The sequence below is a fragment of the Cytobacillus sp. Bva_UNVM-123 genome, from assembly GCF_046351715.2.
GTDB lineage: Bacteria > Bacillota > Bacilli > Bacillales > Cytobacillaceae > Cytobacillus.
In genome coordinates, this window is the sequence record NZ_CM177772.1 from 1,843,738 (window position 1) to 1,901,197 (window position 57,460).

The 57,460-nt window shown below is 36.0% G+C and carries 60 protein-coding genes, 1 tRNA gene and 1 riboswitch (2 of these 62 running past the window's edge); of the genes, 41 read left to right on the top strand and 20 right to left on the bottom strand.

What is annotated here, in order from left to right; translation table 11 throughout:
• Positions 1-802, top strand: the 3' portion of a protein-coding gene (mtnK, locus tag KDN24_RS09015) for an S-methyl-5-thioribose kinase (protein ID WP_409974530.1). 422 nt of this gene lie to the left of the window's left edge; the window shows 802 of its 1,224 coding nt (coding positions 423-1,224); the start codon falls outside the window, past its left edge; it ends in the stop codon at positions 800-802.
• A 148-nt stretch (positions 803-950) separates the two neighbouring features.
• Positions 951-2,015 (top strand): S-methyl-5-thioribose-1-phosphate isomerase, encoded by a 1,065-nt coding sequence (gene mtnA, locus KDN24_RS09020; protein WP_409974531.1) that lies wholly within the window; start codon positions 951-953, stop codon positions 2,013-2,015.
• Positions 2,016-2,053: 38 nt separating this feature from the next.
• Here the strand turns inward: mtnA and KDN24_RS09025 are convergent, their stop codons facing one another.
• The gene (locus KDN24_RS09025) at positions 2,054-2,815 is read right to left on the bottom strand and encodes a DeoR/GlpR family DNA-binding transcription regulator (RefSeq protein WP_409974532.1); all 762 of its coding nucleotides are present in this window, start codon (positions 2,813-2,815) and stop codon (positions 2,054-2,056) included.
• A gap of 291 nt (positions 2,816-3,106) precedes the next feature.
• On the opposite strand from KDN24_RS09025, the gene KDN24_RS09030 reads away from it, so the two are divergent.
• The 12 genes from KDN24_RS09030 (at position 3,107) to KDN24_RS09085 (ending at position 11,104) form a co-directional block, all read left to right on the top strand.
• Complete coding sequence (locus KDN24_RS09030) at positions 3,107-3,931, top strand: class II aldolase/adducin family protein (RefSeq protein WP_409974533.1); 825 nt, start codon at positions 3,107-3,109, stop codon at positions 3,929-3,931.
• A gap of 17 nt (positions 3,932-3,948) precedes the next feature.
• A complete protein-coding gene (locus tag KDN24_RS09035; RefSeq protein ID WP_409974534.1) occupies positions 3,949-5,523 on the top strand; it encodes an aldehyde dehydrogenase family protein in 1,575 nt (524 codons plus the stop codon).
• A gap of 9 nt (positions 5,524-5,532) precedes the next feature.
• Entirely contained in the window at positions 5,533-5,853 is a 321-nt protein-coding gene (locus tag KDN24_RS09040) for a BMC domain-containing protein (protein WP_409974535.1), read from the top strand.
• A 17-nt stretch (positions 5,854-5,870) separates the two neighbouring features.
• Positions 5,871-6,161 (top strand): BMC domain-containing protein, encoded by a 291-nt coding sequence (locus KDN24_RS09045; RefSeq protein WP_409974536.1) that lies wholly within the window; start codon positions 5,871-5,873, stop codon positions 6,159-6,161.
• Positions 6,158-6,532 (top strand): BMC domain-containing protein, encoded by a 375-nt coding sequence (locus KDN24_RS09050; protein WP_409974537.1) that lies wholly within the window; start codon positions 6,158-6,160, stop codon positions 6,530-6,532. Before KDN24_RS09045 ends, KDN24_RS09050 begins: the two co-directional genes overlap by 4 nt.
• Positions 6,533-6,562: 30 nt before the next feature.
• Positions 6,563-6,838 (top strand): BMC domain-containing protein, encoded by a 276-nt coding sequence (locus KDN24_RS09055; RefSeq protein WP_409974538.1) that lies wholly within the window; start codon positions 6,563-6,565, stop codon positions 6,836-6,838.
• 75 nt (positions 6,839-6,913) lie between these two features.
• Entirely contained in the window at positions 6,914-7,189 is a 276-nt protein-coding gene (locus KDN24_RS09060; protein ID WP_409974539.1) for a BMC domain-containing protein, read from the top strand.
• 15 nt (positions 7,190-7,204) lie between these two features.
• Positions 7,205-7,867: a phosphate propanoyltransferase gene (gene pduL / locus KDN24_RS09065; RefSeq protein WP_491348386.1), complete on the top strand. Its 663-nt coding sequence runs from the start codon at positions 7,205-7,207 to the stop codon at positions 7,865-7,867.
• A 13-nt stretch (positions 7,868-7,880) separates the two neighbouring features.
• Positions 7,881-8,156, top strand: a complete 276-nt coding sequence (locus KDN24_RS09070) for a EutN/CcmL family microcompartment protein (protein ID WP_409974541.1) — start codon at positions 7,881-7,883, stop codon at positions 8,154-8,156.
• A complete protein-coding gene (locus tag KDN24_RS09075; RefSeq protein WP_409974542.1) occupies positions 8,156-9,505 on the top strand; it encodes a CoA-disulfide reductase in 1,350 nt (449 codons plus the stop codon). Before KDN24_RS09070 ends, KDN24_RS09075 begins: the two co-directional genes overlap by 1 nt.
• Positions 9,506-9,539: 34 nt before the next feature.
• A complete protein-coding gene (locus tag KDN24_RS09080) occupies positions 9,540-10,373 on the top strand; it encodes a CoA transferase subunit A (protein ID WP_409974543.1) in 834 nt (277 codons plus the stop codon).
• Entirely contained in the window at positions 10,370-11,104 is a 735-nt protein-coding gene (locus tag KDN24_RS09085; RefSeq protein ID WP_409974544.1) for a CoA-transferase subunit beta, read from the top strand. The genes KDN24_RS09080 and KDN24_RS09085 overlap by 4 nt, the downstream gene beginning before the upstream one ends.
• A gap of 65 nt (positions 11,105-11,169) precedes the next feature.
• Here the strand turns inward: KDN24_RS09085 and KDN24_RS09090 are convergent, their stop codons facing one another.
• Genes KDN24_RS09090 through KDN24_RS09110 form a run of 5 tightly spaced genes read right to left on the bottom strand, consistent with a single transcriptional unit; the run spans position 11,170 to position 14,746 of the window.
• A complete protein-coding gene (locus KDN24_RS09090) occupies positions 11,170-11,937 on the bottom strand; it encodes a TatD family hydrolase (RefSeq protein WP_409974545.1) in 768 nt (255 codons plus the stop codon).
• Entirely contained in the window at positions 11,934-12,677 is a 744-nt protein-coding gene (locus KDN24_RS09095; protein WP_409974546.1) for an ABC transporter ATP-binding protein, read from the bottom strand. Before KDN24_RS09095 ends, KDN24_RS09090 begins: the two co-directional genes overlap by 4 nt.
• Positions 12,674-13,441 (bottom strand): ABC transporter permease, encoded by a 768-nt coding sequence (locus KDN24_RS09100; protein WP_409974547.1) that lies wholly within the window; start codon positions 13,439-13,441, stop codon positions 12,674-12,676. The genes KDN24_RS09095 and KDN24_RS09100 overlap by 4 nt, the downstream gene beginning before the upstream one ends.
• Positions 13,438-13,731, bottom strand: a complete 294-nt coding sequence (locus KDN24_RS09105) for a thiamine-binding protein (protein ID WP_409974548.1) — start codon at positions 13,729-13,731, stop codon at positions 13,438-13,440. Before KDN24_RS09105 ends, KDN24_RS09100 begins: the two co-directional genes overlap by 4 nt.
• A gap of 13 nt (positions 13,732-13,744) precedes the next feature.
• Entirely contained in the window at positions 13,745-14,746 is a 1,002-nt protein-coding gene (locus tag KDN24_RS09110; RefSeq protein ID WP_409974549.1) for an ABC transporter substrate-binding protein, read from the bottom strand.
• 355 nt (positions 14,747-15,101) lie between these two features.
• A riboswitch (TPP riboswitch) is annotated at positions 15,102-15,209 on the bottom strand.
• 205 nt (positions 15,210-15,414) lie between these two features.
• Between KDN24_RS09110 and KDN24_RS09115 the strand changes: the two genes are divergently transcribed.
• The gene (locus KDN24_RS09115) at positions 15,415-16,014 is read left to right on the top strand and encodes a cell wall hydrolase (protein WP_409974550.1); all 600 of its coding nucleotides are present in this window, start codon (positions 15,415-15,417) and stop codon (positions 16,012-16,014) included.
• Between the two features lie 131 nt (positions 16,015-16,145).
• On the opposite strand, the gene KDN24_RS09120 is transcribed toward KDN24_RS09115, so the two are convergent.
• The gene (locus KDN24_RS09120; protein WP_491348387.1) at positions 16,146-16,562 is read right to left on the bottom strand and encodes a YkvA family protein; all 417 of its coding nucleotides are present in this window, start codon (positions 16,560-16,562) and stop codon (positions 16,146-16,148) included.
• A gap of 141 nt (positions 16,563-16,703) precedes the next feature.
• Here KDN24_RS09120 and KDN24_RS09125 point away from each other — a divergent pair, with 141 nt between their 5' ends.
• Positions 16,704-17,285, top strand: coding sequence for an SCO family protein (locus KDN24_RS09125; RefSeq protein WP_409974552.1), 582 nt, complete (start codon positions 16,704-16,706; stop codon positions 17,283-17,285).
• Positions 17,286-17,304: 19 nt separating this feature from the next.
• On the opposite strand, the gene KDN24_RS09130 is transcribed toward KDN24_RS09125, so the two are convergent.
• Positions 17,305-18,180 carry a metal-dependent hydrolase gene (locus KDN24_RS09130; protein WP_409974553.1) on the bottom strand — a complete coding sequence of 292 codons (876 nt, stop codon included), beginning with the start codon at positions 18,178-18,180 and terminating at the stop codon, positions 17,305-17,307.
• A gap of 210 nt (positions 18,181-18,390) precedes the next feature.
• Between KDN24_RS09130 and KDN24_RS09135 the strand changes: the two genes are divergently transcribed.
• From KDN24_RS09135 to KDN24_RS09150, 4 genes are all read left to right on the top strand, one after another.
• Positions 18,391-19,071, top strand: a complete 681-nt coding sequence (locus tag KDN24_RS09135) for a M50 family metallopeptidase (protein WP_409974554.1) — start codon at positions 18,391-18,393, stop codon at positions 19,069-19,071.
• Positions 19,072-19,396: 325 nt separating this feature from the next.
• Complete coding sequence (locus KDN24_RS09140) at positions 19,397-20,977, top strand: peptide chain release factor 3 (protein ID WP_409974555.1); 1,581 nt, start codon at positions 19,397-19,399, stop codon at positions 20,975-20,977.
• 218 nt (positions 20,978-21,195) lie between these two features.
• Positions 21,196-22,584: a Na+/H+ antiporter NhaC gene (gene nhaC, locus KDN24_RS09145; protein ID WP_409974556.1), complete on the top strand. Its 1,389-nt coding sequence runs from the start codon at positions 21,196-21,198 to the stop codon at positions 22,582-22,584.
• Positions 22,585-22,774: 190 nt separating this feature from the next.
• Entirely contained in the window at positions 22,775-26,053 is a 3,279-nt protein-coding gene (locus KDN24_RS09150) for an efflux RND transporter permease subunit (protein ID WP_409974557.1), read from the top strand.
• A gap of 89 nt (positions 26,054-26,142) precedes the next feature.
• Here KDN24_RS09150 and KDN24_RS09155 read toward each other — a convergent pair whose 3' ends face one another.
• Complete coding sequence (locus tag KDN24_RS09155; RefSeq protein WP_409974558.1) at positions 26,143-26,313, bottom strand: hypothetical protein; 171 nt, start codon at positions 26,311-26,313, stop codon at positions 26,143-26,145.
• An 87-nt stretch (positions 26,314-26,400) separates the two neighbouring features.
• Between KDN24_RS09155 and KDN24_RS09160 the strand changes: the two genes are divergently transcribed.
• The 3 genes from KDN24_RS09160 to KDN24_RS09170 all read left to right on the top strand — a co-directional run bounded on the left by KDN24_RS09160 (position 26,401) and on the right by KDN24_RS09170 (position 29,522).
• Positions 26,401-27,441 carry a DUF5667 domain-containing protein gene (locus KDN24_RS09160; protein ID WP_491348388.1) on the top strand — a complete coding sequence of 347 codons (1,041 nt, stop codon included), beginning with the start codon at positions 26,401-26,403 and terminating at the stop codon, positions 27,439-27,441.
• A 162-nt stretch (positions 27,442-27,603) separates the two neighbouring features.
• The gene (sigI, locus tag KDN24_RS09165) at positions 27,604-28,350 is read left to right on the top strand and encodes an RNA polymerase sigma factor SigI (RefSeq protein WP_409974561.1); all 747 of its coding nucleotides are present in this window, start codon (positions 27,604-27,606) and stop codon (positions 28,348-28,350) included.
• Positions 28,347-29,522, top strand: a complete 1,176-nt coding sequence (locus KDN24_RS09170) for an anti-sigma factor domain-containing protein (protein ID WP_409974562.1) — start codon at positions 28,347-28,349, stop codon at positions 29,520-29,522. Before sigI ends, KDN24_RS09170 begins: the two co-directional genes overlap by 4 nt.
• A gap of 149 nt (positions 29,523-29,671) precedes the next feature.
• Here the strand turns inward: KDN24_RS09170 and KDN24_RS09175 are convergent, their stop codons facing one another.
• Positions 29,672-29,869, bottom strand: a complete 198-nt coding sequence (locus KDN24_RS09175; protein WP_409974563.1) for an alpha/beta-type small acid-soluble spore protein — start codon at positions 29,867-29,869, stop codon at positions 29,672-29,674.
• A 175-nt stretch (positions 29,870-30,044) separates the two neighbouring features.
• Here KDN24_RS09175 and KDN24_RS09180 point away from each other — a divergent pair, with 175 nt between their 5' ends.
• Positions 30,045-31,409 (top strand): TrkH family potassium uptake protein, encoded by a 1,365-nt coding sequence (locus KDN24_RS09180; protein ID WP_409974564.1) that lies wholly within the window; start codon positions 30,045-30,047, stop codon positions 31,407-31,409.
• Between the two features lie 71 nt (positions 31,410-31,480).
• On the opposite strand, the gene KDN24_RS09185 is transcribed toward KDN24_RS09180, so the two are convergent.
• Entirely contained in the window at positions 31,481-31,843 is a 363-nt protein-coding gene (locus tag KDN24_RS09185) for a DUF3905 domain-containing protein (RefSeq protein ID WP_409974565.1), read from the bottom strand.
• 206 nt (positions 31,844-32,049) lie between these two features.
• On the opposite strand from KDN24_RS09185, the gene ykzP reads away from it, so the two are divergent.
• Positions 32,050-32,211 carry a protein YkzP gene (gene ykzP / locus KDN24_RS09190; protein ID WP_409974566.1) on the top strand — a complete coding sequence of 54 codons (162 nt, stop codon included), beginning with the start codon at positions 32,050-32,052 and terminating at the stop codon, positions 32,209-32,211.
• Positions 32,212-32,260: 49 nt separating this feature from the next.
• Here the strand turns inward: ykzP and KDN24_RS09195 are convergent, their stop codons facing one another.
• Complete coding sequence (locus KDN24_RS09195; RefSeq protein WP_409974567.1) at positions 32,261-34,006, bottom strand: B12-binding domain-containing radical SAM protein; 1,746 nt, start codon at positions 34,004-34,006, stop codon at positions 32,261-32,263.
• Positions 34,007-34,267: 261 nt separating this feature from the next.
• Here KDN24_RS09195 and lutA point away from each other — a divergent pair, with 261 nt between their 5' ends.
• From lutA to KDN24_RS09210, 3 genes are read left to right on the top strand one after another with little or no spacing between them, the layout of a single operon-like run.
• On the top strand, positions 34,268-34,984 hold the full coding sequence (gene lutA / locus KDN24_RS09200) for a lactate utilization iron-sulfur protein LutA (RefSeq protein ID WP_409974568.1): 717 nt from the start codon (positions 34,268-34,270) through the stop codon (positions 34,982-34,984).
• 41 nt (positions 34,985-35,025) lie between these two features.
• On the top strand, positions 35,026-36,450 hold the full coding sequence (locus KDN24_RS09205) for a LutB/LldF family L-lactate oxidation iron-sulfur protein (RefSeq protein ID WP_409974569.1): 1,425 nt from the start codon (positions 35,026-35,028) through the stop codon (positions 36,448-36,450).
• The gene (locus KDN24_RS09210) at positions 36,450-37,169 is read left to right on the top strand and encodes a LutC/YkgG family protein (RefSeq protein WP_409974570.1); all 720 of its coding nucleotides are present in this window, start codon (positions 36,450-36,452) and stop codon (positions 37,167-37,169) included. Before KDN24_RS09205 ends, KDN24_RS09210 begins: the two co-directional genes overlap by 1 nt.
• Positions 37,170-37,268: 99 nt before the next feature.
• On the opposite strand, the gene KDN24_RS09215 is transcribed toward KDN24_RS09210, so the two are convergent.
• Complete coding sequence (locus KDN24_RS09215; protein ID WP_409974571.1) at positions 37,269-37,604, bottom strand: L,D-transpeptidase; 336 nt, start codon at positions 37,602-37,604, stop codon at positions 37,269-37,271.
• Positions 37,605-37,818: 214 nt separating this feature from the next.
• Entirely contained in the window at positions 37,819-38,007 is a 189-nt protein-coding gene (locus KDN24_RS09220) for a DUF4177 domain-containing protein (protein WP_409974572.1), read from the bottom strand.
• A 201-nt stretch (positions 38,008-38,208) separates the two neighbouring features.
• Between KDN24_RS09220 and KDN24_RS09225 the strand changes: the two genes are divergently transcribed.
• Complete coding sequence (locus KDN24_RS09225; RefSeq protein ID WP_409974573.1) at positions 38,209-38,634, top strand: GNAT family N-acetyltransferase; 426 nt, start codon at positions 38,209-38,211, stop codon at positions 38,632-38,634.
• 102 nt (positions 38,635-38,736) lie between these two features.
• Here the strand turns inward: KDN24_RS09225 and KDN24_RS09230 are convergent, their stop codons facing one another.
• Entirely contained in the window at positions 38,737-39,240 is a 504-nt protein-coding gene (locus KDN24_RS09230) for a GNAT family N-acetyltransferase (RefSeq protein ID WP_409974574.1), read from the bottom strand.
• A 350-nt stretch (positions 39,241-39,590) separates the two neighbouring features.
• Here KDN24_RS09230 and KDN24_RS09235 point away from each other — a divergent pair, with 350 nt between their 5' ends.
• Positions 39,591-39,815, top strand: a complete 225-nt coding sequence (locus KDN24_RS09235) for a WYL domain-containing protein (RefSeq protein ID WP_409974575.1) — start codon at positions 39,591-39,593, stop codon at positions 39,813-39,815.
• Between the two features lie 249 nt (positions 39,816-40,064).
• Here the strand turns inward: KDN24_RS09235 and KDN24_RS09240 are convergent, their stop codons facing one another.
• Positions 40,065-40,277 (bottom strand): hypothetical protein, encoded by a 213-nt coding sequence (locus tag KDN24_RS09240; protein ID WP_409974576.1) that lies wholly within the window; start codon positions 40,275-40,277, stop codon positions 40,065-40,067.
• A gap of 409 nt (positions 40,278-40,686) precedes the next feature.
• Here KDN24_RS09240 and KDN24_RS09245 point away from each other — a divergent pair, with 409 nt between their 5' ends.
• Complete coding sequence (locus KDN24_RS09245) at positions 40,687-41,037, top strand: VOC family protein (RefSeq protein WP_409974577.1); 351 nt, start codon at positions 40,687-40,689, stop codon at positions 41,035-41,037.
• A 254-nt stretch (positions 41,038-41,291) separates the two neighbouring features.
• Positions 41,292-41,365: transfer RNA gene (locus KDN24_RS09250), tRNA-Arg, on the top strand.
• Positions 41,366-41,446: 81 nt separating this feature from the next.
• Here KDN24_RS09250 and KDN24_RS09255 read toward each other — a convergent pair.
• The gene (locus KDN24_RS09255) at positions 41,447-42,487 is read right to left on the bottom strand and encodes an acyltransferase family protein (protein ID WP_409974578.1); all 1,041 of its coding nucleotides are present in this window, start codon (positions 42,485-42,487) and stop codon (positions 41,447-41,449) included.
• 404 nt (positions 42,488-42,891) lie between these two features.
• Here KDN24_RS09255 and KDN24_RS09260 point away from each other — a divergent pair, with 404 nt between their 5' ends.
• The 7 genes from KDN24_RS09260 (at position 42,892) to KDN24_RS09290 (ending at position 52,313) form a co-directional block, all read left to right on the top strand.
• Positions 42,892-43,905 (top strand): 2-oxoacid:acceptor oxidoreductase family protein, encoded by a 1,014-nt coding sequence (locus KDN24_RS09260; RefSeq protein ID WP_409974579.1) that lies wholly within the window; start codon positions 42,892-42,894, stop codon positions 43,903-43,905.
• Positions 43,905-46,202, top strand: a complete 2,298-nt coding sequence (locus KDN24_RS09265) for a thiamine pyrophosphate-dependent enzyme (protein WP_409974580.1) — start codon at positions 43,905-43,907, stop codon at positions 46,200-46,202. Before KDN24_RS09260 ends, KDN24_RS09265 begins: the two co-directional genes overlap by 1 nt.
• 174 nt (positions 46,203-46,376) lie before the next feature.
• A complete protein-coding gene (locus KDN24_RS09270; protein ID WP_486303961.1) occupies positions 46,377-48,182 on the top strand; it encodes a methyl-accepting chemotaxis protein in 1,806 nt (601 codons plus the stop codon).
• A gap of 682 nt (positions 48,183-48,864) precedes the next feature.
• Positions 48,865-49,686, top strand: a complete 822-nt coding sequence (locus tag KDN24_RS09275; RefSeq protein ID WP_409974581.1) for an electron transfer flavoprotein subunit beta/FixA family protein — start codon at positions 48,865-48,867, stop codon at positions 49,684-49,686.
• 26 nt (positions 49,687-49,712) lie between these two features.
• A complete protein-coding gene (locus KDN24_RS09280) occupies positions 49,713-50,741 on the top strand; it encodes an electron transfer flavoprotein subunit alpha/FixB family protein (RefSeq protein WP_409974582.1) in 1,029 nt (342 codons plus the stop codon).
• Positions 50,734-52,029, top strand: coding sequence for an FAD-dependent oxidoreductase (locus KDN24_RS09285; protein WP_409974583.1), 1,296 nt, complete (start codon positions 50,734-50,736; stop codon positions 52,027-52,029). The genes KDN24_RS09280 and KDN24_RS09285 overlap by 8 nt, the downstream gene beginning before the upstream one ends.
• Positions 52,029-52,313, top strand: a complete 285-nt coding sequence (locus KDN24_RS09290) for a ferredoxin family protein (RefSeq protein WP_409974584.1) — start codon at positions 52,029-52,031, stop codon at positions 52,311-52,313. The genes KDN24_RS09285 and KDN24_RS09290 overlap by 1 nt, the downstream gene beginning before the upstream one ends.
• A gap of 138 nt (positions 52,314-52,451) precedes the next feature.
• On the opposite strand, the gene KDN24_RS09295 is transcribed toward KDN24_RS09290, so the two are convergent.
• The 3 genes from KDN24_RS09295 to KDN24_RS09305 form a co-directional block, all read right to left on the bottom strand.
• Positions 52,452-52,799, bottom strand: coding sequence for a hypothetical protein (locus KDN24_RS09295; protein WP_409974585.1), 348 nt, complete (start codon positions 52,797-52,799; stop codon positions 52,452-52,454).
• 138 nt (positions 52,800-52,937) lie between these two features.
• Positions 52,938-54,170, bottom strand: coding sequence for an MFS transporter (locus tag KDN24_RS09300; RefSeq protein ID WP_491348389.1), 1,233 nt, complete (start codon positions 54,168-54,170; stop codon positions 52,938-52,940).
• Entirely contained in the window at positions 54,167-55,672 is a 1,506-nt protein-coding gene (locus tag KDN24_RS09305) for an ATP-binding protein (protein WP_409974586.1), read from the bottom strand. The genes KDN24_RS09300 and KDN24_RS09305 overlap by 4 nt, the downstream gene beginning before the upstream one ends.
• Before the next feature lie 231 nt (positions 55,673-55,903).
• On the opposite strand from KDN24_RS09305, the gene KDN24_RS09310 reads away from it, so the two are divergent.
• A complete protein-coding gene (locus tag KDN24_RS09310; protein WP_409974587.1) occupies positions 55,904-56,341 on the top strand; it encodes a MarR family winged helix-turn-helix transcriptional regulator in 438 nt (145 codons plus the stop codon).
• A gap of 81 nt (positions 56,342-56,422) precedes the next feature.
• Positions 56,423-57,460: the 5' portion of a M3 family oligoendopeptidase gene (locus KDN24_RS09315; RefSeq protein ID WP_409974588.1), read on the top strand. The gene runs 657 nt beyond the window's last position; 1,038 of the gene's 1,695 nt are visible here — the first part of the coding sequence; the start codon lies at positions 56,423-56,425; its stop codon lies off the right edge, out of view.

Consider the following 57,460-nt stretch of genomic DNA (forward strand, 5'->3'; position numbering starts at 1 on the left):
TTTTCTTGTAAATACCCTTTTATCTACTTCTGATGTAGTGGTAGAACATAAAGAAAAGAAAGAGCTTGTGAAGAAATTTATTAATCCTGAGCTTTGTGAAATATCTGAAGATCTTGTATTTACAGAGCCTTTCTATGATTGCCCTCGGAATGAGGTTTTTGCTGGAACACGGGATTTTGTAAGAGAGCATATTTGGAATGATGAGAAGCTAGTGCTTGAAACGGCTAAATTGAAATTTGACTTTATGACAAATGCCCAATCTTTACTGCATGGTGACCTACATACAGGGTCAGTGTTTATTAAAGAAGATTCGACAAAAGTAATTGATCCTGAATTTGCGTTTTATGGCCCTGCTGGATATGATGTGGGAAATGTCGTAGCACATCTAATTTTCGCCTATGCAAATGCTAAGTTTACAATAGAAGATGAAAACACAAAAAATGAGTATATGAATCATTTAATCTCAACGATTAAAGATGTGATTGATTTATTTAATAAAAAGTTTTTGGCATTTTGGGATGAACATGCAACCGAGCAAACTGCTAAATATGCAGGCTATAAGGAATATTATTTATCTACGGTCATTAAAGATACATCGGCAGTAGCTGGGCTTGAACTGATTAGAAGAATCGTGGGACTTGCTCAAGTAAAGGATATAACATTGATTTCAAATCCAGATTCAAGAGTTCTAGCTGAGAAAATTTGTTTAACAATCGGAAAAACATTTATCCTCAATAGAGACGCAATGAACACCGGGGATGATTTTATCAATGTAATCAAAAACGCTGAACGACAATTTTAACCTAATTGAGTAGGAATTAAAGATCCTGCTCAATAAAGTTACATTTATGGTAAGACTTTCGCTTTTTTGGGAAAGTTTTTCGAGCAGAGTTGATAAAAGGCTGGGCGTAAAATATCCAAGAAAAATTTCCTTGGGAGGAGAGTATTTGATGGAAAATTCAGTAGGTGTTATTCAATCAGTAAAATTAGATGACGAAAATTCTGCTTTAATTGTATTGGATCAAACGGTATTACCGAATGAAACGGTTTTTTTACAATTAACGAAAATGGAAGATATATGGGATGCGATTTATCAATTAAAGGTACGAGGAGCGCCTGCAATTGGAATCGCTGCTGCATATGGTGCTTATTTAGGAACAAAAAATTCATCAGCACAATCATATGAGGCTCTTTATGAAGATTTTAAGAAAGTTAAGGAATATTTAGCTTCTTCACGACCAACAGCAGTCAATCTGTTTTGGGCATTGAATCGTATGGAGGATCGTTTTAAAAAGGAAGCAGGAAAAAATGTTTCCGAAGTTAAGCAAGCTCTTAAAGAAGAGTCTGAGCTCATTCGAGCAGAAGATGAAAAAATTTGTGAATCAATTGGAGAATACGCTCTTTCATTACTTGAACCAGGTTGGGGGATCTTAACCCACTGTAATGCTGGTACAATTGCGACTGCTAAATATGGGACGGCATTAGCGCCAATCTACTTAGGACAAGAGCGAGACTATCAATTCAAAGTGTATGCAGATGAAACAAGACCATTGCTCCAAGGTTCTCGTCTTACTGCATGGGAGCTTCAACAAGCAGGTGTCGATGTGACCTTAATCTGTGATAATATGGCTTCAATTGTAATGAAGGAAGGAAAAATCCAAGCTGTACTTGTTGGCTGTGACCGTGTAGCAGCAAATGGAGATACAGCTAATAAAATTGGAACATCAGGTGTTGCTATTTTAGCTAAACACTATAATATTCCTTTCTATGTGTGTGCTCCACTATCTACTGTGGATTTAGAATGTAAAACTGGTGATGATATTCATATTGAATTAAGACCTTCCGAGGAGATTACGAGCAAGTGGTATGAAAAACCGATGGCACCTAAAGATGTCCAAACGTATAATCCTTGTTTTGATGTTACAGACCATTCATTAATTTCGGGAATTATTACGGAAAATGGAATTGCATATGCACCTTATCATGAAAGCCTTCCAAAAATGTTTACTAAGTAATGAAAAGCCCATGACGATGCTCATGGGCTTTTTCGTTATTACTCACATTCATATAAATTAATATTTTGTTCCTTTAAAAATTGCTTCCAATCTGTTGATAAACTTCGATCAACAACAATATTATTTATTTTGTCAAACTCACATATTCTTGAAAAAGAAGTTTTATCAAATTTGGTATAATCAGCAATCAAATAAACACTATTTGCATGATCTGCTGCAAGTTTTCTAATTCCTGCTTGCTGTTCATTTGAATCAGTTATTCCGTGTTGCATACTGACTGAGCGGCACGAAATAAAAGCGGTATCAAAGTAGTAGTGCTTCATCGTATATTCTGCACTTCTACCTACGTTTGACAATGATGAGGGCGAAAGTGTACCTCCAATGACAACAATGTTAATATTTTGCTTTTCAATCAGCGTATTGACTACTTTTATTGAATTCGTTACAACAGTGAGTTTCTTTTCCTCTAACATACTTGCAATGACAAGTGAAGTCGTTGAGGCATCTAAAAAAATTGAATCGCCATTTTTTATCATCGAATTGCATTTTGCAGCAATTTTTCTCTTTCCTTCAACATGGATATGTTCACGTAAATTTACGTTAACATCGTTTTGAACTCCTTCTGAAATGAAAGCTCCCCCATATGTTCTCGTTAGAATACCTTCCTCTTCAAGCTGTTTTAAATCTCTTCTAATCGTTTCCTCTGTCACTTTAAATAATTTCGTAAGCTCAGCAACTGTGACACTTTTCTTTTCGGTAATTAATTCCTTTATCGTATTTTTCCGTGCGATAGGAAGCATGATATTCTCCTTACTTTTAATTGATTTATGAAAAAATTATACCATATTTATTGGATTATTAAAAAGGTCATCTCCATAATAAACCAACGTTTATCAAGAAAATCAATGAAATTAAAGGACGTTATTTCTAAGTTTGTTTGGGATTTGAGTGTTATTTGATTATAAAACAACAAAAAGTCTATATAAAACCAAAAAACAAATTGACAAAACCTAAAAAAAGTAAGAAAATTATAAATAGAAATAAGAGGCGGTTTAAGTCAAATCGCACACGATGTAAGGAGTTGTCTTTTTATGTTAGACAAAACAAAGTATTATTCAGAATTCGAGGCTAAAAAATGGATATGTGAAATTGGTCGACGAATTTATAGTAAGAATTTCGTTGCGGCAAATGATGGAAATATTTCAGTAAAGGTTGGTCCTAATACAATCTTGACTACTCCTACTGGAGTAAGTAAAGGCTTCTTGACACCGGATATGATGGTCAAGATGGACCTTTCAGGAAAAATCCTTTCAGGAAAAATGAAACCATCCTCTGAGGTGAAAATGCACCTTCGCGTTTATAATGAGAATCCAGAAGTGAATGCAGTTGTGCATGCTCACCCACCAGTCGCCACATCATTTGCGATTGCGGGAATAAGTTTAGATAAACCTGTTTCACCTGAAGCAGTCGTTCTATTAGGGACTGTTCCTGTTGCACCTTATGCAACACCAGGAACACAAGAGGTACCGGATTCGATTGCTCCGTATTGTAAGGATTATAATGCAGTTCTGTTAGCAAATCATGGAGCACTTACATGGGGAAAAGACATTATTCAAGCTTATTATCGAATGGAATCATTAGAACATTACGCTCTAATGCTTATGTATTCTAACAATATTATTAATAAGGCAAATGAGCTAAACTGCTCTCAAATATCAGATTTGATAACAATGAGAGAAAAGATGGGGATAACAACTGGTGGTGTTCCACAATGTGATAATAACAGTTATCAACAACATACAACACAAAGTGCTGCAAAAATAAATCAACATGCTGAAATGTCAAATAAAGATGAGCTCATTGAAAGTATTGTTCGCAAAGTTACGCAAGAAGTACTTAAAACCCTTACGAAATAGTGAGAGGAGGCAAATTCATGAGTGCAAATATTACTGAAAAAGATATTCAAAAAATAATTCAGTCAGTGATGGAAAATATCGATACGGTAATGAAAAAGAATCCTGAAGCTCAAAGCAGCGTTCAAAGAAATGCTTCGTCTTCCATTCAACCGATACAAATGAAAATAATCACACCTGTGCAACAATCTGGAGGAGTAAATGAGCATTCAATTCCAAACAATGCTTCTCCTTATAGTGGTGTATTCGACCGAATGGAGGACGCGATTGACGCAGGCTATCATGCTCAAATGAACTATGTAAAATATTATCAGTTAAAAGACCGAGAAAGAATGATTGAAGCGGTTCGTAAATCGGTTTTGCAACATAAAGAACAATTAGCAAAAATGGTCTATGAAGAAACAAAGCTTGGCAAATATGAAGATAAAATTGCAAAACATGAATTAGTCGCAAGTAAAACGCCAGGAACTGAAGATTTAAAAACGAATGCATTTTCTGGGGATGCAGGACTTACGATTGTGGAGCAAGCTCCCTTTGGTTTAGTTGGTGCTGTAACACCAGTAACAAACCCAACAGAAACGATTATTAACAATTCAATTGGACTACTTGCAGCCGGAAATGCAGTTGTTTTTAATGTTCACCCATCTTCAAAGAATTCATGCGCATTTGTCGTTGATTTAATTAATAAGGCAATAATAGGAGCAGGTGGCCCCAAACAGCTCGTAACGATGGTTAAAGAGCCATCTTTACATACATTAAATACATTAATAGAAAGTCCAAAAATTAAATTACTAGTTGGCACTGGTGGGCCAGGGTTAGTGAAAACATTATTACAGTCTGGGAAAAAGGCAATCGGTGCAGGTGCTGGCAACCCACCTGTTATTGTTGATGACACGGCTGATTTAGAAAACGCTGCCAAAGCGATCATTAATGGTGCCTCATTTGACAATAATCTACTTTGCATAGCTGAAAAAGAATTGTTTGTATTGGATTCTGTGGCAGACGATTTAATATTCAACATGTTAAATCATGGTGCCTATATGCTTGATCAAACTCAACTACAGCAACTTATGAGTTTTGCACTTGAAGAAAATGTGAATGAAGAAGCTAGAGGATGCTCTTTAAATAACAAACGTGAGTATCATGTTGCCAAACAGTGGGTTGGCAAGGATGCCAGCTTATTTCTAAAGCAGTTAGGGATAAATCCACCAGAAGATATAAAACTATTAATCTGTGAGGTTGATTTTAACCATCCATTTGTTCAATTAGAACAAATGATGCCAGTCTTTCCGATTGTCAGGGTAAAAACGCTTGATGAAGCCATTGATTTAGCTGTAAAAGCTGAACATGGAAACAGACATACGGCCATTATGCATTCTCGTAATATTGATCATTTAACTAAATTTGCAAGAGCAGTCGAAACAACGATTTTTGTAAAAAATGCTTCATCCATGGCTGGAGTTGGTTTTGGCGGCGAAGGTCATACGACAATGACAATTGCCGGTCCAACAGGAGAAGGAATTACTTCTGCTAGAACTTTTACGAGACAAAGAAGATGTGTGCTAGCGGAGGGCGGATTCCGGATTATAGGGTAGGTGAACATGATGTCAGAGGCAGTAGGGGTTATCGAGGTTCAAGGTTATAGTATTGCATTAGCTGTTATGGACAAAGTTTGTAAAGCTGCAGATGTTACGATTACTGGGATTGATGTAAACAATCCGATACAAGGAGAAAAGGCAGCCATTCCTGTCGTTGTACAAGTAAAGTTTAAAGGAAAAATTTCCGATGTAAAAACCGGTTTAGAAGTGGCAGCACAGGAAGCGAAGAAATATATCAGTGAAGATGATATACTTACCCATTTCATTCCATCAGCCATGCCAGAGTTACAAGAATTGCTTTTTTCAGGAAAGGTTAAGAAAAAATAAAAAGGGAGGCGGATAAAATGTACCGATCTTTAGGCATTATTGAAGTTGTCGGTCTGGTAACTGCCACCGCCTGTATAGACGCAATGGTTAAATCTGCGTATGTAGAAGTTTATAATATTAAACGAACTGGCTCTGGAATAATTACTGTATTAATTCAAGGAGACCTTGCCTCTGTTAAAGAAGCATTAGAAATTGGGGAATCTGTAGCTTATCGCTATGGTGAATTAATAGCTACCCGTGTGATTGCCAGACCGTATGAAGGACTTGAATGTCTTATAGAGCCAAATGAAAAAGGTGCAAAACAATGAAAAATTATGAAGCGCTTGGGGTAGTTGAAACACAATATTTTACGATTGCAATCGAGTTATTAGATGCCATTTGCAAGTCAGCTGATGTAAAATTTCTAACAAGTGAGAATTACCTTGGCGGTAGATTAGTGACGATGGTATTTGGTGGGACGATATCGAATATAACAGTTGCCATGGAAACAGCGAGAAATGTAGCAAGCGAGAAGATGAATAACCCGCTTAAAATGGCCTTAGTCATTTCAAATCCGCATCCAGAAATTATGCGGTATATTGTTCCTTCCCAATTAGAAGAGGAAAAATCTATTCCTATAGTAAAAGAAAAGATGAAAGAAAAAGAAAAACCAAAGAAATCAGTTAAAGAAAAAAAATAATACTTTAAAGAAATTGAGGAGGATTTTATTATGAATGGATCTTTAGGAATTATTGAAACTAGAGGACTTACAGCAGCAATTGAAGCAGCAGATGCAATGCTAAAGGCAGCAAATGTAGAAATCGTTGGCAGTGAGAAAATTGGCTCTGGATTAGTATCCGTTATTATCCAAGGGGATGTCGGAGCAGTTAAAGCAGCAACAGAAGTTGGTGCAGAAGCAGCACAGAGAGTTGGAGAATTAGTCGCTGTTCATGTAATTCCAAGACCACACGGGGATATTGCAAAGCTTTTGCCAGCATTAAAGTAAGAGCGATATAGGAAATAAAAATTATCAAAATGATTGAGTGCTAAAAATAAATTCAAAATACAGGAGGAATTATCGATGAGTGGATCATTAGGAATTATTGAAACTAAAGGATTAACAGCAGCAATTGAGGCAGCAGATGCGATGTTAAAGGCAGCAAACGTAGAGATCGTCGGCAGTGAAAAAATCGGATCTGGACTCGTTTCTGTTATTGTTCAAGGAGAAGTCGGGGCAGTTAAGGCAGCAACAGAGGTTGGTGCAGAAGCTGCAGGAAGAGTAGGGGAACTTGTAGCTGTTCATGTAATTCCAAGACCTCATGCTGATGTCAATAAAATATTGCCATTTCTTAAGTAGGTAAGGTGATATGGCATGCATATCAATGAATCCAAGTTAATAGAAAATATTACTAGACTAGTAGTAAAAGAGCTACAAGAACATCATTTACTAGAAAAAGAAAAAAAAACGCATGTTCCAGTCAGTATTTCGGCGAGGCATTTACATCTTCAACAAGAGCATGTAGACATACTTTTTGGCAAAGGCTATCAGTTAACTTTTTATAAGGAAATTTCACAACCAGGCCAGTATGCTTGTAATGAAAAGGTCATATTGAAAGGTCCTAAAGGGACGATTGAAAATGTCAGAGTTTTAGGACCATTACGAAAGCAAACCCAAATTGAAATTTCGCGAACAGATGCAAGGAAGCTAGGTTTAAATCCGCCTGTTCGAAATTCAGGAAATTTAACAGGTTCTGCACCTATTGCGTTAGTTGGACCTGTTGGACTAGTGGAATTGCTGGAGGGATGTATTATAGCCGATCGCCATATTCATATGACGCCGAAAGATGCCATTGAATTCGGTGTGGCGGATAAACAAAAGGTTTCCGTGCTTGTCGATGGCGAAAAGGGTGGAGTAATGGGACAAGTAACCATTCGAGTGAATGAACGCTACGCTCTTGATATGCATATCGATACAGACGATGCCAATGCATTTAACTTAAATGGAAATGAAATGCTAAAAATATTACAAGAGTAACGGAGGTTTTATTATGATTTTAGGCAAGGTGATAAGTAAAGTAGTTTCGACACGAAAATATGACAGTCTGCAAGGGTTTAAGCTTCTTGTCATTCAACCTTGTCATGGAAGTCAGGACGACTACTTTATTGCGGCAGATGAACTTGGTGCTGGTGAAGGAGAATTTGTGTTAGTCACTAAAGGATACTCTGCTCATCATGCCTTAAATAAGAATACTCCGATAGATGCCATAGTCGTTGGAATTATTGACGACGAGCCTTCCATAGTTAATAATGCAGGTGATAAATGATGGATAATAAACGTAATTTGAAGTTGATTGTAATCGGAGGGGTAGCAGCTGGAATGTCTGCTGCCTCTAAATTAAAAAGAATGAATAAAGATGCTCAAATACTTGTCTATGAAAAAGGCAAGTTTTTATCGTATGGTGCCTGTGGACTCCCATATTATGTTTCAGGCGAAAATGATGATTATACAAAAATGATTGCTAGAACGAAAGAACAATTTGAACAAATGGGAATGGACATTTATATTCAGCATGAAGTTGTTAAAGTTGTTCCTGAAAAGAAACAAGTTATGGTAAGGGATATCGTAAATAATAAGTTATTTATTGAAACATATGATAAATTAATGATTTCAACTGGAACAGTTCCTCTTATTCCACCTTTTCCTGGTGTTAATCTTTCCAATATCCATGTACTAAAAACGTTAGAAGATGGAATTCGTCTAAAACAAATTGCTAATGATCCATCCATACAGGATGTCGTAATCGTTGGTGGAGGATATATCGGAATTGAAGTAGTCGAAGCGATGCTACGACTAGGAAAAAGGGTAAGAGTTGTAGAGCTTTCTGAGCGGATTTTAAAAACATTTGATCAAGAATTAACAGATATTGCGGAGAAAGAACTGATTGAACAAGGTGTTCATTTGAACTTAAATGAAAAGGTCGAAAGCTTTATTGGAAACGAACGTGTCGAGGCGGTTCAAACAGATAAAGGTACATATGCTGCAGACTTAGTTCTTCTTTCAATTGGAGTGAAGCCTGCTACGAGGTTTTTGGAAGGCTCGGGAATTAAGTTAGCAAGCAATAGTGCTGTCATGATTGACCGCGAAATGAGGACGAATATTGAGAATGTGTATTCTGCAGGGGATTGTGCACAAGTTTACCATAAAGTTATGGAAGAAAATACATTTATTCCATTAGGAACGAATGCTAATAAATGTGGACGCATTGCTGGTGCTAATATAGCGGGAGAACATACGAAATATATTGGAACTCTTGGTAGTGCGGCTATAAAAGTTTGTAATTTAGAAATGGGAAGAACAGGATTATCAGAGTTTGAAGCACAAAGTTTAGCCATTGATTACTCTACTGTTTTTGTTCAAAGTGCTGACCATCCTGGTTATTATCCAGATCAAACCCCGATATGGATAAAGCTAATTTGTGAAAAACGAACGAGAAGAATTCTTGGTGCTCAAGCAATCGGGCAAAAAGGAGCCGTTTTAAGAGTTGATATTTTTGCTGTCGCTATTCACAATAATATGTCAGCTGATGAGCTAGGCATGACTGATTTAGTCTACGCTCCACCGTTTGCTGGCGTTTGGGATGCCGTTCATATTGCCAGTAATGCAGTAAAATAAGCAAACACACTCTTTCATCATGGAGGTGATATCAATGAAAAAGGTAATGGCATTGAAAGAAGCTATTGGAATGATAGATGATGGCCAAATGCTTGCTATTGGTGGAAATGTTCTTCATCGAGCACCTATGGCTGCTGTACGTGAAATTGCACGTCAAGAAAAGAAGAACTTAAAACTTGTAAAAACCGCTGGTGCTCATGATATTGATTTATTATGTGCGATGGATTGCGTATATTCCGTTGATGCGGGATTTGTCAGTTATGAATCAAAATATGGACTGGCTTCCCATTATCGTAAAGGTGTTCAAACCGGCAAAATTATTGGCAATGAACATGCTTGTTATACCGTAATTTGTGCACTTCGAGCGGCGTCAATGAATGTGCCTTTCATGCCAGTTCACGGTCTCAAAGCGGGTGATCTAATCTTAAAAAATGATTACTTTGTAGTTGTTGAGGACCCATTTAGTGGTGAACCAGTCACACTCGTAAAATCACTTGTACCAGATGTAGCGATTATTCATGTTCAAGAATGCGATGCGAGAGGGAATGCTTTTATTTATGGGCCAAAATTTGAAGATGTTTTATTAAGTAGAGCAGCCAAGAAGGTAATTATTACAACAGAACAACTAGTGCCAGAAAGCAGAACGAATTTACATGCTGAACGTGTCGATATCCCAGGGTTTTTAGTAAGTGCTGTTGTGCTTGCTCCAAATGGAGCGGCCCCAGCATCCTGTTATAAAAAATACGATATTGATGATAAATCATTGACATCATTTATTTCAATGAAAAACAAAGCTGACGTAAAAGAGTATTTAAAAACCTATGAAGCAAAAGATTATTATGGAGAAAGGAGGGGCATGTATATATGATAAATACAGACATAAGAGTTAGTGACCTAATGACCTGTGCGATAGCGAATATGCTGCTTGATGGAGAAACTGTTTTCCATGGTGTTTCATCTCACTTACCGATGACTGCTATGACATTAGCAAAATCCACTCATGCCCCGAATTTAGTCCATTTAAATATTCCGGGTGGAGTAAATCCAAGTTCAATCCAACATGCTTCCTATTCTTCGGCAGGGGCTGATTTACTTGCAACAGGTGAAGCATATTTTCCACTTGATCAAGTTTTTGACTTGTCAATGAGAGGAAAACTTGACGTTGCCTTCCTCGGCGGCATTCAATTTGATATAAATGGGAATATTAATGCCTCTGTAATTGGTGATTATCATAAACCAAAGGTTCGTTTACCAGGTGGGGCTGGAAGTGCAGTGCTTATTCCAACCGCGAAGAAAGCAATTATTTGGAGAACAAAGCATGATATACGTACTTTTGTTGAAAAGGTGGATTTCATCACGACCCGGGGAAATCTTTGGAGAATTATTACACCATTATGTATTTTCGAATTTCGAAATGGAAAGCTTCATTTAGAAAGTATTCATCCAACATCTTCCTTAGAGGAAGTGAAGGCGAACACAGGTTTTGAATTAATTTATGATGAGATTAAATATACTTCTCTTCCAACTAAACAACAATTGGCAATACTGAAAAAAATCGATCCGAATGATTATCGTTCAATAGAGTTTACGAATGAGTAACAGAAGAAAACATGACCCATTATACATTCAAGCTAGTTTGCTGTTTGTATAATGGGTTTTATTTTTTATACTAGTGAGTAAAAGTTTTTTGTATTGTCAAATATTTGATGATAGGTCGTGTCTTTGTCTACCATTTTTATCTTAGCTAACATTAAGATAGATTCGTGCATCATATTTGAATGTGTCATTAATCCTTGGAAAGGACCTTCAAATGGCCAAGGTCCATCTGTTTCCACCATCATTTTCTCTAAAGGAAAAGTCATTGCAAGCTTTTGAATTTCTTGTTCATAAACAATATCAGGTGTAACAGATATATAGTAACCATTATTGATGAGACGTTCAATAGTCTTATTATCGCCTTTAAACCAATGAAAATGCGCCTTCTGAATAGAGTGCTTTTCCAATAGTTCACACACGATTGGGGCGTCATCGTAAACAGCATGAAGGACAATCGGTTTATCCCATTGCTTCGCTAATAGGATAAAAGCTTCTAATAGTTCGATATATGGAGCTTGTGAAACGGCTTTTTCTTGCCGTAAATAATAGGGCAGACCTACTTCACCAACAGCTATCATTCGCTCTTTATGCTTCTTCATCCAGCTTATAAGTTCTTCTCGCTCAGCTTCGCTTGGAAGTGCCTGCTCAGGGTGAAAGCCGAATGCAGGCTTTACTTTTGAATATTTATTGGCAAGCAGTAAAGTTTTTTTCGCTGATCGCAAGTCCATCGAAACAGAAACAAGAGCCTCGGTTTCATGATACTTACTTGCTAATTCATAAATTTCCTCGTCCTTATATTGATCAAGATGAATATGGGCATCAATCATCCTTCTCACTTAATCTTTCCTCCCTTTAACGCAAAGTGGATTGTTTTTTTACAATGTAAAAACTGCTCATCAAGCAATAGTTCTTCTTTTCTAGGACGTGAAAAAGGAACAGAAAGCTCAAAACTAACATGTGCAGGTCGAGTGGACAAAACTAAAACTCGATCAGATAAAAACAGCGCTTCATCAATATTATGGGTGACAAATAAAATGGTTGGTTTATGTAACTCCCAAACATCAAGTAACCATTTTTGCATGTCTAATCTCGTTAATTCATCTAAAGCAGAAAAAGGTTCATCTAAACAAATAATTGGCTGTGGGCTTAATAAAGCACGAATAAATGCAGCTCTTTGCTTCATTCCACCTGATAACTCATGTGGAAAGGATTCAAGATAATTCCCAAGACCAGCTCTTTTTAACATGTGGATGGCTGTTTCTTTATCCGTTTTTCCTTGTAATTCCTGGCCTAAAAGAACATTTTGAACGATAGTTCGCCAAGGAAGCAGAGAAGGGGTTTGTGGCATATAGCTAATCATTCCACGTTGTCCATTAATAGGTTTCCCTTGTAATGTGATAGTTCCTTTTTCTGGGACGATTAAGCCACCTATTATATTAAAAAGAGTGCTTTTGCCACTACCAGAAGGACCAAGGATGGAAACAAATTCTCCTTCCTTCACTTGTAAATGGAGCTCGTTGATTATTCCGTGTTTCCCGAAGCTTTTTGAGAGATTTTCGATTGCGAGTAAAGTCATTGTATATCATCTCCCTTCATTTTCCAGCGAATTAGAGAATGCTCAATTAATTTTATGACAGCAAAAAAGAGCAAGCTTAATGCCATAATGGCAAAAATGGCAACAAATACACGGTCTGTTCGAAATGAAGATGAGGCAAGTGTCATATACACCCCAACTCCCATCTTAGCTCCAAGCCACTCTGATATAACCGCACCCATTACACTATATGTCGCAGAAATTTTTAATCCAGAAAACATAGCTGGAAGTGAATAAGGAAGCTCTAATTTCCAAAAAAGCTGCTTACGGTTTGCTCCGGCCATCATCATATAGTGTTTTAAATCGCTAGGTGTTTGTTTAAAACCATCAAGTGTCGCAACCGTAATCGGGAAGAAACATACTAATGTAATGACGATAAGCTTCGGTAAAAGCCCAAACCCAAACCATATGACTAATAGTGGTGCAAGGACGATAATCGGTATGTTTTGCGATAAGATTAATAGCGGGTAGACCGATTCTCTTATAAATGGCAGCAGATGAAGAATAATGGCTGTTAGTAGACCGATGCTTGAGCCAATTACAAAACCTAGCAAAGATAACTTTATCGTTGAGAGAAAGTGTGAGAAAAAGCTCGTCCATCCGTTAATTGCTTCTGAAAATATTGCAGAAGGTGGGGGGAGAAGCCATTCTTGAATCCCTGCCATTTTGACGATTGCTTCCCAAATAATGAATAAAAGGAGGAGAAGGAATCCTGGTCTCCATCCTTTCAATAAATAACTTTTCATGAACGGTATTTCTCCGTTAAATCATCCATGGCAATTCCTGTTGGCTGATAGAGTATCTTTATTTGTGAAATAACATTTCTGCTTCCAATCTCAATCATTCTTTCGTTCATGTCAGCAATGATTTTAAGCAACTGTCCTAATTCACCTTCCATTGTTGTTTCTAACGGGTGCACTTCATATTTAACACCTGATTCATCGATAATGCGGATCGCCTCATCAACATATGGAATCACATCTTCTCCATTTTTTGTTTTCGGAATAATTTGGATACTTAATAATGTATTAGTCACTGGTTACATCCCCTTATTTTGGCAAAAATTCGTTTGTAAATGCTTTTTCTGCTTCCAATTCTTTGTCAAGAAGACCGTTTTCAAACATCCAGTTTGCATAGTTTTTCCAAACTTCAAGTTTTTGTTCTCCCCATCTAGCCGCATCATCTTGATAATAAGGTGCTAACCATTCTTGACTTTTTTTCACAAGCGCCTCATCTAAATCTGGTGCAGATTTCAAAAGGATATCCGCAGCAGCTTCTGGATTGTTGATAGTAAATTCATATCCTTTTGAAGCGGCTTTAATGAAGGCTTTTACTATTTCTGGGTTTTTCTCAATCATCTTTTCACTCGTAGCGAGAACTGGGGTGTAATAGTCAAGTTTATCAGTATAATCCGTTAAATAAACCATATTTATTTTCTCTCCACGAAGTTCTGCTTCAACACCTGTCCAACCGTAAAATATCCAAGCAAAATCAATGTCTCTTTTCACCGCAGTAAAGAAGTCCGTATCTCCCATAGTGACAATGGAAACGTCTTCAACATTTGCCTTTTCGACCTTCATTAATGAATCAATGACTGCCTTTTCGACAGGTGAACCCCAACCACCATATGTTTTTCCAGTAAAATCTTTAGGCGAAGTAATATTTTTCTCAGTTGGGGAAGCAAATCCAGATGTATTATGTTGAATAACAGCTGCGATGGAGACAAGTGGAACTCCTTGAATCCGAGCTTGTGTAATGCTTTCTTGATAGCTGACACCGAAATCTGCCTTGCCTGTTGCTGTAAGCTGATCAGCACCCGCTTCTCCAGGCATAATAATCTCTACATCTAATCCTTCTTCAGCAAAAAAGCCTTTTTCCTTTGCCACATATAATCCAGTATGGTTTGTGTTTGGCGTCCAATCGAGGACGACAGAAACTTTCTTCGGTTCCTTTTGATCTTTATCGTTTCCAGACGGTGTCACTTGTTCATTACTCTTCCCGCATCCTACTAGTACAAGAACAGTAAAAATGACGGTTAACCATTTTTTCATATGTAATACCTCCAATTGTCTAGTCTTCGGCAAGTCGCCTCCGCTTTTCATTGTCCAGCTTTGGCTCCTAGGGACTCGAGGTCTTAAGTCAAGCTGTCAAGTAGGTAAAGAACAACCTACCTACCAGCTTGTCTTAAGCTTGTCGTCCCTAAGCAGTCGCCTCCGCTTTTCATTGTCCAGCTTTGGCTCCTAGGGACTCGAGGTCTTAAGCCAAGCTGTCAAGTAGGTAAAGAACAACCTACTCGCCAACTTGTCTTAAGCTTGTCGTCCCTAAGCAGTCGCCTCCGTTTTTCTTTTTTTTGGAAATAAAAAACGCCCAAGGTAAAGAACCCGGGCGCATATAAGCGAAACATAGTTGGTGCTCGAATATGTTCCCTCCGCTGGTATTACCCAGATCAGGTTCTAAGGGTTATCATCAATTGATGAAATCTCAACCATTTTCACGGTTCCCCTACATTTCAGCCTATTAAGTTTAAAAAGCGTTTTTTATTCCTTATTCATTATAACAGATAAGTTTTATTTGCCTAGTAAAAAAGCATAAACTGATTATTTCCTAGATCTCCCTTAATTCACATGGAAATTATTTGGGTGTGGAGTCGAATGAAAATCTATGTTACGGTAATAACGTCTTAAAGGAATAGAAGAAAATATGATGGAGGAGATTCAATATGAAGATTCTTGCAGCTATATTTGCAGGGCTTATGATTCTCTCATTCCAATTTGTCCCGTCAGCAATTAAGCATTCATATGCGAAAACATTAGATAATGTTCATATATATACTGTTAAAAAAGGCGATACATTTTTAAAAATAGGGGTAAAGAATGGAGTATCAGAGCTCGAGCTAAAACAAATAAATGGTAAAAAATCGGATGACATTCATCCTGGTGAAAAAATAATCATTCCAAAATCCATCTCTAATGATGAAAAGGATCTGTTAGCAAGGCTTGTTTATGCAGAGGCAAAAGGGGAGCCATACGATGGAAAGGTAGCTGTCGCATTAGTTGTGTTAAATCGTGTAGAAGACAAGCGATTCCCAGATACGATTAAAGATGTCATTTATGAAGATAAACAATTTCAGCCTGTTGACAATGGATCGATTAACAAACCAGCGGATGCTCAATCAAAAAATGCTGTAATGGAAGCCCTTGCTCTTCAAGAACAAGGTACAAAATCAATTTATTTTTTTAATCCTGATAAAACGAGTGACAGCTGGCTGAGAACGAAAACAGTTACGAAAGTTATTGGCAATCACCGTTTCGCAAAATAAAAAATGCAGCTTCGATTTACAAACACCTGGTTTCTCTATCAATAAATCATATATTCGAATGACTGAATAATTCGAATGTATTTTATGAGAGAGCCAGGTTTTTTGATGAGGAGAAATTATTTATAATCGTTTTATTTAAGCTGGCTTTCATTTTGTACTGTATTCTGTTTCCAAAGGTGATACTTCTCGATCTCACCAGAGAGCTGTTTAATGGCAAAAGAAATAACAGCTGCATCATCGATAATTCCAATTCCGAATAAAAAGTCAGGAATAATATCGATGGGTGAAACGAAATAGAGGATGGAGGCGATAATTAAGACAATTGATTTCTTGGAAATATTTCGATATTCTCCAGTTGACCAAGACTTAAGTAATTCGGTAAGAAGTTGAAAATTATTCCATACCTTTGCTAATGAACCTTTATTTTTTTTTGCTTTTTTCTTCGTTTTATTGATTAAATTTGCCGTTTTCTTCGGGTTATCGACATACTTTTTGGCAAGTGATTCGAATCGTTTATAGCCTAATTGATATTTTTCTTTATTTAGCATATTGTCCACCCTTCATAGAAAAATTTTTGATAATGATCATTTATATTTTACATATAAAAGTGTTTTTAATCACGATCGTATTGGCAGAAATAATTTAAGTTAGTAATGGGAGAGTATTGTAATGAAAAGGAGAAGGTTTGCTTGAAAAAAAGAAAAAGAATGAAATGGGCATCGTTTATTGTTTTTTGTTTTTTATTGACAGGCTGTGCAGAAAAACCAAGTTTTCAAGCAGAATATGCTTGGAAACTGCAAGATTTTAATGCAGTCACACAAGATGGAAAAAATGTGAGCAGCAATGATTATATGGGGGAAGCTTGGGTTGCAAATTTTATTTTTACAAATTGCACCACAGTCTGTTTACCGATGACAGCAAATATGGCAAAGCTTCAGGAAATGCTAGCAGCAGAAAAAGTAAAGGCTAAGATGGTGTCGTTTTCTGTTGACCCAGAAAGAGATACACCTGACGTATTAAGTGAATATGCTGAAAAATATGAAGCAGATTTAAATACATGGAATTTTTTAACTGGATACTCCCAAGAAGATATACAAGCTATTGCAAAAAATTTTAAAACACTTGCTCAAAAGGAAGAAGGCACTGATCAAGTTACACACGGTACAAAAATCTTTCTGATCAATCGCGACGGTGTCATTGTGAAGGGCTACAATGGACTTGATGTACCATATGATAAAATAATTGCTGATTTAAAATTACTGAATGATTAAAAGATGAGGAGAAAGCCCCTCATCTTTTTGTATTTTTCTCGATAAATTCAAATAAAAAGGACTGTCCATTGCGATAAAAACGGGGGTCATAAAGTCCAAGCCGTTCATGATCATCTACGAGTACAACAAATGGTGCCCATTCGTATAGGGTCTTTGCTTCTGGCTTTTCTTCAAAAAGCATGTCCAAGTCTGCATGTATCGCTGATTGCAAAACGACTTGTCTACGCTTTTCCTGAAATAAATTATCTTTATAAATCGTGATGGTATTGTCTTTTTTAGCAATGACATGGAAATTCCATGGAATAAAATCAGCTGAAAGTGCAATTTGCTCATACTTTTCTTCGTATTGTTTGTAAATAAAGTAGCCCTGTGTAGTCTGAATAACGACATTAATCACAATAAACAACCATGCTATTTTGAAATAATGAGGAGCTTTTACTTTATTACGCCGTGAAAAAATGTAGGCAATTCCTAAAATCAGCCAAAATACTAAATCAACTATTGGAATCGTGCCAAATGTGACCCTCATTGATGAAAATGGTTCGAAATAGCCTGTTCCCCAAGCATTGAAAAGATCACTAGTATCATGAATAAAAACGGCAAGCAAGCCTAGGAAAAATAACCTTTTATCCTTTGTTTTAAAGAATAACATGCTGAGCAAAAAAAAGAGCAACGCCCAAAGGGGTGTTAGGAAAAGTGAATGGGTAATTCCTCGATGCCACATTTGATATTGGCCTTCTGTATCCCAGAATCTAGAAATAACATCAATATCCGGAATTAAACTTGCTCCAACAGAGGTCATTAAGAATGCTTTTTTATGATTTTTATCCATTTCCTTTTTATCGATAGTACCATATAAGGCAAATCCAAATAGTGTATGGGTAATGGAATCCATCAGTTACCTCCCCAAAAAATAATTTATCATAATTAAATTTCATCAGTCACAATAACTTAATTATAATTCTTAAAAAGTAAAAAAACGAATTAATAAGAAATGTATGCCATTCTAATCTATGAAACTTCTCGTTACTCATTTCGTATTATAAATGAACATAATAGTGAAAGTTTATTGACAATTTAAGAATCTAATAAAGGAGTTTTTATATTGAACACGATTAAAGGGCTAATAAGTTGGAAATTTTTCATCTTTGTTGTTGCAGCCATTATTTTAACAAATATCCCGATTATCGGAAATTATGTAAAACTAATAAATACTGTTATCCATGAATCAGGTCATGCATTAATGGCATTATTTGGTGGAAAGGTGCATAAAATTTCATTGTTCACTAATACCGAAGGTGTAACGTATACAAGTCATTCAGGTTGGTTTGGTGGCTTTTTTACTGGGATTGCAGGCTATGTGTTTTCCTCCTTTATGGCTTTCCTATCTTTATGGCTTATTAGTAGGAAAAAATACAAACCATTGATTATCATTCTACTTATTTTTATTGTTGTAAATTTAGTCTTTTGGGTACGCAATTTTTATGGCTTGTTTTGGCTTATTTCCTTTGGAGCTGCTTTTCTTCTTTTGCTTTATAAAGGTTCAGGCTCGCTCGTTCAAAATTGTCTTTTGTTAATTGCAAGTATCTTACTAGTTGAATCGATTTCCTCATCCTTTACAATTTTAATGTTAAGCTTCGTGCAATCGAATGCTGCTGGTGATGCTACTGGGCTTGCAAATGCGACTGTTATTGTTCCGGCACAATTTTGGGGACTTTTCTTTTTTGCACAGGCACTCGCTTTTCTTTTTGCTGGATTCAGGACTCGTGCCTATCGAATAGACTAATAGAATTCCACCTTTGGGTAATGCCTCAGGTGGCTTTTTTTGTAATTTCTTTAGGAATGGATGTGTCGGCTGATAAAAGGTTGGATTCGGCTGATAAATACTTCTAATCGGCTGATAAACAAGCAAACTCCGCTGATAAATAGTTAAAATCCGCTGATAAAATAAAAGCTTGCACTAAATTATTATGATTAAGAAATTTATGGTGCTGCAAAATATACAGCCTTGCAATCTGTTTTTCAGGAAGATAAAATTATACTATTGTTTAGTTTTTTCGATAAACAAAGTTGAATGTGATTTTATTTAAGAATCAGTGAGGAAAATTTACATGAATAAAAAATTTAATGATGAAGTATTATCACGAAGAACGTTCGCGATTATTTCCCACCCGGATGCAGGGAAAACAACGCTTACTGAGAAGTTGCTTCTCTTCGGTGGTGCAATACGTGATGCAGGGACGGTTAAGGGTAAGAAAACAGGAAAATATGCAACAAGCGACTGGATGGAAATTGAAAAGCAACGGGGAATTTCTGTAACATCTAGTGTCATGCAGTTTGATTATAATGGGGCTAGGGTAAATATTCTTGATACACCAGGTCACCAAGATTTTAGTGAAGATACGTACCGAACATTAACAGCGGTAGATAGCGCAGTTATGATTATTGACTCGGCTAAAGGGATTGAAGAACAGACTCTAAAGCTATTTAAGGTTTGCCGCATGAGAGGAATTCCTATTTTTACTTTTATAAACAAACTTGATCGCCAAGGAAGAACACCGCTAGAGCTGCTTGCTGAGCTTGAAGAAGTGATGGGAATCGAATCATATCCTATGAACTGGCCGATCGGTATGGGGAAAGAGTTTTTAGGAATTTACGACCGTTTTAACAAGCGGATTGAACAATTTCGTGTTGACGAAGAGAAGCGTTTTGTTGCTTTAAATGAAGACGGTGAGATTGATGGGGAGCATACATTAAAGAGTTCAGGTCTTTATGAGCAGACACTTGAAGAAATCTTGCTGCTGAATGAAGCGGGAAATGAATTTTCAGCAGAAAGAATTGCAAACGGAGAGCTCACTCCAGTATTTTTCGGCAGTGCATTAACGAATTTTGGTGTCCAAACATTTTTAGAGTCATACTTGCAATTCGCTCCACCTCCACAGGCACGCAATTCAACTGTGGGTGAAATTGATCCGCTTTCAGAAAGCTTTTCAGGATTTATTTTTAAAATTCAAGCTAATATGAATCCAGCACATCGTGATAGAATTGCTTTCCTGCGAATATGCTCAGGGCAATTTGAAAGAGGGATGTCTGTAAATATTCCAAGGCTTGAAAAGCAAATTAAGCTTTCACAGTCAACACAATTTATGGCGGATGATAGAACAACTGTTGATACGGCTGTGAGTGGCGACATTATTGGTATTTATGATACGGGCACATACCAAATTGGGGATACACTAACATCGGGGAAAGATCATTTTCAGTTTGAGCGGCTTCCGCAATTCACTCCTGAGCTCTTCGTAAAAGTGTATGCAAAAAATGTAATGAAACAAAAGCATTTTCATAAAGGTATTCAGCAGCTTGTTCAGGAAGGGGCCATTCAGCTTTATAAAACGGTGAAAACAGAGGATTTATTGCTTGGTGCAGTCGGACAGCTTCAGTTTGAAGTGTTTGAACATAGAATGAGAAATGAATATAATACTGAAGTGATTATGGAAAGAATTGGTTCGAAAATTGTCCGCTGGGTTGAAGGAGATGAAGTGAGCGAAAATCTTTCAAGTTCCCGCAGTGTGCTCGTTCATGATCGATTCGAGAAGAATGTATTTTTATTTGAGAATGATTTTGCACTTCGTTGGTTCCAAGAAAAAAATCCGGATGTGAAATTATATAATCCAATGGATTCAGAACATTAAATTTGGTAAACGGTTCCTATTTTAGGAACCGTTTTTTTATTGCTTGGAAAGCAACAACAAAAAGCTTTCTTGACAAAATGCAATCCTATTATTATATTAATATTATATTTTGCTTTAATGCTAAAAAGCGTTCAAGTAAGTTAGTGGATTAAATATATTTTACACGAGCTCTTTCTTCAGTTGAGCTCTTTTATTTTTTATTTAAGGAGGAAGAATCAATGAAGGAAGACCAAGCCATTACATTAAAACCGATTGAAGCATTTATCATTACATTTATTTTATTAGGTGGAATTAGCTCTGCTATTATTTTTGCTGGTGTTGTCCCACATATTCCTATTGTACTAGCCATTATGGCGTTATTTTTATATGGAATTGTAAAAAAGGTGAAGATTAAGGAGTTGGAGGCTGGTTTAATAGATGGCGCCAAATCGGGTTTAGGAGCGATATTTATTTTCTTTCTCATTGGCATGCTAATTAGCAGTTGGATGGTGAGTGGAACAATACCGACATTCATTTATTCTGCCTTAGAAGTAGTAAATGGGAAGTTTTTTTATGCGATTGCATTTGTCGTTACTTCCATAATTGGAATGAGTATTGGTAGCTCACTAACAACAGCAGCTACGTTAGGTGTTGCTTTTATGAGCGTCTCATCAGCACTTGGATTATCTGATTCTATTACAGCCGGCGCTATTATTTCCGGTGCATTTTTTGGGGACAAAATGTCTCCTCTTTCTGATACAACAAATTTAGCATCAATGATTGTGAAAGTTGATATGTTCGAGCATATTCGTAATATGGCATGGACAACCGTACCTGCTTTCATTATCTCATTTATTCTTTTCGCGTTTTTATCACCTAGAGAGGCTGCTGCTGACTTTTCCAAAATAACTTTTTTAAAGAAAACATTATTGGAACTTGGATTTGTTCATTGGTATTCTGTGATACCTTTTATTATTTTAGCTATTTGTGCATTAAAGAGAGTTTCTGCACTTGTTACATTATCTGCCGGAATTATATCCGCATTAATATGTAGTCTTTTTATTCAAAAGGATTTTGCTTTTGATAAAATGATGAATATCCTTTTTTCTGGGTTTGAATCAAACAGTGGGTCAAAGGAAATTGATGCCCTTCTTTCAAGCGGAGGGATTGAAAGTATGATGTTTTCCATTTCTTTAGTATTATTAGCTCTCGCAATGGGAGGACTTTTGTTTAAATTAGGAATTATACCAGCATTGTTAAAAGGGATGCAACGATTATTACGGAAAGTTTCAACTTTAATTGCTTCGACAGCTTGTACAGCGATCGGCATCAATTTTTTACTTGGAGAGCAGTATCTCTCGATTTTATTAACTGGAAATGCTTTTCAAAATTCATATGAAGCTGCAGGGCTGCAGCTTAAAAACCTTTCAAGAGTGCTAGAGGATGCGGGGACGGTTGTTAATCCGTTAGTGCCTTGGAGTGTATGTGGTGTATTTTTAACAGGTGTTTTGGGGGTTGAGACAATCCAGTACTTGCCCTTCACCTTTTTTTGTTTATTATCCCCACTATTAACTGTCGTTTACGGGGTTACTGGCTTTACTATTACAAAAAATGAGAAAGCAGCTTAATGGCTGCTTTCTCATTTTTTGTATTTAATGAACTAAATTCGGTTTCACGTATATTACACATAAATTGTAGTATGTTTGCTTGCACCGTCATATGTCCTTTTATATAGTTATAATGGGTTGTCTAAATATAGGCTTGATATGATATCCAAATTAATGTACATATACAGTCCATTTGAAAGGAGCATCATTTGTGAAAATTAGTAATTTCTCGATTAAACGACCGATTTTTACACTTGTAACGATGTTTTTAATCTTAATCCTCGGTATCGTTTCTCTCTTAAATATCCCGATGAAGCTAATTCCTGATATTAATCCGCCAGTCGGGGTTGTTGTGACAACATATCCAGGAGCAAGTCCTGAAGAGGTAATGGAAAAGGTGACAAAACCATTGGAAGGAAATCTTGCAACACTTCCTGGGGTAAAAACGATGACCTCTTCCTCACAAGAAAGTGCAAATCTAATTTTACTACAATTTTCCTGGACTACAAATATTGATGACATTCAAAATGAAGTGATGCAACGCATCGATCAAACACCAATGACTGATGGAGTAGATCGTCCACGATTTTTAAAATTCGATCCATCACAATTTCCGGTCATTCAATTGTCACTTAGTTCTAACGAAGATGCGAGTATGTTAAGACAAATTGCCGATCAGTTGAAATTGGAACTGACAAAGGTTAATGGTGTTGCGAGTGTAAACCTTTCAGGGACGGAAATTAAAGAGGTACGTGTTGAGCTTAATCAAGAAAAATTACAGGAATATAAGTTAAGCCAAGAAGATATTGTCAATGTGATTCAATCAAATAATATATCATTGCCTGGGGATACGATTTTAACTAGTGACAAAGAATTAACGACCAGAATCATCAGTTCGATTGATTCAATTGAGACGTTAAAAAATCTTACTGTAGCAATGAACCCTCTTAATGGTAGTAAAATAAAGCTTAAGGAAATTAGTCAGGTAGTGCTAAGAAATCAAGATGACCGAACGATTACAAGAACAAACCAAGCTCCCTCGGTATTATTAAGCGTCTTACAGCAGTCGGATGCCAATACTGCTGAAGTATCCCGGGAATTCAAACAGGAGCTTGATAAATTATTGGCAACAGAGAAATATGAAAATATTGATTATGATGTTCTTTTTGATCAAGGTGATTTTATTCAGCTTGCTATTGGAAATATTTCCAATTCCTTAATCCTTGGTGGGTTGTTCGCCATGATTGTACTTTTCTTCTTCTTAAGAAATGTGAAAAGCCCCCTGATTATTGGCATATCGATTCCGTATTCCGTCATTTTCACATTTGTTCTCATGTATTTCTCGAAGTTCACACTTAATATTATGACATTGGGTGGACTTGCACTTGGAATTGGAATGCTTGTCGATAATTCAATTGTTGTCATTGAAAACATTTATCGTCACTTGTCGATGGGGAAAAATTCAAAAGAAGCTGCAATGGATGGAACGAAAGAAATTGGTGGGGCGATTACAGCTTCTACTTTGACGACTGTTGCCGTGTTCCTACCTGTTGTGTTCATAACAGGGATTATTGGTGAACTTTTTACAGAATTTGCAATGACTATTTCCTTTAGTTTATTTGCTTCATTAGTTGTCGCTCTTACAGTCGTTCCAATGCTTGCAAGCAGACTGTTAAAGGCTCCGAAAAAAGACATTGAAATAAAAAGACAAAACTCTATCATCATGCTCAATCTTGAAAAAGCTGTTAAGTGGTCACTGCGGCATCGTGCTGCTGTTATTATCATTTCACTTTTGCTTCTTGGTGGTGGGGCATATGGGTTAACGACAGTAGGAACGCAATTTCTGCCAAGTACAGATGAAGGATTTTTTACGATACGTGTTGATTTAGAAAATGGGACTGCATTAACTGAAACGGAGAAAGTTGTTGCTTCAATGGAAAAAGAGCTAGCAGAGGAAGAAGAAGTTGATACATATGTAAGTCTGACCGGTACAACTCAAGAAGGCTCCTTCCGTGGCTCGAAAAATGCAAATGTCGCAGAGTTTTATGTGAAAATGAAGGGATTAAATAAACGTGAACGCTCAACTTTACAATTTGTTGATGACATCAAGAAAACTCTAGAAAGAGTTGCTAAAACAGCAAATCAAACTGCGAAATTAAGTTTTAGTGCTCAATCTTCATCAGGATCGACTCCAAACACATTAACTTTTAGTGTAAGGAATTCGAATATGACACAACTAAATTCGAATGTTGATCAAATATTTGAACAGTTAAAAGAACTTGATGATGTGACAGAATTATCAACAGATTTAATGAATGCAGTTGAAGAAGTTCAAATTACTGTTGATCGTGACAAAGCATTAGAGCATGGTTTAGCTCCTGGGCAAATTGCGATGATGGTGAATGATGTTACACGTGGGAATAGGGCAACGCAAATGATTGATAAAGAATCGAATATTTATAGTATATTCGTCGAATATGACAAGGAAGTAACGCAGAATTTAGATAAATTAAAAACACTTCTCATTAAAAAGCCTAATGGAAGCTATGTTGCTCTTGGTGATGTAACAAATATTGAGCAAGGAGAAGGGCCTGTCAGAATACAACGTATAAACCAGCAAAGAGCTGTTCAATTTACCCTAAAATATAAGTCAACAACTAACTTAGGAGTTGTGTCTAAAGCTGTTGATAAAAAAATTGCAGAGCTTAATCTCCCTGATGAAACTGAAATTGTCTTCAGCGGAGAGCGTGAACTATTAGATTCTGCAATGGATGATATGATTATGGCGTTCGTGTTAGCGATTATTTTTATTTATCTTGTGATGGCTGCCCAATTCGAATCCTTGAAATATCCTTTCGTCATTATGTTTACAGTACCACTTATGGTGATTGGAGTGGCAATTGCCCTGACAGCATCAAGAACACCGATTGGGATTACAGCGATTATAGGAATTATTGTTTTAGCTGGTATTGTCGTTAATAATGCGATCGTTATTGCAGATTATATTAATAAAAAGAAAAAAAGTGGATTAAAAGCATATGACGCCATTGTCATTTCAGTTAAAGATCGAGCTAGACCGATCTTTATGACAGCTTTAACAACGATTCTTGGCTTAATTCCTCTTGCATTGGGGATTGGAGAAGGGACAGAAATTAATCAACCGATGGGAATTGCCGTTATCGGCGGGTTAATAAGTAGTACACTTTTAACTTTATTTGTCATTCCTGTTGTATATAGCTTTTTTGATAAAGAGACTCGTCGTTTAAATAAAATGTATGCAACACCAGATGGAGATTTAATTCCTGCATATTTATTAGAAGAACGAGCGGAGACAGTTGAAGAACAGGAAGAGGAAAATGAGTCTCAAGTTTCCGTTTCAGAGAAACGACAATATACACGTAATGATATGGAGAATATGCTTGAAGAGCTTTTGAAAATTGTTAAAACAGATAGGAATGATGGAAACAAGCAAAATCAAGATAAAGAATGATGAAGCTAAGCTTTGCTATGCATATGAAATTATATGTGAATGTGAATTAAGTTTATTTTATAGAACCTTTTTCTAGTTTGAAAAAGGTTCTATTTTTTATTTTTATCATCTTTCAGTCGTAAAACAGCATTAAAAAAAATCGATAGTATCACATAGAGATATTGTAGTAGAAAAAAATTTTCAAGCAACTCAAGATCATGCGCTAGTCCTATTTTTGAATAATAATGATAGTGCTTTTTTAGCGTTTGCCAAAAATTCATATTTGCACCCCCAAAAAAATCTTCTTTCCTCTCGTACCCATGTAATGAATAAGCGGGCCGCTTAAATACAACTATGAGGTGAAATGAATGAAGTACTTATCTAACAAAGAATTGGCAAAAATAACAAAAGGTACACTAGCTTTAGTCATTGCAGGTACGCTTACTTTTTCTACTACAAATGCATTTGCAAATGAAAAGGATGAAACTGTAGAAAAAACATATCAGACTGTTGATTTACCCCATAGTGTAACGAATACATCTAAGCAAGAAGTGAATGAGACAGAGACACCTTCTCTAATACCAGGAAGTTTCTTCTATTTTGCTAAAATTGCATTCGAAAAAATGCATTTAGCTGTTACTTTTGATAAAGAGAAAGAAGCAAAAATACTTGCTGAATATGCCGCAGAACGATTTGCAGAAGCAGATGTCCTTTTTAAAAATGGAAAGGAAGATGAAGCTACTGAATTAATTAAAAAGGCGATTGAACATATTTCAAACATAGAAAATATTGCTTCCAATGATAAAGATTCAACTGAGGAATCTACAAAAACCGAAAATCCGAAAGTTGAAAATGGAAAAATAGATGTTGTGACCAAAGAGGAAGGAGCAACTGATGAAGTAAATCAATTACTTTCACAAAATATCATTGCTCTTAAAGCAGCATTAGAAAAAGTTAAAAATCCGGTTGCGAAGGCAGCTTTACAAAAAAATATTGAAAAAAGCTATGCAAAGTTGGCGAAGAAAATCGCTAAACTTGAGAAAAAATATGAACTAAAAAATGAAGAACAAGATGTTATTACAGATGAAAAACCAAATAATAATGAGAATTCTGAAGTGACTAAAGAAGTGAAAGTAAATAATGAAATGAAAAAGACTGATGAAGCTGCTGCCATTTCAGTAAATGTCCCAAAAGAGACAAAGGCTAAGGTAAAACAAGAAAAACAAGCAGAGCACGAGCAGGTAAAATTAGCACGTGAAAAAGAGAAAGAAGCACGTAAATTAGTTAAACAAGAAGAAAAGGTAAAACGTGAAGAAGCAAAGAAGCAATGGAAGGAAATGAAAAATCAGGAGAAGCAAGAACGAAAAGAATATAAACAAAACATGAAGAATGAGCATCAAAAACATTAACATGAGCAAAAACAAAAAAAGAACGAAAATAAACAATAGTAAAGCATGAACAATTAGCAAGAAAGCCGCTCTATTTTTGTGGCTTTCTTGTATCATAGCTGACCCTTATAAAAACAAGCGTTGCCTCGTATGGTATAATGTGTTGGGTAAAGAGGTGAGGCTATGCTAAGTATGCTGTTCATGGCAAAAAAGCGAAAAAACACACTTGAAGAAACGATAATCGCAATACAGCAGGGCAATATACAACTACAAAATGAATTAATCGAAACATATAAGCCATTTATTGCAAAAACAGTGTCATCTGTTTGTAAAAGATATATCTATGAGTCAGATGATGAATTTAGCATTGGCCTAATCGCGTTTAATGAAGCGATCCAAAAATTTAGTCCTGAAAAAGGGAATTCTCTTATAAGCTTTGCTGAGGTTCTCATTAAACGGAGAGTTATTGACTATATTCGTACACAAGTAAAACATCAAAATCTAAGCTTTGAGATTTCCACTGAACTAGATGAAGATGAATTTCCACGTTCTTACATTGAGGATGAATTATCCCTAGAGAACTACCGAAAGAAAACCGATGAAGAATTAAGACGTGATGAGATAAAGCAATTTATTGAAGTACTCCGAGAGTTTGACTTATCATTTCAAGACTTAATTGAACAAACACCAAAGCATGCAGATGCACGAAAAAACGCAATGACCGTTGCACAAATACTTGCTGGTGAATCTGACCTGAAAAATAGTTTACTTGAAAAAAAGCGACTTCCTATTAAACAACTTGAAAAATATGTTTCAATAAGCAGAAAAACAATCGAAAGAAATCGGAAATATATTATTGCTATTTCGCTAATCTTAATCGGAGATTATATTTATTTAAAGGATTACATAAAAGGGGTGTTGGAAGCGTGAAAAAAGGAATAATCATGGAAATAAATAAGGATTTTTTAACGCTCCTAACGCCGGAAGGTGAATTTCTCCGTGCCAGTAATCATCATAAACACTATGAAATTGGCCAGGAAATTGATTTTTTTCCTGTTGTTCAAGAAGAAAGAAGGAAATTATTCCTACTCGACTTTTTAAAAAGTTTTAAAATGAAGGCAGCTTTCGCTGTTGCCTTATTGTTTTTTTTAGTATTTGCAATGCTCATGCCTTTTTCCAATGATAATGAAGTATATGCATATATGTCGATTGATGCAAACCCAAGTATTGAATTAGGCGTCAATAGTAAATTCCAAGTAATTGAAATGACGCCTTACAATGAAAATGGAAAACAAATTATTGCTAATCTTCATAATTGGAAAAAGAAAACTATTCACGTCTTAACGAGTGAAATTGTTCGAGAGATGAAAGAACAGGGATTTATCCATAATAATCATTCAGTATTGCTCGCTGCTGTATCCGAGAAAGAGAATGAGTTAGAGTTAAATGACCGCTGGAAAAAAGAAATGGTAGAAATAAAAAATATGATTAATAGTGAACAGCTTGAATTAAAGGTTGTTGAGGGATCAAAAGAGGAGCGAGCAATAGCAAAAGATAAGGGACTTACTACAGGTCAATATAAAGAAAATCAATTAAAAGCAAGCCAGTCAACCTCTCAAAATAAAATGGAGTCAAGTTCGAAGTCTACGAAAGAAAATAAAGGGGATAAACAAATTCCGCCAGGGCAGGCAAACAAAAACAACCATCAGAGTCCTGGACAGGATAAGAAAAAAGAGAGCAATCATAATCAACATTCATCTAATTGGAAGAACGAAAATAATCAAAACAAAAATATAGAAAAGAAACAAAAAAATAACGAGAAGCAAAAACAGCAAAATTATCAAGAAAACCATCAAGGCAATCACCAAAAAGGTCAAGGAAATAACCAAAACCATCAAGGCAATCAACAAAAAGGTCAAGGAAATAACCAAAACCGTAAAGGGAATCAACAAAAAGGTCAAGGAAATAACCAAAACCATCAAGGCAATCAGCAAAAAGGCCAAGGGAAAGGCCAAAACCATCAAGGCAATCAGCAAAAAAGCCAAGGGAATCAGAAAAAGGGACAAGGGAATCAAAAAAAGCATCAAGATAATCAGCAATAACAAGAAAAGGTATTTAATAAACAGCGTCATATTAATGAAAACCAAAAACATAAGAATAAATAAAAAGTCCGGAGAAATCCGGACTTTTATTCTTGTCTAAGAAATATATGTGATTTGCTTTCACAACGAGGAACATGTCATACTTTAGATTATTTATTGTTCCCGCCTAATTGTGCTTGAGCTTGTTGTACGAGTCTTTTTGTTATTTCTCCACCAACGGAACCATTTGCTCGTGAAGCAGTATCAGATCCTAATGTGACGCCAAATTCTTGGGCAATCTCATACTTAACTTGATCTAAATATTGTTCAATACCAGGAACAAGTAATTTATTGCTGCTATTTGCCAATGTATTTCATCTCCTCTATAAAATTAGGACAGAAGAAAATCCTCTGTAATGGTAGTATGATGTAAAAATTCAATTTCATAAGTGGTAATATTTTTTCTTAATTTACACTTTCAATTAACAAATATTTTCTTTATGATAGGATAGATAAAAACGAATGAAAGGAAAATATTATTCAATGTGGAAAAAGATAAAAGTCTGGCTGAAAAAATTATCACCCGCTCAGGCTATATCAGGCTATTATCTATTGGCCGTTACAGTCTCTGTATTATTATTAAGAATTCCTGCAGTCCATTTGCCAGGTGTAAAGGTAGCATTCATTGATACGGTTTTTACAGCGGTAAGTGCAGTAAGTGTTACCGGTTTAACGGTTGTAAATATTTCCGAAACATATAGTACATTCGGTTACTTTGTTATTATGTTCGTGCTTCAATTTGGCGGAATTGGAATTATGGCATTAGGAACGTTTTTTTGGTTGATTTTAGGCAGGAAAATTGGTTTGCGCAGCCGTCGATTAATAATGGCCGATCATAACCAATTCGCTTTATCAGGGCTCGTTAATTTGATTCGTGAAATCATTAAAATTATTCTTGTCATTGAACTAGTAGGAGCAATCATTTTAGGGTTTCATTTTTTAAAATATTATTCGGCATGGGAAGAAGCATTTCTCCATGGTTTGTTTGCTTCTGTCAGTGCGACAACAAATGCTGGAATGGATATAACCGGTTCCTCACTCGTTCCTTTTGAGAGTGATTACTTTGTTCAACTCATTAATATTATTTTGATCGCCCTTGGCGCAATTGGTTTTCCAGTGTTAATAGAAGCAAAACAGTATTTATATAATAAAAAGAATGAACTAGGTCTTGCTTTTCGGTTTTCTTTGTTTACAAAGCTAACGACACTTACTTACGCAATTTTGCTCGTTGTTGGAACGATTGCGATTTTAATTTTAGAATTTCGACATTATTTTAAAGGGATGTCATGGCACCAAAGCTTTTTCTATGCCTTATTTCAGTCAGCCACGACAAGAAGTGCTGGACTCACTACAATGGATGTAAGTGAATATTCATTGCCAACATTATTAGTGCTAAGTGTATTAATGTTTATTGGTGCCTCTCCAAGTTCAGTTGGTGGCGGAATAAGAACGACAACTTTTGCATTAAACATTTTGTTTATTTTTCATTTTGCGAAGGGAATTCGTGATATTAAAATTTTTAATCGGGAATTGCATCAAGATGATATATTAAAATCATTGGCGATTACTATACTAGCTAGTGGAATGTGCTTAATTTCCGTTTTAATTATGTGCTTTACAGAAAAACAGCATGAGCTTATCGAAATTATCTTTGAAGTATGCTCAGCCTTCGGTACAACAGGGATGTCAATGGGAATTACCCCAGACTTAAGCATAGTAGGGAAATGCATTATTATGATCTTGATGTTTATTGGTCGAATTGGTTTAACTTCCTTCCTGTTTATTATTGGTGGGAAAGAGAAAAAGACGAACTATCATTATCCGAAAGAAAGAATAATTATTGGATAAAAAAATCCGGGACTATGTTCCCGGATTTTTTTATATCTTGCTGTGTTATAAGACGAGCCTATGTCCATTTCTTAATCTGTTCCCCTGCTGACATCATGTGTCGGGTGCATAAATGGACTAGCATTTGGCCGCTTTTTCTTTTCGAGCAAATCTTTGTTTTCTCCTGTATTCCAGCCGATATCATTTGTTGGATGGACCCATTCATCTCCAGCCATAATCGCAGGATCAGTATTCTCACTCCAATTTTCTAATGGGGATTGCTCGGAAGCATACGAACTGTCACCAATTATGACATCATGTGAATTCTTGAAAGTTGGCTCCATTTTAATCCCGGTGCCTTTAAAACTAGGTGCCTCAATTTGGTGTGGAAGTGTTTCATCAATACCAATATTTTCCCCAGCTTGTATATTCTCATTTTCTTCTTTTCTTTTCATGTTCTCACCTTTTCATGCCATTTTACTTATTAGCATTCGTTAATCGAATTATTTTATGAATCACTTTTCAAATTTATCGTAAGTAATAAGAATGAATGAAAATATGAGAAAAGAAAACAATAGAATAAAGCCATCTCGTTTGTTGTTGGAATATTTATCTTTATTCTTTTAAAGGGTAAGATGCTGGTGAATAGGAGGTATTTGTAATGGTGAAGAGAAAGGCACAATTTGATGCAGCAGAAAAGTATGCGAAAACACCGAAAAAAAATTTGCAAGAAGCTGATTTTTCAACTGAGTTTAGTGCAGGAGAAAATCCAATGAAAGGGGCAAACCGAAACTCGAAAGCAGGAAGAAAGGGAAGAGCTTGAATGAAAAGCAAAGAACCGGTTCAAGTAATTGCCGGTTCTTTGCTTAAACTTATTTGGAAAGAGCTGAGAAAAGTAATGTCTTTTCATTAATCGAATCGAAATAAGCAAGAAGGATAGTAGGGTTTTTTCGGATTTTTCCATTTATAAAATAGTCTTCAATATTAAACGATAGCATTTCGATTAGGGTATGTTTATAAATATCTTTTTCATTCAGTTGGAGTTCTACAAACTTCGTTCCAAATGGAGTAGGGTTTTGTAGAATGCTTTGATAAATAGCCGATCTCTTCTGCCTATCTAAACTTATATTCCACCAAGGTTTTCTTGGTTTGTACTTTTGTCTTGAAAGATAGTCATATTTCATTAAGTCCTTAATAATTTCTAAATCATTTATTTCTTCCGATTGCAGAAATTCATAAAGACGCTTGAATAAATCCTCCAATTGATGGCCAATTCTTGACCAGCCTCTTTCCTCCCAATATGTTCCGAAAGCCTGAAAGAAATCAAATGCAGATGGAAAAACATTTGACACGATATATTCGATTGTAAAATCCATTCTATGTGCATTCCAATATTTTTCAAGCACATCTTCAACTTGTTTGATTTTAATGATATCGTCAAATGATAGAACATTATTTCCGAGCATCTCATATGGCGCATTGTCCATATAGACATAATGATGCTCTTCTGCACGTAATCGCAATCCAGTCCCTCTTAATAACTTCAAAAATCCTAGCTGAAGCTCTTCTGGTCTCATTGCGAAAACATCATTAAATGTTTTTCTGAAGGAGTGATAATCTTCTTCTGGTAAACCAGCGATTAAGTCGAGATGCTGGTCGATTTTCCCTCCGTCTTTTACCATCGTAACGGTACGAGATAGCTTCTCAAAATTCTGTTTTCTCATGACAAGTTCATTTGTATAATCATTTGTTGATTGAACACCGATTTCAAAGCGGAATAATCCTGGTGGCGCCTCTTTATTTAAAAATTCAATGACTTCCGGCCGCATAATATCAGCTGTAATTTCAAACTGAAAAACGGTACCGGGCAAATGCTCATCAATAAGAAATTGGAACATTTCCATTGCATAACTCCGACTTATATTGAATGTACGGTCAACGAACTTAATCGTCCTTGCACCATTGTTCATTAAATAACGAATATCTTCTTTAATCTTTTCGCGATCAAAGTAGCGTACACCAACTTCAATGGAAGAAAGACAAAATTGACAAGAGAATGGGCAGCCGCGACTTGTTTCAATATAAGTAACACGTTTTGAAAGATGAGGAAGATCCTCCTCAAACCTAAATGGTGACGGCAGATCCCGCAAGTCGAGCTTATTGCGTTGTGGATTAATCTTAACCACTCCATCTTTCCGGTAGGCAATGCCATGTACATTTTCGATGTTGTGTTCGCTAGTTAACTGAACTAGTAGTTGTTTAAACGTTTCTTCCCCTTCTCCAATGACAATAAAGTCAAATTCATTAACTGAGTTCATCCAATCCATCACATCATATGTAACTTCAGGACCCCCTACGATAATTTTGATAGAAGGATCAATCTTCTTAATCATTTTTACAACTTTAATTGTTTCTTCAATATTCCATATATAGCAGCTAAAGCCAATAATTTTAGGTTTTTTCTGAATGAGATCTGTAACGATATTCATAACGGGATCTTTAATCGTATATTCTGCGAGATCAATATTAAATTCAGGTTGAGCAAATGCCTTTAAATAGCGAATGGCAATATTCGTATGAATGTATTTTGCATTTAAAGTCGAACAAATAATTTTCATTTATTGGAGCCCCTTTAAAAATAATAAAACATCAACTAGTAATTATAACTTATTGTTGACGAAATTGATAGGCAGGAACCCCTTTTATGTTTCAGTTCATCATAGCTTTTGCTTTTACAAGTAACAAGATTAATGCATTAAAGTAAAAAACCCAACGCATGTAACTAGATTTGTAGTAAAATTTAGAATATAGTGCAAATTTTATCGGGATTTCATGTTACGTTAAAAAGTACTACTTGTTTTAGAAAGAGGGATGATGTTATGAAAGTTAGTCTTTTTGCGACATGCATTGTTGATATGTTTCAAACAAATATAGGCAAGGCAACGGTTGAGGTTCTAGAGCGGCTTGGCTGTGAAATTGATTTTCCTGAATCACAGGTTTGCTGTGGACAGCCTGCTTATAATAGCGGATATGTAAAGGAATCAAAGGAAGCAATGAAGAGAATGATTACAGCGTTCGAGCATGCAGAGTATGTTGTTTCTCCATCAGGCTCATGTGCATACATGTTTCATGAATATCCTACTATTTTTAAAGGGGATCCTGTTTGGGAGTTGAAAGCAAAAGGATTAGCAGCAAAAACATTTGAATTAACACAGTTTATTGTTGATGTTTTAAAGGTTGAAGATGTGGGAGCACGATTGGAAGGAAGTGCAACCTTTCATACTTCTTGCCATATGACAAGATTATTGGGTGTGAAAGAAACACCGATGCTTCTTTTGCGAAATGTTAAAGGTCTTGAAATGACAGAGCTTCCTGGTAAACATAATTGCTGTGGGTTCGGGGGAACCTTCTCAGTAAAAATGGCTCGAATATCTGAACAAATGGTTGATGAAAAAGTGAAGCATATTGAGGAAACGAAGGCAAAATATTTAATTGGTGCTGACGGGGGCTGCTTAATGAATATTGGCGGGAGAATAGAACGTGTTGGTAAACCAATAAAGGTTCTTCATATTGCTGAAGTGTTAAATAGTCGCTAATGATTGATAAAGGACTTTTTATGAAAAGGGTGACTTGAAGAATGTCAATGAAAATTGGAACAGACAGTTTTAATGATCGAGTAGACGCTGGGATACATAATGCTTTTATGAGAAGAGCGGTATCAGGTGTACAAGATAATCTTCGCTTACGTAAATTAGCTGCAGCTGAAGAGCTTGGAAACTGGGAAGAATGGCGCTCTCTCGGAGAGGAAATTCGTCAACACGTATTAGAAAATCTCGATTACTATTTATTTCAGCTAAGTGAAAGCGTTGCAAATAGGGGAGGGCATGTTTATTTTGCCAAGAATGCTGAAGAGGCTAGTCAATATATTCGGGATGTCATAAAAGAAAAAAATGCTAAGAAAATTGTTAAATCCAAATCAATGGTGACAGAAGAAATTAACCTTAATGCTGTGCTCGAAAAGGCTGGCTGTGAAGTCCTTGAAACAGATTTAGGGGAATATATTCTTCAACTAGATGATGATCGACCTTCCCATATTGTCGGTCCAGCCATGCATAAAAATAGACAGCAAGTGAAGGATGTTTTTACAAAAAAAATTAATTATGATAAATCAGATCGTCCTGAAGAATTAGCTTGGCATGCGAGAGAAACATTAAGAAATGAATATTTAACAGCTGATGTTGGGATTACAGGCTGTAATTTTGCTGTTGCCGAAACAGGCTCCATTTGTTTAGTAACAAATGAAGGGAATGCCGACTTAGTAACTTCATTACCGAAGACACAAATTACTGTAATGGGAATGGAAAGACTAGTACCTTCATTTGAAGAATTAGATATACTTGTTAGTTTATTAACGAGGAGTGCAGTAGGCCAAAAGCTGTCCAGCTATGTGACGGTGCTAACAGGTGCAAGAGATGAAGGGGATGTTGACGGCCCGGAAGATTTTCATCTAGTTATTGTTGATAATGGCAGATCCGATATTCTCGGTGGTGAATTCCAGTCCATTCTCCAATGCATCCGCTGTGCAGCATGTGTCAATGTATGTCCAGTGTATCGTCAGGTTGGCGGCCATTCATATGGTTCTATTTATTCAGGACCGATTGGTGCTGTTTTATCACCGCTTCTAGGGGGATATGAGGACTATAAGGAGCTTCCATATGCTTCAACATTATGTGGTGCTTGTACAGAAGCATGTCCTGTCAAAATTCCATTGCATGAATTACTTCATAAGCATCGTCAAGTAATCGTTGAAAAAGAAGGCAAAGCACCGATATCTGAAAAGCTGATGATGAAAGCTTTTGGACTTGGCGCTGCATCTCCATCCCTTTATAAATTAGGCTCAAAAATAGCACCAACCGCGATGAATCCTTTTACTGCCGGTGAAAAAATATCGAAAGGTCCTGGGCCATTAAAAGCATGGACAGAAATCCGTGAATTTCCTGCCCCTCATAAAGAGAGATTCCGTGACTGGTATAAAAATCGTTCTGAAGGGGAGAGGAACTGATGAAAGGATCGATCCAAAATCGAAATGAATTTCTACATACAATATCAAAACAATTGGGTAGGAATGAGCTTAAAACTGAACTAGAAAAGCCAAAGTGGAATTATCAGCCTCAGGATAATGTATTAAAGAGTGCAGACAAGGACGATTTAGTAAAAGTATTGAAGCTTCAATGCAATAGCATTCATACTGATTTTTTCATGACGAATAAAAATGACCTTTTGGAAACGGTGAGGCAATGCGTTGCTAAATACGGTGGTGGTCCAGTTGTAGCATGGAGGGATTCACGTTTTCAAGAATTCGGTTTAGCACCACTATTTGCGCATATATGGCAGGAGGAGAATATTGAATTTTATGAATGGGATCCATCAAAAGGAGAAGAAAATATTCATGCAGCAGAAAGAGCGAATATTGGGATGACTATTAGTGATATTACTCTCGCCGAATCTGGTACGGCTGTTCTTTTCAGCAACAAAGACAAAGGAAGAACGGTTAGTTTCTTGCCACATGCTTCTCTCATTATCATTCCAAAAAGTACGATTGTGCCAAGATTAACTCAGGCTGCAAGATGGATCAGTGAAAAGGTGAAAAACGGAGAGCATATCGCTTCATGTATTAATTTTATTACAGGACCAAGCAACTCGGCTGATATTGAATCAAAGCTTGTTGTAGGTGTGCACGGACCTGTGAAAGCAGCCTATATTGTAGTCGAAGATATGTAGATGGGAAAAATAGGCTAATACTTATTAAAGGTTTAAAACTCATATTAAGTAGTTTATCGAATAGAGACAAGGGGTTGTTTCGATTAGTAAAGTGATTTATTATATATGAATTTTAACAGTCGTGCCAACTGGAACCATAGATGATAATTCTAAAACATCATGGTTAAACATTCTAATGCATCCGTGGGAGACATTTTTTCCGATTGAAGCGGGATTGTTCGTCCCATGTATACCGTAATGAGGTTTGGATAATCCCATCCATAGCACTCCAAATGGCCCGCCTGGATTCCTTTGTTTATTAATTATTTTGTATGCCCCAGAAGGTGTTGGTGTTAAGATCTTACCCACTGCGATTGGGTATGTTTTAATAAGTCGGTTTCCATCAAAGAGCTTTAATTGATGTTTGGAAGTAGATACATCAATCCATTTTACCATGAGGTTCAACTCCATTTTTGAATATTATATGGAGAATTTGGGTGTATGTTCATGATTTAGTTGCTTAAAGATGAATGAAAAAGTAAAAAAGAAGCTCCTGCGGGGTCTTACCTGTCCGCTTTTTCCGCAGGACGTTGAGTAATCATCTCAGAATTAACTCTGCACGAGAAAATGCGTATGCATTTTCGAGGAGTCTTCGCGCCTTCCACTACAATCAACTTAGTTTCTTTTCAAATATCAGTTCCATTGTTATTGCTCGTCCCTCTGCAGCAAAGGGCGGGGTAAGGATTTGATGAAGCTTCCATCCCTGACGTGCGTGCTCATGAATAATTTCTTGGTAATCTTCTTTCGGATATGCACTAAAAGTCCCTATAGCAATATCAACAAATTTGTATTCATACATGAACCTCACTCCTAGTTACTAGTTTCTTGTACTACGAGTAATATGGTTAATAGGTTTCATTTTATAAATGGAGGCTGTTTGTAAAAGTAACCTTGTTAGATCTTAGAAGAAACGTTTTTAAAAGTCGAACATACTAATCAAGTTATTGGAATAACGTGGTAATATGAATGTAAATATTTAAGATGTAAAGGATAGGTAGCTATGAAATTTACTGTAATTGAGGAGTTTCGTAAAGACCAACTAGAAGAATTAGCATGTTTATTTAAAAATGAATGGTGGACAAAAAATCGTCAACTGTTTGAGATCAAGCAATTAATAAAGAATAGTAATGTAGTTATAGGATTGATTCATGATGAGTCACAAGAGGTGGTTGGATTTGCAAGGGCCATAACAGATACCCTCTATAGAGCATTTATTTTTGATGTAATCGCGAAAGAAAATTACCGTAACAATGGAATAGGTACAATTTTAATGAGCAACTTACTATCACATCCCCTCATCAAAGATGTAGAAAGAGTTGAACTATACTGCCCTAACAGGTTGATTCCTTATTATGAGAAATTTGGTTTTTCAACAGATGTAAATGGAAGTAACTTAATGAGATATCAAAAAAGCAGTCATAAGTAAAAGAAAAGTTTTTGTAGAGTGATAACTTAAGAGATACACACCTAAAATAAGTGAAAACAAATAAAAAAGTAGATTTGGAATCTACTTAAGAAAAGGGTATGTCTATAATTTATATTCATAGTACGGTTCTTCTTGTTTCGTATCTTCAAACCATTTTGTACCTTTATAGGCAAAACCGATTTTTTCCAAAATTTTCAATGAACCTGCATTCTGTGGATCAGCAGAGGCTGTAATCATTTTAACTTTACCATGTTTTTTGGCCATTTCTAAACAAGCACTGGCTGCTTCTGTTGCAAAACCTTTCCCCCAAGATCTTTTGTTAAAATGATAAATTAATTCAATGTTATCTAACGTACTGGTAATATTGAAGCCGGCAGCACCTATAAACTCATTAGTCTCTTTTTCTATGACTGCGTATACAGATAAACCATTTAACTGATAACATTTTCGATACCCGTTTATTACTTGAGGGATTACATCGTGGGGGGTCGTCCCATTGCATAAAGCCATTACTTCTCCACTGCCCCAAAGCTCTTTAAGTGAATCCAAGTGATTAACATCAAAAACACTTAAGTAGAGACGGTTTGTTTCATAAATGATTTCCATTTTTTCACCCACTAGTAGTTACTTATTATTATAAAATGATTGTTTAAATAATAACATATTTAGAATTGATTGTAATTGTGTTACTTTTATTAAACCTTTTAAGCGATCCTAGCATCTACAACATGTTCAAGTCTAATTTTTTCAACAGTATGATTAAGTGTAACTTTCAATTCCTTTAACAACGGGTCAATTTTAACGACTGCATATCAACTAAGAAGATTTTTTTTCTTTCATGTTTACCATCCTTTTTGGGGCGTTTGTCTTTAATATTATATGAGAACACTCGTTCTTTATTCAATTGAATTCGAACAAAGGTTCGTGTATAATTATTGGTAAAGGAGGAAGCCATCATGAATCACTTACTAAGGCGATCATTAAATGAAGGTGTTCAAGTGGAGATTATTTATTTGAGTAAGAATAATTCATTTTCTATAAGACCGATAATTGTGAGAGCGATGACTGAAAGTTATATAAGAGCTTATTGTTTAACTAAAAAGCAAGCACGGATATTTAAAATGGATTCCATACTTGCTGTTTCTCCTGTTAAAGAAAAGAAGAATCGTTATTATGCTTGAAAAAAATTTTACGAAAAGGCAAATAGTAGGTATAAATGTCATTAAAATATACTGAGACAATAGGAAGTTAGAAAATTATTAGTTCTTCAATTCGAAATGAAAAAAAGGAGAGTAGTAAATATTAAAAAAACGCCAACCTCTCTATTGCCAAGAAGATTGATAGCAATTCGAACTTACCACCTACATCTTTGGAAGTGGATGTGTACACTGTATTTAAATTTATGTAATACAAGAATACAACAGTTCTTCTTAATCACCATATTTTTTGTATTTATTGTTTGATTGAACTCGGTTGCTATATACATACTCGGAATTTTTTACTGAATAGTATTGAGACACTTGAGTTAAAATAAACAAAAACCCTCCACCTATTACCATACCAACCTGCCAATATCCTAAAAGAAATGAAACAATAGATGATACAAGGGAAAAAAGCAAAAGTAATAATAAATACTTTTTCATGAATATCACCATCCTATTTAGTTAGGTACAAATACGAACTAGTTTGGGAAAAATTTCATTTTTTGGAATTAATATAAGCTTTAAAGTATTGTGCGGTTGGGGGTGTCGTATATAAAGCTGAAAATCTCTTTTAATTAAGTGGATTTCGATTTATTCGAAACTATCAAGATTTAAAATGAGTGAGTGTGAAAAGGCTTGATAGATTAGCATTTTAGCGTTGAAAATAGGAGTTACAGTTGTCGTCTATTTTTCTATATTATTTATTGGCTCTGAATTTCTGAAAGAACTAAAAGGTGACTAATGAAGGCAAAAGTTGTGCCTCTCATATATTATAAAGAAAGGATATTGATGAAAAATGTAGAATACTTGTTTCAGTATTGTAAATAACTCAAGGAAAGAAGGGTAAGAAATGGGTAGAGTTATTGGTTTCGAACTAAATAATCAAGAGCCTGAAAAAGCTGCAGAATTTTATTCAAAGGTTTTCGGTTGGGAAGTTGCTGAACCTCATTGGGATTATTGGTCTGTTAAAACAGGAAAAGACGTTACTCCTGGGATTAACGGTGGAATTGGAAAAGGACCAAGTGATTACCCTCATGGCATTCGTATTCAAATTGAAGTGGAGTCAATTGATGAGTCTATATCTAAAGCTAAATCCGAAGGTGCGATGATTGTACGCGATAAAATGGAATTTGATGATTTTTACCTTGCCTATTTGGTAGACCCTGTTGGGCTCGGCTTCGGGCTGATTCAGAAAAAATAATTCAGTAATCCAAGTTTTTTAGTTTCCTGGTTTGAGCCATTCCAAGTTGTCCATATATTAACTTGGCTTAAAAATATTGCTTAACAAATGGTGCTTTGATTGAATAATAATGAAAAAGGTCAATATTATTATGTTGGCTTTTTTCATCGGATCATTGATTAGCATGATAACATTAACTTGAAATGATTGACTCCACTTAAAAATTAGGTTTATAATAACTGTTGTCATTGAAGCAATTTTGTTTTTTTCATCGTGTCCCAGTAGCTCAGTAGGATAGAGCGACAGCCTCCTAAGCTGTAGGTCGTAGGTTCGATTCCTATCTGGGACGTACTTAAAGAGACCGCTAATCCCATTTATATGGGTTTAGCGGTCTTTTACCGATTTCATGTAATACATACATATCGATTTTTTAGTTCAGTCGTTTCTTTCTGTAAAAGTGAAGAATGGTACGCAGTCTAACATTCATGCCTTTAAGTTTATTTATTTTTAATTCAATTAAAGGTTGGGCGAAGGAAGTAATGATCTTACTAGATAGCAGGATTGTGAGCAATAAAGATAAGCATGCAAGCAAGAGAAAACTATCTGGATCACTGAAAAAGCTCGGTGCTTCACTTGCTCTAAAAAATCGAATGAAGAAGCCGTGTAGCAAATATACGTACAATGTATTTTTTCCAAGACTCGTAAAGAAGTATTGTTTTCTCGGTACAATCGAAAAAAAACATAAAACCATCATTAGGCTTAATAAATAAAACCCAAACCTCGTAAAAATAGCGATTAGCGGAGAAACATCTAACTCTGAATAAGGTTTAGAGCCAAGAAGCCATTCATAATTAATATCTGGTTGAATATAAAAGCCAATAAAAAGACTCGTGATAATGAGTAGCGAGACGATTTTTACGTGCGGCTTTATTAATGAATAGAAGTGTTCTTTTTTCATATAATACCCAATCAAAAACAGCGGAAAAAACACGAAGGTTCTTGATAAGCTTAAATAGTTATTTATCCAGTCCACATAACCTACGAATAACCCAATAAATAATGCAGTAGAAATGGAAAAGGCAGCTTTATATTTCGCGAATAGTAAAAGCAGCAAATTCCAGAAAAATAGGCTCAAGAGAAACCATAATGACCAATTTGGGTCAAGCGGATCAACTTTAACGGCATCTTTATTATATAAAAAATAATAATAAACAGAATAAAAGAATTGAAAGATCAGATACGGCAAAATGAGTTTTTTGGCGATTTTAGGAATATACCCTTTCTTAAAAATCCCTTTTGCAAAATAACCTGATATTAATATAAAAGCAGGCATATGGAAAGTATAAATAACTTTATACAATGTTAATACAACTTCATTTTCTTCAATAAAGGAACGGAGCAAATGTCCAAAAACAACAAGGAATATTAATATAAATTTGGCATTATCAAAGTAAAAATCACGTTTCTTCATAGATTCCTCCTTAAATAATGACCCCCCTAAAAATAATTCCTTCTATAAATACCGTAACATAAAAAGCCTGCTATAGAACAGTAAACAGCAGGTTAAACTTCTAAAAACAGGAATAATGGATTAGTTTCTAATCAGTTAGTGAATAAAACAGTGACTATTTGCTTGGTTTTAATTGATTAATATCCTGTTATAGTACAAATGAATTTCTGTTATATAATTAAGAATGCGTTTTCAAGCCCATAATAACAGCTTTTTGAAGTGTTTTTATTAATCTGTTTCAAACTTTAGTATGAAATGTTGACTTTTGTCACAGCAGAACATAAAACATTCAAATACAATAACAATAGGGGTTTTAAAAATTTTGAATAGAAATATTCCATGAGTTTGAAAATGGGAGGGAGAAAATGTCTATATTACCAAAGAAAAATGAACTTGGATTTTTCGAAATTAGACTAGAATCTATTGGTGGGCTCGGTGCCAATTTAGCAGGGAAAATGCTAGCTGAAGCTGGTGTACTTGGACTGGGCCTTAATGGATCTAACTTTTCATCATATGGATCCGAAAAGAAAGGATCACCTGTAAAAAGTTTTATCCGTTTTTGTGATAGCGATGTAGAAATTAGAGCACATAGTCCGATTGAACAGCCACATGTAGTTGGCGTTTTTCATGAGGCATTGTATAAAACGGTTAATGTTGTAAGTGGTTTAGAGCCTGATGGAATTATTTTGGTCAACACTGTAAGAGATTTTGATGATATTAAACAAGATTTGAAACTTGAATACGGGACACTTGCAACAGTTGATGCATTGCAAATTGCGGTTGAAGAAAAAACAAGAGTAAATACAGCAATGCTTGGTGCATTATTCCGTATTTGTGATTTCCTGGACCCAGAATCAATGAAAGATGTTATCCGAAAAACTTTCGAGAAAAAATATCCACATCTTGTAGAACCGAATATTCGCACGTTTGAACGTGGGTATAATGAAGTGAAATTTAAAAAATATGAAACGCCTGAGCAGGCAGAGGGCAAAGCGTTTTATCGACCAATGCCACAATTAGGCTATGAGACACAGGAAATTGGTGGAGTGCTGACAACGCAAGCAAATAGTATTTTGAAAGATTTAAGTGGTTCAAGACAAGGGTTCCTGCCGAATTTTGAAAAGGCGCAATGTATAAATTGTGCTGCGTGTGATACTGTCTGTCCAGACTACTGCTTCGTATGGGAAGAAGGAGAAGATAAAAAGGGCCGGAAGCATATGTTCCTGAAAGGGATTGACTATCAATATTGTAAAGGCTGCTTGAAGTGTGTTGAGGCGTGTCCAACAACCGCCCTAAGTGAGTTGAGGGAAGCAATTGGCTTCGCTGACTCTCATCGAGTAAAACATAACTTTCCTTATGTAACAGGAGGGGTATTATAATGGCGATGCTAGAAGAACAATTAAATACAGTAAATCATATTGAAGAACAATTAATAACATTTGAAAGTGGTAACGAAATGGCAGCGATGGCTGCTGCACAAATTGACTATCATATTATGGGTTATTTTCCGATAACGCCTTCAACAGAAGTTGCTCAATATTTAGATCAAATGAAGGCACGTGGAGAGCATAATATTAAATTAATTCCAGCAGATGGTGAACATGGATCAGCAGGTATTTGTTACGGGGCTGCAGCAACTGGAGCACGTGTGTTTAACGCAACAAGTGCAAATGGATTAATGTACATGCTTGAGCAGCTTCCTGTTCAATCGGGAACACGCTTTCCAATGGTGATGAATTTAGTTACTCGTTCGATTAGTGGGCCGCTTGATATTCGTGGTGACCATTCTGACTTATATTTTGCTTTAAATACTGGATGGGTCATATTAACGGCAAGGACCCCACAAGCTGTATACGATATGAATATTATGGCTTTAAAAATTGCTGAAAATGCAAAAGTTCGTTTGCCTGTAATGGTTGCATATGATGGTTTCTTTACTTCACATCAGAAACGGAAAGTAAACTATTTCAAGGATCGTAAAGTTGTTCAAAAGTTTGTAGGTGAGTGTCCAACGAACTATAATTTTGCTCGTGATCCGAAAAAACCGGTTACGATCGGTGCTCATATGAATGGTGATGATTTAATTAACAACCATTATCAACAGTCTGAAGCCATGTATGCTGCAGGTGATATTTTCAAAGAGGTTGCAGCTGAATATGCGAAAATTTCTGGTCGAGAATATCCAGTACTTGATTTATATATGATGGAAGATGCTGAAGTTGCACTGTTTTTATTAAATTCTGCAGCTGAAACCGCAAAGGATGTAGTGGATAGTCTCCGTGCGAAAGGGATCAAGGCTGGAGTCATTAGTCCAAACATTATTCGCCCATTCCCATCAAAGGAAATAAGGGAAGCATTAAAAAATGTGAAAGCACTTTTGATTGGGGAGCGAGCAGATTCTTACGGAGGCAATGGCCCAAATTTAACTCATGAAGTGAAATCAGCCTTACAGGATGATAAAGACAATAAAACGATTGTTCTTAGCCGAGTTTTCGGTCTAGGTGGTAAAGACTTTTATTCAGATGATGCAGAGTTCTTCTTTAATGAAGCGATACGTGCTTTAGAACCTAATAATGAAGTGAAGTCTTTTGATTATTATGGACATATCCCAGGGGATAAAGAAAAAGTTCTTAAACCTGTCATCACTCCTCAGCATGGAGAAGTATATAATTCCGGATTGATTCATGTTGAGAAGGATTCTGTAACAAATAAATTAAAAGTGAAGATTCCACCGCTTCGCTCATTAACATCGAAGCCAAAAAGAATTGCATCAGGTCATGGAGCTTGTCCAGGATGTGGGATTTTTACAGGATTAGAGTTGTTTTTTAAAGGAATTGAAGGAGATGTGGTCGTCTTATTCCAAACGGGTTGTGCGTACGTAACCACGACTTCCTACCCGCATACATCTCATAAGCAGACGATGATTCACAATCTATTCCAAAATGGTCCAGCTACATTATCAGGGACTGTAGAGGCGTTTCTAGAATTAAAAGAGCGGGGAGAAATAAATGTTTCCGATGATGCTACATTCGTCATGGTAACGGGTGACGGAGGAATGGACATCGGCATGGGCTCTGCGATCGGAACTGCTTTAAGAAACCATAAGCTCATCATGCTAGAATATGATAATGAAGGCTATATGAATACAGGCTCACAACTTTCTTATTCAACACCAAAAGGACATATGACCAGCACAAGTAATGTCGGTCGTACTCAACAAGGAAAGGCATTCCATCATAAGGACACTGCTCAAATTATGGCTGCAACGAATATCCCTTATGTATTTACAGGATCTGAAGCATTCCCGCAAGACTTGATAAAAAAAGCAGCGAAAGCACAATGGTATGCTCAAAATGTTGGTACAGTATATGGAAAGCTTCTCATTACATGTCCGTTAAACTGGAAATCAGAAGACCGCTACGGAGAGAAAATCATCGAGGCAGCTGTTAACACATGCTTCTTCCCGCTTTACGAGGTTGAAGAAGGTGTTACAACGATCACTTACAATCCAGTTGAGAAAAAGAAAAGAATACAATTAGAAGAATGGTTAAAATATATGGGGAAAACAAAACATTTACTAAGAGAAGAAAATAAAGATATGTTAGCTGAATTAGAAGAAGAGATTGAGAGTAGATGGCAGCGCCTATTAGCTAAACATGAAAATCCTTATTTATAAGGAGAAAAGGCAGAGTACCTTTGTACTTTGCCTTTTTCCTATGTAAAAAGTAATATTTTCCTTCAAAATCAATTTGGTTTACATTATAATTAAGTACGATAATAGGATAATTGTTACATATTTCCCAGTTCTATTGGAGTGTATTGTTGTTCTCATTAAGAAGGAGGCTGCGGGATGAGAGGGGTAAAAAAGACTCGAATATTAGAGAAAGGTAAAAATAAACTAGCCAAAAAAGCCAATAAGCATAAAAAGGCAGGGCTATTCTACAAGCTATCAAATATGAAATTATGGAGAAATTTAAAGCTTGGACAGAAATATGGAGTAGCTTTATTTATAACAATTGGCTTATTTACGGCCTCAACTATTATCACTTTCGTGCTTTTGGGAATTGCTAATTCGAAGATGGAAACTGTAAAAGATACAGGGGAAAAGGCTATCATGATTACGGAAGCGTCAGCAATTTTTCATCATAAAGGAAGTGTAATAGGAAATTTTATCATCGATACAAATCCTAAACATTTAACTGCATTTGATGAACTAACAGAACGATTTAATGAATTAAAAAATGAAATAGCACCTACGTTAAAAACTTCAGAATCAAAAAGGATATTTACCGAAATAGATGAAAATGATAAAGAAATTACTGAGAAATTTCATGATGTTATTGCTCCTGAAGTCAAACTACAGCATGTGAGAGAATATCGCTTAGGAAAATTGCAAGTAGATAATTTGATTTCAGAAACTGTAAGTAAATTAGATTTGGTAAGCGAAACAATGAAAAATGAGCAAAAAGACGCGGTTGTCGAAGCGAAAGGTGAGTTAGTTACGACCCTTTTAGTATTAGGGATTTCCATCGTCATTTCTGCTATTTTGGGCATTATGAGTATTCTTCTTATCGGCAGAATCATTTCTAAACAGCTTGGCCAAATTGTTCATGTATCGAATGAAATTGCAGCAGGTAATTTAAATGTAGAACTTGCTGAATACGACGGAAAAGATGAAATTGCAGAATTAAGCAGTGCGACAAATTCGATGAAGGAAAGACTACAGGCAATGATTCAGGAAATCTCTGCTGTTTCAACCTTCGTCACTAAAAAGAGTGGCGAATTAAATATTGCTGCTAATGAAGTAAAAGCTGCGAGCCAGCAAGGGGCTTCAACGATGCAGGAGCTTTCAAGTGGTGCTGAAGAACAAGCGAACTCTGCTAGTAGTCTAGCAGAAATGATGGAGAATTATTTATTACAAGTAGAACATGCAACAAAAAGTGGTGCGATTATTAAAGGTACGACGAATGATGTATTAACATTAACCAAGTCTGGAAATACGCTTATGAGAGAATCACAGGAACAAATGGTTGTTATAAATGATATTATGAAAACATCCGTAAATCGAGTGAATGGACTTGATGAACAAACAAAACAAATTACGACATTAGTGCAAGTGATTCAAGATATTGCTAACCAAACCAATTTACTTGCGCTAAATGCTGCAATTGAAGCAGCACGAGCAGGAGAGCATGGTAAAGGATTTGCGGTTGTAGCAGATGAGGTTCGTAAGCTCGCTGAACAAGTGTCTCACTCGGTCGCTGATATTACAACGATTGTAAAAGGGATTCAAACTGAATCGAATAATGTTGTTTCCTCCTTGCAAACGGGCTATTCTCAAGTAGAAAAAGGTACTGAGAAGATTGAGACGACAGGAGAGACATTCCAAAAAATTTACGAAGCAGTTAATTTAATGTCGGATAATGTGAATGGAATTTCCGTAAGTTTAGATGAGGTTTCAAAAACTTCAGTCATTATGAATCAGTCAATTGAAAGCATTGCTTCTGTTTCAGAAGAGTCAGCTGCTGGGATTGAACAAACAAGTGCGGCAATGGCGCAAACCAATCATTCAATGGAAGACATTTCTGACAGTGTGCAATCATTATCAGAGCTTGCTGATCAATTAAACTCCATGATTTCGAAATTCAAATTATAAGAAGCTTAGAGGCATCCAACAATTGATTGGATGCCCTTTTAATTGTGAAAGCTGATTTCGAAAAAAGATTCAAAAATAGCAAATATACTCCCTTTTCGAAAGGGATTTATACTTTATTTGTAGAAGTAATCTATGAGTGAATCCATTTGAAAGTTAAAGGTGGTATTCAAGAATTGCCGACAAGCAATGAAATATAATTCGAGTAACTTCGACAAAGAACCGTGATAAAAATCTATATTTAGCGAAAAAGTGACATAGATGTGATTTTTATCATAGTTATATCTAAATTTTCCTAATAGAATAAAAAATAGCCAATTTACCTTTCAACATAAGCTTTTACTAGTTATTTCTTCTATTTTTTTAACTACTTAGTATCCTACAAAAATATTTACAGAAATCAATGGTCTCATTGTTATTTCACGCTCCAATATTTACATCAAATAGATGGCATTTCAGTCTTAGACATTTTCAAAAGAAGAGAATAGGTATGATTAATTGTGGTACTACGCTTGTGTTGCGAAACATATATCGTAATACATAGCATTTTATAGTATACAAAAAAAGAAAGCGTTTCCAAAGGCGGTGTTAAAAAGCTCAAACCTCATGTTATAAAAAAGTCAGCAAAACAGCTGGCGATATAAGATGTGTTAAGCTTTTCTAATTAAAGGAGGGAATTTCATCTATGCATATTGTCGTCTGTGTTAAGCAAGTACCTGATACAAAAATAATAAAAATTAATCCAAAAACAAACACACTCGACCGCCGAAGTGCTCCAGCAATATTAAATCCATATGATGCTCATGCTGTTCAGGAGGCAGTCAAAATTAAGAAAACATTAGGCGGAGGAACAATATCCGTACTATCGATGGGGCCACCACAAGCAACAGCAGTTATTAAAAAAAGCATTGAAATTGGAGCAGATAAAGGCTACTTGATTTCAGATAGGGCGTTTGCAGGTGCAGACACGTTGGCAACAAGCTATGCTTTATCTAAAGCATTAGAAAGAATTGAGAAAGAAGAGCCAGTTGATCTTGTAATCTGTGGATTGCACGCGATTGATGGTGATACAGGACAAGTTGGTCCTGGAATTGCAAGAAGAATGGATATTCCCCCAGTTACCAATGTAATTGAAGTACTAGAATTTAATGAAAAAGAAAAAACGGTATTAATAAAAAGAAAATTAGCGAACGGACATGAACTCATACAAGCTCAGTATCCTTGCTTATTAACCGTTGCGAAGGAAATTAACGAAATTGAGTATTCTCCTATGCCTAATATGATAAAAGCAGCAAGATATGAGCCAGTTATTTGGTCAGTTAATGATCTTGAAAATGTTGAGCGCACTCAATTAGGTTTAAAAGGATCACCAACAATTGTTGGAAAAATGTTCACTCCTCCAAAGCCAGAAGGCGGCATAAAGCTTGAAGGTAGTTCTGATGAACAAGTGAAACAGTTAGTCGAGCTATTAAGCGATAAAAAGGAATTATTATTAAGTAATCGTTAAATATCTATACATAAGGAGGGGTCAGCATGATTGAAGAACATCGTGGAGTTTGGGTCTTTATTGAGCAAAATGATGGAATAATTGAAGGTGTTTCTCTAGAACTATTAGGAGCTGGGAGAAAGCTTGCTGACAAGCTGGAGGTTCCGCTTGCTGGAGTGTTATTAGGTTACAATGTTAAAGCATTGTCCTCTGAAGTTGTTGCCTTCGGGGCGGATGAAGTTTATGTAATTGATAACCCGGTTATGAAGGATTACCGTACAGAATCATATATGAAAGGTGTTATGCTTCTTGCTGAAAAGTATAAGCCCGAAATATTCCTTTATGGTGCAACACCGAATGGAAAGGATTTAGCAAGTGCAGTAGCAACTGATTTAGTTACAGGATTAACAGCTGATACGACAATGCTTGATGTTGACTTAGATAATCGATTACTTGAAGCGAGTAGACCAGCTTTTGGTGGAAATATTATGGCGACGATTTTATGTAAAAAACATCGTCCGCAAATGGCTACTGTCAGACCGAAAGTAATGAAGGCACTTGAACGGGACGCTGGAAGAACAGGGACAGTCATTGAGGAAGAAATTTTATTAAAAGAAGAAGATATGCGCACAAAAGTACTCAAAATTGTGAAAGACATCACAAAAACTGCTAATTTAGCTGAGGCACATGTTGTTGTAGCAGGTGGAAAAGGAATGGGGGATTTACAAAATTTCCAACTTATTCATGAACTAGCAGAAGTAATTGGCGCAAGTGTTGGTGGAACAAGGGACGTTGTCGAAGCTGGCTGGTTGCCACATGAGCTTCAAATCGGTCAAACGGGAGAGACAATTACACCAAAAATTTACTTTGCTATCGGAATATCAGGGGCCATTCAGCATGTTGTTGGAATGAAAAATTCCGAGTTCATTATTGCCATAAATAAAGATCCAAATGCTGCAATATTTGATGTGGCCACTTATGGGATCGTCGGAGATGCGATGGAAATAGTACCTAAGTTAATTGAAGCATTTAAGGAGTTGCGTAAAGAAAAAGGCGGTGAAGTTAGTTATGTCTGAGAAATTTGATGTCATCGTTGTTGGTGCAGGTCCAGCTGGTACCTCATGTGCATATACTTGTGCTAAAAATGGTCTGAAAGTTTTACAGATTGAGAGGGGAGAATATCCTGGCTGTAAAAACGTTATGGGTGGGGTATTATACCGTCAGCAAATGGAAGAAATTATCCCTGACTTCTGGAAGGAAGCTCCACTAGAAAGACCTGTTATCGAACAACGGTTTTGGATGATGGACAAAGAATCTGCCGTAACATTTGGATATAAAGGATTAGAATGGGGAGTAGAGCCTTACAATAACTTCACAGTTCTTCGTGCTCCTTTTGATCAATGGTTTGCAAATAAAGGCGTCGAGCAAGGGGTACTCCTTATTAATGAAACAGTCGTACTAGAATGTATTGTTGAGAATGGAAAAGTAGTCGGGGTGAGAACAGATCGGCCTGATGGAGATGTTTATGCAGATGTTGTTGTTTTGGCTGATGGGGTTAATTCACTTCTTGGAAAGCAGCTCGGATTCCATAAAGAGTTCCGTCCAGATGAAGTAGCATTAACCGTAATGGAGGTTATTAATTTACCGAAGGAAAAAATTAATGATCGCTTTAATTTAGAAGATAATCAAGGCTGTACAATTGAGGTTTTTGGAGATTCAACAAAAGGGAATCTTGGAACCGCTTTTATTTACACGAATAAAGAGAGTATTAATATCGGTGTTGGGACAACACTTTCAAGTATGATTAAAGCAAAACTAAAGCCATATGAGCTACTAGACTACTTGAAAAATCATGCTATGGTGAAACCACTTCTAGACGGAGGGGAATCGGCAGAATATTTAGCACATCTCATTCCGGAGGGAGGTTATAATTCTGTTCCTAAAGTGGCAGGAAATGGGGTTCTCGTCATTGGTGATGCTGCACAACTAGTCAATGCCATTCATAGGGAAGGTTCAAATATGGCAATGAAGTCAGGTAAAATGGCGGCCGAAGCGATAGTAGAAGCGAAAAAACGAAACGATTTTAGTGAATCGAGTTTAAATCAATATCGAGAAGCATTAAATAATAGTTTCATCATGAAAGACTTAGAAAAATATAAGGATGCTGCTCATACTTTTGAAAAATACCCACAATATTTTAATGAGTATGTACCGATGATGAATCGTGCCGCAAGTAAATTCTTTACGGTTGACGGCACTCCTAAAAAAGAAAAACAAAAGCAAATTATGCGTAGTATTACTGGAGAAAAAGGTACGTTTAAAGTAATTCAAGATATGTATCGTGCATGGAAGGCGGTGAAATAATGTCAACAAAAACGATTGAAGAAAAACAGTATTTAATTCGTTTTAAGGCAGATACGAAATCGCATTTGACAGTATTAGATCACGATATTTGCATGACTAATTGTCCTGATAAACTTTGTACTGTTTTCTGCCCTGCAGAAGTGTATAAATGGGAAGGATTACGGATGCAGGTTGGTTATGAAGGGTGCCACGAATGTGGAAGCTGTCGTATTGGCTGCCCTCATCAGAACATTAAATGGGAATATCCTAAAGGCGGGCACGGAATCGTATTTAGGCTTGCTTAAAAGAAATAAGAGCGATGCATTTTTTGCATCGTTTTTTTATGTACAGAATGAATATTGCAGTATGGAAATAAATACTATATGTATGTTCTTTCACAATGGATGGAAAAAAGAGAAAAGCAGGAATGGGTATGGTAGAAGTTAGCTAACGGAAGCTTGTAAGTTATTCGAAGAATAAAGCTGATCATGTTTACTAAATTGTTCTAAGTGAACCGCATGTTTATATGCCTCATGAATGCAGTCATATAGTGAAGAAGAGTAGCAAGGGGATTTCCAAGAAAAGCTCCCATCTGAATCCGCGACAAAGATTGTTACTTTCCAACAATAAAATTCTTTCTCGATATTTTTTAGCTCTCCAACAAGAGCAATGAGCCAATGCGGCTGATCATTTTGGATGGATGGATAAGACTGAATCAGATTTTTAAAATCATTTTCTCCAATCGGAATGAGGGCTTTTTGATAAAAGTCTTTGTAATTTGGTGTGATCATGTCTATTCCTCCTTATTAAATTGTTGAATCCTTTACTTATTATTATATTGGATAAATTCAGAATATCTTACTTAAATTTTTAAAATTTTTTGTATTTTTTCACATTCAAAAAAAATGGAGAGCTGAGCTCTCCATTTTTTAGGCATTCCATTCATTTAATTTCTTATCAGAAGGCAAGAGTAATGTTAGTAATCCAAGTAAAGGTAACAATCCTGTAATCATCATTGTGTTCGTAATCCCGATTAGATCAGCTAAATACCCTAGTACGACTGAACCGATAGCACCCATTCCAAATGCAAGTCCAACCGTTAAGCCCGACATTGTTCCGATCTTTCCTGGGACAAGCTCCTGGGCGTATACAACTGTAACGGAGAAGCTAGACATAAGGATGAAACCAGTAAGAATAAGCAGTATGAAGGCTGCTGATGCAGGAACAAAAGGGAGCAATATAGAAAGTGGAGCAGAAACAATCATTGAAAGGAAAATAACTGTTTTCTTTCCGAATCTATCTGCAAGCGGGCCACCAAAAAATGTCCCCAAAGCACCTGCAACTAAAAAGGCAAATAAATAGATTTGTGATTGTGGAATAGAAAAAGCATAGTGTTTCATTGTATAAAACGCATAGTAATTGGTCATTCCTGAAATATACCATGATCGAGCAAAGATTAAAAATAAGATTAGTATAAGGGCAAACCAAACAGGCTTTGAAATTTTCTTATCGTTAGCTGAAACGCTGCGCTTTTTACGAGGAAGGGATAGTTGCTCCTCTCGTAATTTATTTAAATACCAAAAAGCAATATAAGTAAGCAAACCAACTGCTAGAGCTGCGACAACTGTAAACCAGGCTGCACCAGTCTGTCCAAGCGGGACAAGTATAAGTGCTGTAATTAGTGGTGCCATTGCTTGCCCGCTATTGCCACCTACTTGATAAATAGACTGTGCAAGACCGCGACGAGTACCGGCTGCCATATAAGCCACCCTTGATCCTTCAGGATGAAAGATAGCCGAACCAAGCCCGATAAAAATAACAGCTGCAACGACTAATTCAAACCGTGGTGCAAATGCAAGCCCTAATACACCAAACATCGTAATAGTTAATCCGATCGGTAAGGCAAAAGGCATCGGTTTTTTGTCTGTCACCCCACCGATAACTGGCTGAAGGATTGAAGAGACAATATTTAATGTAAATGCGATCATTCCAAGCTGGGTAAATGTTAGCCCCATTGATTTTTCTAATATTGGAAACATTGCAGGAATGATCGCCTGAATCGAATCATTTAATAGATGGCATATCCCAATTATAAATAATATTCGATAAGAAGTTTCTTGATGTTGTGTCAAGCTTTTCGTAGCTGCTGCGGCATTACTCATTTAAAAGACCCCTTTATCGGTAAAAAAATATCTACTTGAGTTCCTTTATCTACTTTACTCGTAATAAAAATTTCCCCACCAAATGATTCTACAATTCTTTTACAAACTACTAATCCAAGACCTGTTCCTAAATCTTTCGATGTATAAAAAGGCTGAAAGATTTTTTCCATATTTTCATCGGGAATACCGCTTCCAGTATCCGTTACTGTTACTTGGCAATTATTTGGCAGTTTCTTCAGCTTAATTGATAAACTTCCACCATTTTGCATGGCTTCAAACGCATTTTTTGTAAGGTTAAGTAAAACTTGTTTAAGCTGATCAGTTGCACATTCAATGAAAATGGGAGCTTCGGGAATAACAAATTTATATTGTACTCTATTTAAATTTGCCTCTGATAGTATTAAAGGTTCAATTTCAGAAACAATTTTTCTTAAATCTACTACTTCTGTTTTTTGAATAGTCGGTTTTCCGAGAATAAGAAATTCACTAACAATCTCATTTATGCGTGAAATTTCATCATTGATTACAGAGAAATAAAATTGATCTTCGGAATCTGTATACTTTTCATTTAGCAGCTGAACCAGTCCCTTTATTCCAGTTAATGGATTTCTGATTTCATGGGCAGAACTCGCAGCTAATGTGCCAACTAATTCGATTTTTTGGAGCTCGTTTTCTTTTTTTTCCTTTAATGCATGCCTTTTAAGCATTATATATTTTATTACTAAAAAAAGAATATGACAAATAAAAATAAGTGGAATAATAAATGGGATGGCTTGTTTAATAATTTCATTCATATCTCTATTCGGAACTTCTACTTTTATAGACCAAGGTAATCTGTTAATTGGCATTGTAATCGAACGATTTTTTGCAAACTGGGCTGATCCATTCATATTAATATCCATAATGACATCCCCGAAAGGATTCATGACAGAAAGCTTCGCATCTGGAGTAAGCATTCTCATGATGTTTTGTAAATAATCGACTCTTAAGTGAGCGATAATTAATGAAGTTAATTTACCTTCCTTATTTAATACCGGTCTTCCGATCGCGACAACTCTTTGACCACTTACTAATTTCTCCTGGTGATTTGCAATGATAATGTCCTTTGTATTAATAATTTCATCAATATATTCTTCATTCGAGAAATAGGTGTCATTAAGCATTGTATTTGAACCGCTAATAATTTTACCTTTTGGGTTAAGTAAATATATTCCCCCATATCTTGTGTCTTTCCAGTGAATTCTTTGTAATAGTGGTTCAAGTTCAGTTGGAGAATCTATCACAGTCTCCGCAGCTAATGCTATTATATTAAGTGATGTGACAGTTTCAGAAATAAATTGGTCAAAGCTTCTTTCATGGATAGAAGCGACCCATTCAGCATATTCAATTCTTTCTTTATAACCCCGATTAATTGAATCGTTTAAATAATAGAAACTACCAACTAAAGTCGGTAACAAAACAATTGTTATATATAGTAGATAATTTTTAAACCGATTTTTCATTTGAAGACCCCATATTGAAAGATAATTATAAAACTTAGTATAACATTTAATAAAGGTCGTTTACTTATTTTAGCAAGAATTGACACAAATCTAATGTTTTTCTATAATTTATTTAGAATTCAAGATAATGTAACTTCGGTGGATGCCTAGAAGACGAAAACAAATTCGATGACAAGCTTAGTGAAAATTCCCCGAGGTCAATTTGAAAAAATAAAAAAGGATCGGGTAGATATGAGTTCAGAACAAGTAAATCAATCATTGAAGTTATTTATTGTGTTATCAAGAGCTTACCGTGCTGTAAGTGAAGACGTCAATAAACTAATCCAGACATATGATCTGAATCCGACTGAGTTTGCTGTATTAGAATTACTTTATCATAAAGGGGATCAACCATTACAGCAAATAGGCGGGAAAATTTTGTTGGCTAGTGGAAGCATTACTTATGTTATTGATAAATTGGAGAAAAAAGGACTTCTAGAAAGAATGGCATGTCCAAAAGATAGACGGGTAATTTATGCGCATATTACAGAAGCAGGAAAGACATTTATCGAAGGCGTTTTTCCAGAACATGCTGCACATATTCACGAGTTAATGTCTGTTCTTTCTGATGATGAACAGAAAACAGCTATTGAATTAATGAAGAAGCTTGGAGTTTCAATTGGCAAATAGGTAATCATTAAAGAAGGGAAATTTCGTTAGTTGTCGAATTAATATATGTGTTCTTAACTTTAGTAAGTAGGGGGAAAGAGAATGAAGTTTAATGATTATACGTATGTTCGTCCAAATCTGGATGAAGCGCAAGCCCAATTAGAACTAATTCTAGAAAAATTCAATGCTGCCTCATCTGCTGAAGAGCAAATTGAAGCAATGAAGGAAATAAATGATATTCGCAATGAGCTTGGGACGATGTTCAACCTTTGCTATATTCGACATTCTGTTGATACGAATGACGAGTTTTATAAAGCAGAACAAGATTATATGGATGAGATCGCACCACAAGTGGAAGGCTTCATTACGAAATATTATGAAGCGCTCGTCAAGTCTAAATTTCGCCATGAACTTGAGGAAAAGTGGGGAAACCAGCTATTTGCATTAGCTGAAACCCAATTGAAAGTATTTTCTCCCGAAATCGTTCCCTTGATGCAACAAGAAAACAAGCTATCATCAGAATATACAAAATTGATAGCTTCGGCGAAAATTCAGTTTGATGGAGAAGAACGTACTCTTGCACAATTGGATCCATATACAGAATCTGTTGAGCGCGACGTAAGGAAAAATGCGAGTGAAGCAAAATTTGCATTTTTTGCTGAAAATGAAAATGAATTAGATCGAATTTATGATGAATTAGTTAAAGTTAGAACGGAAATCGCTCATAAGCTCGGCTATAAAAATTTTGTTGAGCTTGCTTACTTACGGATGAATCGAACCGATTACAATGCCGAAATGGTAAAAAACTTTCGTGATCAAGTGAAAGAGTTTATTGTTCCAATTGCAACAAAGCTGAAGGAACGCCAGCGTGAGCGTATTGAGGTTGATAAGCTTAAATATTATGATGAAGGCTTTAAGTTCAAAACGGGAAATGCAACTCCGAAAGGGAACCCGGACTGGATTATTAATAATGGACAAACGATGTATGATGAGCTATCAAAAGAAACAGGTGAGTTTTTCTCATTTATGAGAGAGAATGACTTAATGGATCTCGTGGCAAAGAAAGGAAAAGCTGGGGGAGGCTATTGTACGTTTATTGAAAGTTACAAGGCACCTTTTATTTTCTCAAACTTTAATGGT

Excerpts from the sequence above, each read along its gene's own strand:
- mtnA (WP_409974531.1), top strand. The coding sequence starts at position 951 with ATGGAAAATTCAGTAGGTGTTATTCAATCAGTAAAATTAGATGACGAA.
- KDN24_RS09025 (WP_409974532.1), bottom strand. The coding sequence starts at position 2,815 with ATGCTTCCTATCGCACGGAAAAATACGATAAAGGAATTAATTACCGAA.
- KDN24_RS09030 (WP_409974533.1), top strand. The coding sequence starts at position 3,107 with ATGTTAGACAAAACAAAGTATTATTCAGAATTCGAGGCTAAAAAATGG.
- KDN24_RS09035 (WP_409974534.1), top strand. The coding sequence starts at position 3,949 with ATGAGTGCAAATATTACTGAAAAAGATATTCAAAAAATAATTCAGTCA.
- KDN24_RS09040 (WP_409974535.1), top strand. The coding sequence starts at position 5,533 with ATGTCAGAGGCAGTAGGGGTTATCGAGGTTCAAGGTTATAGTATTGCA.
- KDN24_RS09045 (WP_409974536.1), top strand. The coding sequence starts at position 5,871 with ATGTACCGATCTTTAGGCATTATTGAAGTTGTCGGTCTGGTAACTGCC.
- KDN24_RS09050 (WP_409974537.1), top strand. The coding sequence starts at position 6,158 with ATGAAAAATTATGAAGCGCTTGGGGTAGTTGAAACACAATATTTTACG.
- KDN24_RS09055 (WP_409974538.1), top strand. The coding sequence starts at position 6,563 with ATGAATGGATCTTTAGGAATTATTGAAACTAGAGGACTTACAGCAGCA.
- KDN24_RS09060 (WP_409974539.1), top strand. The coding sequence starts at position 6,914 with ATGAGTGGATCATTAGGAATTATTGAAACTAAAGGATTAACAGCAGCA.
- pduL (WP_491348386.1), top strand. The coding sequence starts at position 7,205 with ATGCATATCAATGAATCCAAGTTAATAGAAAATATTACTAGACTAGTA.
- KDN24_RS09070 (WP_409974541.1), top strand. The coding sequence starts at position 7,881 with ATGATTTTAGGCAAGGTGATAAGTAAAGTAGTTTCGACACGAAAATAT.
- KDN24_RS09075 (WP_409974542.1), top strand. The coding sequence starts at position 8,156 with ATGGATAATAAACGTAATTTGAAGTTGATTGTAATCGGAGGGGTAGCA.
- KDN24_RS09080 (WP_409974543.1), top strand. The coding sequence starts at position 9,540 with ATGAAAAAGGTAATGGCATTGAAAGAAGCTATTGGAATGATAGATGAT.
- KDN24_RS09085 (WP_409974544.1), top strand. The coding sequence starts at position 10,370 with ATGATAAATACAGACATAAGAGTTAGTGACCTAATGACCTGTGCGATA.
- KDN24_RS09095 (WP_409974546.1), bottom strand. The coding sequence starts at position 12,677 with ATGACTTTACTCGCAATCGAAAATCTCTCAAAAAGCTTCGGGAAACAC.
- KDN24_RS09100 (WP_409974547.1), bottom strand. The coding sequence starts at position 13,441 with ATGAAAAGTTATTTATTGAAAGGATGGAGACCAGGATTCCTTCTCCTC.
- KDN24_RS09110 (WP_409974549.1), bottom strand. The coding sequence starts at position 14,746 with ATGAAAAAATGGTTAACCGTCATTTTTACTGTTCTTGTACTAGTAGGA.
- KDN24_RS09115 (WP_409974550.1), top strand. The coding sequence starts at position 15,415 with ATGAAGATTCTTGCAGCTATATTTGCAGGGCTTATGATTCTCTCATTC.
- KDN24_RS09120 (WP_491348387.1), bottom strand. The coding sequence starts at position 16,562 with ATGCTAAATAAAGAAAAATATCAATTAGGCTATAAACGATTCGAATCA.
- KDN24_RS09130 (WP_409974553.1), bottom strand. The coding sequence starts at position 18,180 with ATGGATTCCATTACCCATACACTATTTGGATTTGCCTTATATGGTACT.
- KDN24_RS09140 (WP_409974555.1), top strand. The coding sequence starts at position 19,397 with ATGAATAAAAAATTTAATGATGAAGTATTATCACGAAGAACGTTCGCG.
- nhaC (WP_409974556.1), top strand. The coding sequence starts at position 21,196 with ATGAAGGAAGACCAAGCCATTACATTAAAACCGATTGAAGCATTTATC.
- KDN24_RS09155 (WP_409974558.1), bottom strand. The coding sequence starts at position 26,313 with ATGAATTTTTGGCAAACGCTAAAAAAGCACTATCATTATTATTCAAAA.
- KDN24_RS09160 (WP_491348388.1), top strand. The coding sequence starts at position 26,401 with ATGAAGTACTTATCTAACAAAGAATTGGCAAAAATAACAAAAGGTACA.
- sigI (WP_409974561.1), top strand. The coding sequence starts at position 27,604 with ATGCTAAGTATGCTGTTCATGGCAAAAAAGCGAAAAAACACACTTGAA.
- KDN24_RS09180 (WP_409974564.1), top strand. The coding sequence starts at position 30,045 with ATGTGGAAAAAGATAAAAGTCTGGCTGAAAAAATTATCACCCGCTCAG.
- KDN24_RS09185 (WP_409974565.1), bottom strand. The coding sequence starts at position 31,843 with ATGAAAAGAAAAGAAGAAAATGAGAATATACAAGCTGGGGAAAATATT.
- ykzP (WP_409974566.1), top strand. The coding sequence starts at position 32,050 with ATGGTGAAGAGAAAGGCACAATTTGATGCAGCAGAAAAGTATGCGAAA.
- KDN24_RS09195 (WP_409974567.1), bottom strand. The coding sequence starts at position 34,006 with ATGAAAATTATTTGTTCGACTTTAAATGCAAAATACATTCATACGAAT.
- lutA (WP_409974568.1), top strand. The coding sequence starts at position 34,268 with ATGAAAGTTAGTCTTTTTGCGACATGCATTGTTGATATGTTTCAAACA.
- KDN24_RS09205 (WP_409974569.1), top strand. The coding sequence starts at position 35,026 with ATGTCAATGAAAATTGGAACAGACAGTTTTAATGATCGAGTAGACGCT.
- KDN24_RS09210 (WP_409974570.1), top strand. The coding sequence starts at position 36,450 with ATGAAAGGATCGATCCAAAATCGAAATGAATTTCTACATACAATATCA.
- KDN24_RS09215 (WP_409974571.1), bottom strand. The coding sequence starts at position 37,604 with ATGGTAAAATGGATTGATGTATCTACTTCCAAACATCAATTAAAGCTC.
- KDN24_RS09220 (WP_409974572.1), bottom strand. The coding sequence starts at position 38,007 with ATGTATGAATACAAATTTGTTGATATTGCTATAGGGACTTTTAGTGCA.
- KDN24_RS09225 (WP_409974573.1), top strand. The coding sequence starts at position 38,209 with ATGAAATTTACTGTAATTGAGGAGTTTCGTAAAGACCAACTAGAAGAA.
- KDN24_RS09230 (WP_409974574.1), bottom strand. The coding sequence starts at position 39,240 with ATGGAAATCATTTATGAAACAAACCGTCTCTACTTAAGTGTTTTTGAT.
- KDN24_RS09235 (WP_409974575.1), top strand. The coding sequence starts at position 39,591 with ATGAATCACTTACTAAGGCGATCATTAAATGAAGGTGTTCAAGTGGAG.
- KDN24_RS09240 (WP_409974576.1), bottom strand. The coding sequence starts at position 40,277 with ATGAAAAAGTATTTATTATTACTTTTGCTTTTTTCCCTTGTATCATCT.
- KDN24_RS09245 (WP_409974577.1), top strand. The coding sequence starts at position 40,687 with ATGGGTAGAGTTATTGGTTTCGAACTAAATAATCAAGAGCCTGAAAAA.
- KDN24_RS09255 (WP_409974578.1), bottom strand. The coding sequence starts at position 42,487 with ATGAAGAAACGTGATTTTTACTTTGATAATGCCAAATTTATATTAATA.
- KDN24_RS09260 (WP_409974579.1), top strand. The coding sequence starts at position 42,892 with ATGTCTATATTACCAAAGAAAAATGAACTTGGATTTTTCGAAATTAGA.
- KDN24_RS09265 (WP_409974580.1), top strand. The coding sequence starts at position 43,905 with ATGGCGATGCTAGAAGAACAATTAAATACAGTAAATCATATTGAAGAA.
- KDN24_RS09270 (WP_486303961.1), top strand. The coding sequence starts at position 46,377 with ATGAGAGGGGTAAAAAAGACTCGAATATTAGAGAAAGGTAAAAATAAA.
- KDN24_RS09275 (WP_409974581.1), top strand. The coding sequence starts at position 48,865 with ATGCATATTGTCGTCTGTGTTAAGCAAGTACCTGATACAAAAATAATA.
- KDN24_RS09280 (WP_409974582.1), top strand. The coding sequence starts at position 49,713 with ATGATTGAAGAACATCGTGGAGTTTGGGTCTTTATTGAGCAAAATGAT.
- KDN24_RS09285 (WP_409974583.1), top strand. The coding sequence starts at position 50,734 with ATGTCTGAGAAATTTGATGTCATCGTTGTTGGTGCAGGTCCAGCTGGT.
- KDN24_RS09290 (WP_409974584.1), top strand. The coding sequence starts at position 52,029 with ATGTCAACAAAAACGATTGAAGAAAAACAGTATTTAATTCGTTTTAAG.
- KDN24_RS09295 (WP_409974585.1), bottom strand. The coding sequence starts at position 52,799 with ATGATCACACCAAATTACAAAGACTTTTATCAAAAAGCCCTCATTCCG.
- KDN24_RS09300 (WP_491348389.1), bottom strand. The coding sequence starts at position 54,170 with ATGAGTAATGCCGCAGCAGCTACGAAAAGCTTGACACAACATCAAGAA.
- KDN24_RS09305 (WP_409974586.1), bottom strand. The coding sequence starts at position 55,672 with ATGAAAAATCGGTTTAAAAATTATCTACTATATATAACAATTGTTTTG.
- KDN24_RS09310 (WP_409974587.1), top strand. The coding sequence starts at position 55,904 with ATGAGTTCAGAACAAGTAAATCAATCATTGAAGTTATTTATTGTGTTA.